Raw genomic sequence first — 57,671 nt, forward strand, 5'->3', positions numbered from 1 at the left:
GCGCCGAGCGGGCGACGGGCGTCCGCGGCTCTCGACGGGGCTCGCGTGGCAGCGTCTCCCGCGCGGCGCTGGCCGCCGCAATGGTCGTGGTGGCTCTCGCTGCGGGTGTGGTCACCACGGGACCGGTCGGACAGAGCCGTGTGCGTGAAGTGCTGCGCACCTCGATCGGGCCGGATCTCACCGGTGACGATGCCATCAGCCCGCTCGTCACCTACCGGTCCTCGTTCGCCGATGACCGCTTCCCCCAGGTCCTCTTTCGCATGACGAGCGTCGACGCGCTGCCGGAGCGCATCCGCCTGGCCACGCTCAGTGCGTACGACGGCCAGACCTATCAGCTGGGCGACGGCGCCGAGGGGGCGTTCCAGCGGGTGCCGTCGGTGCTGGATACCCCGCCGGGCGAAGCCTCCACCGTCACCTTCACGGTGGAGGCCCTGCGTGGCGTGTGGCTACCGACGTTCGGCGCGCTGCGCCAGATCGGTTTCAGCGGATCGGGCGCTCCGATGCTGGCCGACGGGTTCTACTACGATCCGCGCACGAGCAGTGCCGTCGAGTCCGCCGGTGTGGCGACCGGCGACACGTACACCGTCACCGCGGTGACGCCCGCGTCCCCGGATCTGCAGACGCTGCCCGCTCCCGGTGCCTCACCCCAGGTGGAGCTTCCGGCCCAGATGGAACGCTGGCTCGACGCCCAGGCGCCCTCGCGAGACGGTGCGGGGCTGCTGTCGGTCATCGGGGCGCTGCGCGAGCGGGGCTATCTCAGCCATTCCCTGACGATCCCGGACGGGACCACGCCCGCCTGGATGAGCGAGCTCGGCGACTACGGATTCCGCCCGTCGGCGGCCGGGCACTCGCTCTCCCGCATCGACAAGCTCTTCGCTCAGCTCAACGAACGCGCAGCGCAGGCCGCAGGAGAAGCGCCCGGCGCGTCGCTGGTGGCGGCCGTGGGAGACGACGAACAGTTCGCCGTGGCCGGAGCGCTGATCGCGGAGCAGCTCGGATTCCCCGCCCGCGTCGTCGTCGGATTCCGCACGGACGACCCGACCCTGCCGTCCTGTCAGGACGGTGCGTGTCGCGCGGGCGATCTCTCCGCGTGGATCGAGGTGGCGGTGGCCCCCGGGACGTGGGTGAGCGTGGACACCAGCCCCCAGCACACGGCGTCTGTCGAGACCCAGAACCGTCGAGAGCGTGATCCGGAGAACATGACGGACGTGCGTCCGCGCAACGCCGACGAGGTGTCTCCTCCGGATCCGCAGAACCAGGATGCTGCCACCGCCGAGGAGCCCGCACCGCCGCCCGCGCCCGAGATCGTGGACTGGACGCTGGTGCGGACGGTGGCGATCAGCCTGCTGGCCCTGGTCGCGGTGCTCGCCCCGTTCCTCATCGTGCTCATCGCGAAGGCTCTCCGTCGCCGCGGTCGGCGCCTCGCCGAGCCGGCGAGCGCCGTCGCCGGCGGCTGGGAGGAGTACGTGGACACCGCGGTCGATACCGGGCGTCCGGCACCTGCCGCTCGCACCCGTCACGAGGTGGCGGAGCTGTATGCGACCCCGCAGGCGGGGGAGCTGGCCACGCTCGCCGATCGTGCCGTGTTCTCCGATGAGCAGCTCACACCCGAGGAATCGGAGCAGTTCTGGCAGATCGTGGCCGATGAGCGACGAGAACTGCGCTCCTCGGTCGGATGGTGGCGCCGGGTGCGTGCCGCCGTATCGTTGAAGTCACTGTTGCGGCAGACGTCCGCACGCGCTGTGGGCACCGATGCATCGGGCGCGGCGCGAGGTTCGGAGAGGAGGAAGCGCCGCGCACGCGGCGCCGGAATGTCATGAGTGCAGACATCATCGCGCTGACGGCGAGCCTCATCCTTGCGATCCCCGTGTATCTGTGGATGTCGCTCGCGGCCGTCGCCGTCTTCCGCAAGGCCGGAGCGGAGACGTGGCCCGCCTGGATTCCGGTCTACAACGTGTGGGTGCTGTGCTCGCTGGCCGGAGTCACCCCGTGGCTCGCGCTGCTGTGCCTCATCCCGCCCTTCATTCCGATCGTCTTCCTTGTGATCGGTATCCAGCTCAGTCCGCGGTTCGGGCTGTCGCCGGCCTGGTGCGCGCTCGCGGCGGTGTGCCCGCCCGCGTATCTCACCGTGCTCGGCTGGGGCAGCGCCCACTGGGACGGTCCCGCAGCGCAGCCGCACGCCCCGGCCGTCGGTGCGCCGTCGCCGCGTCCGGACCTGGACTGGCTCTCCACCCCGCAGCACACCTCGTGGAACGGCGTCTCCGACGCGACGGAGATCGCGGCCCCGGCCGCGGGGCTGCTCGGCGAGTCGGTGTCGGACACCGTGCGCGCGGATCTGCCGGCGACGTCCTGGGCACCGTCGGCTTCTCCGGCATCCCCCGCACCCGCCAGCCCCCTGGGCGCGACGCCGCCCGCCTATCCCGCAGCACCGCCGCTGAGCGTGAGCCTGCCGGATCCGATAGAGACCGAACAGACACCCGATTGGCGCAACCTGTTCGCCTCCGTGGCCGATGTGCCGGGTGCGGCCGCGGGCTCGGAGCCGGCTCCGCAGGTTCCGGCATCTCTCACCGAGGCGCCCTATGTGCCCGAGCCGGCCGCCCCCGCCGCCGATCCGTACGGTCGGGCGGCATCCTCGCCCGGACTGGCGCCGACGTTCTTCGAGTACACCGGTGCCGCCGCCGCTGCGGGAGCGTCGGTTCCGCCGGCGTCCGCTGAGTCCGCCCCGCCCGCGCGGCCCGCGGAGGAGCCTGCTGCAGCGCCGTCGCCTGCTGCCGCGTCGTCGCCTGCTGCCGTGCCGTCGCCTGCTGCCGCGTCGTCGCCTGCTGCCGCGTCGTCGCCTGCTGCCGTGCCGTCGCCTGCTGCCGCGTCGTCGCCTGCTGCCGTACCGTCGCCCACCGCCGCGCCCTGGACGCCGCCCGCTGCGGCTGGTGCCGCGCCTCCCGCCGCTGACTTCCGTGCGCCCGCCGCGGACGTCACCGCCGCGGACTCCGACGCCGCCGCGTTCGCACCGCCCGCGGCTCCCGTCGTCCCGACCGCATCGCCGGTCGTTCCGCCGGAGGCTCCGGCGCCGTCCGGAGGCGCGACGCGTATGCGTGAGGACTCTGAGGTGGTTGCGGAGGCCCGCGCCAGCGCGGTACCGCACTCCGGCGTGACACCTCCGGCGCAGCAGCCGGCGCCCGACCCCGACGAGCCGTACCGCCCGATCGTCATCCCGGGCCCGCCGGTGAGCCCCGTCCCGGATGCGGCATTCGCTCCCGTAGTGCGCCGCAACGATCCGCCGTCCGAGTTGAGCGAGTCGGCCCTGGACTACTCGCAGGAGGTGTCGGCCGTGATCGGCGCTCCCGATGCCGGTGCGCCGCGCGCGGCGCGGGAGTCCGTGTCCGCACAGGCGCAGCAGCTCGCGCCGGCTCTCGACGAGGGCGACGACTTCGAGGCCACCCAGCTTGCGTCCCGTCGTCGCCCGGTGTGGACGCTCACACCGCCGCTGGGCGGGGAGATCGTCCTCACCGCGGAGGCCGTGGTGCTCGGCCGGCGTCCGGCGGAGAGCGATGAGCGCGTCCAGAACGTCCCGGTCGCCGATGGCACCCGGACGGTGTCGAAGACGCACGCGCGACTGGACCTCATCGACGGTGTCTGGTGGATCACCGACCTCGCCTCCACCAACGGTGTCTTCCTCATCGACGAGAGCGGTGCAGAGCAGGAACTCCGCTCGGGAATCCCCGCGGTGCTCACCGAGCGCTTCCTGCTGGGAGACGCGGAACTGCGGATCACCCGGGCGACGGCATGACCTCCGACCCGGAGGACCTCGACGACAGCACGGTGCGCGCGTCGCGTCGTCGGCAGCCGGTCCCCGCGGAGACGCCCGCGGATCTCGAGGAGACCGTGCTCGGACAGCGCCGCCGAGCGGATCGCGCACCGGAGCCCGACCGTGATGCGGTGGAGGACACCGTGCTCTCCGCACGACGGCGAGGACCGGCGCCCGGCGGGTCGGACGAACCGGTCGATGACGAGACTCTCCTGTCGCCGCGGCAGCGCCCGTCCGCGCAGCCTGAGCCGGACGCCTTCGCGGACGAGACGCTGCTGTCATCACGACAGCGGGGGGACGATGCCGACGACACCGTAGCCGTGCCGCGTCGGCGCTCGACGCCGGCGCCCGGGACGGGTGCTGCGCCAGAGGAGGACGATCCGATCCTCCGATGGTCTCCGGCGTCGAGCGATGACGTCCGCCGCTCCGCCGCGCCACAGCGGACGCCGCAGGATGACGTGATCGACGACCAGATCCGTCGCCGCGTGGCGAGCACACCCGAGCCCGCGATCCTGCGCGCGCCGTACCGGCCCCGCATCGTCGACACCCCGCCCGTCAACCGACTGGAACCGGTGGCGCGGGAACCCCGCGAACCGGTGAACACGGCCGCCGCAGACTCCCGCAGGCGCGCCGACTCCCGTCGCACGCTGATCGCCGTGATCGCGGTCGGCGGTGTGATCGTCCTCGCCGGGATAGCGGGCATCGTGGCGCTGCTCACCGGGCTGCTCTGATCCGCTCGTCGCGGGCGCAGAACCTGTGCCCGCCAGCGCAGAGATGTTAGTGTCGGAGGGCTTGTTCCGATGAGCGTCCGTCCGGCCGACGACTCGCACCGCCGCCCGCTGACACGCATCGGCGCGAGAGCAACACCGATTTTCGGCAAGGGGGAAAAATGGGTGCACCGATGCTGGACATGGACGTCGATCCGGCGCCGCGCGCGGCCCACACCTCTGCCCTGACCGCGGTGTCACCGGAGCGGATGCTGCGGGCACTGCAGCAGGAGGCCGAGGAACTCTGAGCGCTTCCGCGTCGCCGGCCGCCGCCGACGCCCGCCGAATCGGTATCCGCGAGGGGGATGCCCGCCACGACGTGGTCCTCCCCGCCGGGTACACCGTCGGTGAGGTGCTGGCGGCCATCGGCGTGCGCACGGGTCCGCAGACCCGGATGTTCCGGGAGCGTGGCGTCGTGCCCATCGAGACGACGCACGGGATCGAAGCCTTCCGCGACGGCGACGTGGTCACTCTGATCGCCGAGGGTGCTCCCGCTGCGGTCCCGCGAAAGCGCGACCGTCGCCGCACGGACGGCGCTCGAACCGAGAACGTCGCCGCCTGGTGGGCGATGGGTGCGGTCGGCATCGTGCTGTCCGTCTTCCTGGCCTTCACACCGGGCGCCACGCTCACCGGCTGGCCGCTGGTGATCGGGTGCGTGATCGTGGTGGCGGCTGTGGCGGCCGCAGTCGTGCTCACGCGCCGAGGCCACACCCGCGCCATCGGCGCCGCGTCGCTCGGTCCCGCTGCACTGCTCGGGGGAGCGGGAGTGGTGCTCTCACCGCCGTCCTCGTTCAGCATCGCGGTGACCATCGCGACGGTGTGCGCGCTCATCGCGGTGTACTCGTTCGGTCTTGCGACGCTGGCGAAGCTCCCGGGCGATCGTGCCCAGCTCGGCGCGATCGGGGCGGTCGTCACCGGTGTGGGCGTGGTCCACATCGTCGCCGCCATGCTGGGCCTGCCGGAGGCGACGGCGGCAGCGTTCTGCGTGGGTGCGGCCCCGCTCGTGCTGCGGGCGCTGCCCGCCATGCTGATCGACGTGCCGGCCGGGATGTTCATCGACTTCGAACGCCACCAGCAGGTGCGGTGGGCGGTGCGCGAGCAGATGCCGGAGCCAGTGCTGCGCGTGGATGGTGCGCGCGTCGGCAACTTGCTGCGCCGGTCACGCGCGCGGATGCAGACGGTGACGATCGCGGTCTGCGTGAGTGCGGCCGTGTTCGCCCCGATCGCCCTGTTGCCGCTGGACCCCGAGAGCCTCACAGAGATGATCGGCCGCCTGTGCCTCGCCGGTCTCGTGGTGGTGGTGCTCGCCCTCAGCGCGCGTCGCCATGGCGCGACGGTGATCGCCTGGACGTTGCGCGCCACCGCGGTGTTCGTGCTGGTGGTGCTGGCGATCGGCCTGCTCGGCGTCTTCACGCCACAGACCCGCATGTTCGTCACGATCGGCCTGCTGGTGGTGGCGGTGCTGATCGCCGCGGGCTCAGTTCCCGTGGCCCGCGGACTGCGTTCCCTGTACTGGTCGCGCTTCGGTGACATCAGCGAGGCGATCGCAGTGGCACTGTGTCTTCCCGCCGGACTCGTGGCCGGCGGCATGATCGACATCATTCGAGGATGGTGAGCTGATGGCTGAGAAGCTGTGCTGGGCGTGTGGCAGGCCGATGCCCGCCGACGCTGCGGTGTGCCCCCACTGCCGGGCACCGCAGCAGGGCGCGCCCGCGGTGATCCCTGCCGGCGGGCAGCCGTCGCAGCCGCCGCTCACACGGGGGCCGCAGCCCGCATCGCCACCGCCCACGCCCGTGCAGGTGCGGCCCGTGCAGACTCCGCAGCCCGCTCGATCCTGGACGCAGGAACCGGTCGTGCCCGCCCCGGCGGTCGAGCCGTCGGCTCCCGCACCGGGCGCCGCTCGTGCGCACACCCGCACCCGGACCCGCCGCCTGCCCGAACCGGCGAGCCCCGCACGCGCGGAGGCGGCGACGCGACCCGAGATCAACCTCGACGACCCGCTGGGAGCCGAGTTCGCGGGGCGCCCCGCCGGGATCGGTCGCCGCCTCGCAGCTCTGACCATCGACGCCGTCCTGATCGCACTCGCCGGAGCAGTGACCGCCTGGCTCACAGGTTCGTGGATCCTCGGAACAGTCGTCGCGGCGGAAGTCGCCGTGATCTTCGTGGTGATCGAGGCGCGCACCGGTGCCACCGCGGGCAAGCTGCTCATGCGCATGCGCGTCGCTCAGGAGCACGCTCCGCGATCGCCCGGGCTCGGACGCTCGGTGGTTCGCGGACTCACCACACTGGCCGGCGGCCTCGTCGCCGTCGTCGGCGCCTGGGGCGTGGAGCTGACCGCGCTCGCCGATCGAACGGGCCGCCGGCGGTCTCTGGGCGATCGCGCGGCGGGCACCGTCGTGGTCGCCCTCCCGGACCGTGCTGCCCGCACCGCGGTCACCTCCGAACCCCCGAGCGCGCGCTCCGCGAACCCCGTGCCGGTGGCGGACGCCGGGTTCGCCGCGCTGGAGACCACCGGGGCCACCACGGGGGGCTCCGGGTCGACCACGGGCGGCGTCACGGGGGCACCGGCCGGCTCCGCAGCGCAGCAGCAGGACGCGATCCCCGTCGCCGTGCGCGGCGAAGGCATGGGCGCCCTGGAGGCCACCGGTCGCGTGGTGCCGGGCGGGGTCCTGCTGATCTTCGACACGGGCCAGCGCGAGCTGCTGCCGGCCCGCGCCGTCGCCAATCTCGGACGCACGCCGAGCGCTTCGGTCGAAGGCGACCTCACGGTACGCGTGGACGACCCGTCACGAACGATCTCGAAGAACCACGTCCGCCTCGAGCAGGCGCGATCCGGCGCCTGGGTCACCGATCTCGGCTCCACCAACGGCACCTCGCTCATTCGCGAGGACGGCACGGCGACGCCGCTGCGCGCCGGCGAGCGGGTGGCGGTCGATGACGGCGTGCGTGTCCGCATGGGCGATCGGTGGTTCTCGATCAGCCGACTGATGGAGGAGGACTCATGAGCCGCGGCTCCCGACTCGCCCCGCCTCGAGTTCCCAGCGGGAAGATCCCGATGGAGGCTCCGCCCGAGCTGAAGGAGAGCGAGGGCGGGGCCGGCCTCCTGCAGTCGATGCTGCCGATGCTCGCCTCGCTCGGCGCCGTCGTGATGGTCATCAGCATGGCGCCGAACGAGCCGCGCAGCTACATCACCGGCGGCATGTTCCTGCTGTCGGCGGTGGGATTCGTCGTCATCAACGGCCTGCGCCAGCGCTCGCAGCACAACGCCGAGGTGCTGGCGGCACGTCGCGAGTATCTCGCCTACCTGGGGGAGCTGCGCACCACGGTTCGCACGGCCGCCGACCAGCAGCGCCGCAACGCCAACTGGACCTCTCCCGACCCGAGCACGCTGACCTTCCTGGTGGAGGACGGTATCCGGGTGTGGGAGCGCTCGCGAACCGACAGCGACTTCCTGCTCGCACGGCTCGGGACCAATGACCAGCCGCTGTGCATCACGCTGGAGGCTCCGGATCTGCCGCCGCTGGCACAACTGGATCCGGTCGCGGCGTCTGCGGCTCACCGGTTCATGCTCACCCACGAGATGCAGCGGTCCCTGCCCGCCACCATTCGCTTGAGCGACTACTCCAGGGTGGAGCTCGTAGGGCTGGACGAGGACGCGGTACGCGGTCTCGCCCGTGCCATCGTCGTGGGACAGGCGGCGCTGCACGATCCGGACGACCTGATCATCGCCGTCGTCACCTCCGACGCGCAGCTGGGTGAGTGGGACTGGGTGAAATGGCTGCCGCATGCAGCCTCCACCCGCGTCAGCGATCGCATCGGCCCCGTGCGCATGGTGACGTCCTCCTTCGAGGAGCTGCGTGAGCTGCTGCCGGCGGATCTCGCCGACGCCCCGCGATTCGGCACCGCCGGTGCAGCGGGCCGGCACGTGCTGATCGTGACCGACGGCGTCCCGGTCCCGCGTGCCGATCCGCTTGTCGGGCTGGATCCCGTCGCCGGCATCACGGTGGTGGACCTGCCGACGCGGTGGGACGCGCTGGAGAATCCGGACGTGCTGCGCATCGCGCTCCCGGCCAAGGATGCCAAGGACCGTCGTTCGGAGCTGGTGCGCGTGCGGCAGAAGTCCGAGTGGCTCGTCGCCGACGACCTCTCCGTCGTGCTTGCGGAGGCCACGGCCCGCCGCCTGCTGCCGCTTCGCACCATGGAGGTCGCCCAGACCGACGGCGGGGCCGCCCAGATCAGCGGTCAGGCCGAGCTGGTGGATCTCCTCGGCCTGCCCGATGTGCGCGAGATCGATTTCGATCAGGCCTGGCAGCGCCGGCCCAAGCGGGATCGCTTGCGCGTACCGATCGGGCAGACCACCGAGGGCGCTCCCATCTACCTCGACATCAAGGAAGCGGCGGAGCAGGGCTCCGGACCGCACGGTGTGCTCATCGGAGCCACCGGTTCCGGAAAGTCCGAGGTGCTGCGCACCCTCGTGCTCGCACTCACGCTCACGCATTCGCCCGAGCAGCTCAACATGGTGCTCGTGGACTTCAAGGGTGGTGCCACCTTCGCCGGCATGGCCGACATGCCGCACGTCTCGGCGATCATCACCAACCTCGGCAGCGAGACGGGTCTCGTGGACCGCTTCCAGGACGCGCTCACGGGTGAAGTGGTGCGCCGTCAGGAGCTGCTGCGCGCCGCCGGGAACTTCGCCAACGTGAACGACTACGAGAAGGCACGCCGCGGCGGTCGTACCGACCTGGAGCCGCTGCCCGCGCTGCTGATCATCGCCGACGAGTTCTCCGAGCTGCTGGCGGCCAAGCCGGAGTTCGTGGAGAGCTTCATCAACATCGGCCGTGTCGGCCGCTCCCTCCAGATCCACCTGCTGCTGGCATCGCAGCGGCTCGAGGAGGGCAAGCTCCGGGGCCTGGACACCTACCTGTCGTATCGCGTGGGTCTGCGCACCTTCTCCGCGGCGGAGTCGCGCACGGTGCTCGGCGTGCCCGACGCCTACACCCTGCCGCAGGAGCCGGGTGTCGGCTATCTCAAGAGCGACCAGGAGACGATGACGCAGTTCCGTGCCGCCTACGTCTCGGGCCCGCCGAAGACCCGGATGCGGCACGGCGGCACCCCGGCTGAAGCACGTGAGAGCGCCCTGGAGATCATGGCCTTCACCGCTCGCCCGCAGTGGCAGCCGGAGGAGGACTCCGAAGAGGTGGCTCCCGTCGCCCCGTCGGAGGCTCCGAAGGAAGAGCGCTCCACCATCGACATCGCCGTGTCGCGCATGGCCGGTCGCGGCCCGCTCGCGCACCGCGTCTGGCTGCCGCCGCTCAAGGTTCCTGCATCGCTGGACGAGCTCATGCCGGATCTCGTCGTCGATCCCGACCTCGGCCTGGTGTCGCCGTCGTGGCGTGCGCGCGGTCCCCTGGAGGTTCCGGTCGGCGTGGTGGACGTGCCCCTCGAGCAGCGCCGCGAGCAGCTCGTGCTCTCCCTCGCCGGCGCGGGCGGAAACCTCGCTGTCGTCGGCGGCCCACTGAGCGGCAAGTCGACGCTGCTGCGCACGCTCACCGCCTCCCTCGCCCTCACCGCGACACCGTTGGAGGTGCAGTTCTACGTCCTCGATTTCGGCGGTGGCAGCTTCGTCAGCCTCCGGGATCTGCCGCACATGGCGGGTATCGCGATGCGCACCGACGAAGAGGCCATCCGCCGGATCGTGGCGGAGGTCGAGTCCGTGCTGAACGCGCGGGAGGTCTTCTTCCGCGACAACGGCGTGGACTCCATGAACACCTACCGCCGGCGCCGGGCCGAGGGACGGGTGGACGACGGCTTCGGCGACGTCTTCCTGCTCATCGACGGCTGGGGAACCCTGCGCGCGGAGTTCGAGAACCTGGAACCGCGCATCCAGGCGATCGCGGCGCGAGGCCTGGGCTTCGGCATCCACGTCGTGCTCACCGCCAACCGGTGGCTGGAGGTCCGCGCGAACATCAAGGACTCGCTGCAGAGCCGGATCGAGTTGCGTCTCGGAGACCCGTCCGACAGCGAGATCGACCGCAAGGTGGCCGTCAACGTGCCGCCGTCCTCTCCCGGACACGCGCTCACACCGCAGAAGCTGCACGCGCTGGTCGCACTGCCGCGCATCGACTCGTCGGGGGACCCCAACACCCTGATGGACGGCGTCGACGATCTCGTCGCCCGGACGACGGCCGCCTGGCGGGGTCCGCAGGGTCCGAAGCTGCGCCTGCTTCCCACGCTGGTCACGCTGGATCAGGTTCGCAGCATCGCGGGGGAGGGCGACACCCGCACGCTGCTGGGCATCGAGGAGTCCGCGCTCGCACCGTTCGGCGTCGATCTGCGCACCGAATCCCACCTCTACCTCTACGGCGACGCGGGAATGGGCAAGTCCTCGTTCCTGCGCGGCATTGCGCACGAGGTCATGCGGCTGCACCCCGACCGCAAGGCCAAGCTGTTCTTCGTCGACTACCGTCGTGCCAATCTCGGCGAGATCCCCGAGGAGTTCCTCGGGGGCTACCTCACCTCGCATGAGATGACGATGCAGGGCATGGGGGAGCTCGCCGCGCTGTTCCAGTCCCGTCTGCCGGGGCCGGATGTCACGGCTGAGCAGCTGCGCAACAGGTCGTGGTGGACCGGGTCGGAGGGCTACATCCTCGTCGACGACTACGACCTCGTCGCCACCAGTCAGGGCAATCCGATCGCCGTGCTGCAGCCCTTGCTCGCGCAGGCGGCCGACATCGGGCTCCACCTCATCGTGGTGCGTCGCACGGGTGGTGCCGCGCGTGCCGCGTTCGACCCCATCCTGCAGCGCTTCACCGACCTGGGCGTCACGGGTATCCTCCTCGGCGGCAACCCCGAGGAAGGCCAGCTCATCGGCCGTCTGAAGCCCGTGCCCTCGGCTCCCGGACGCGCGCAGGTCTCCAGCAGGGACCACGGCATCTTCTCCGCCCAGCTGGCCTACCAGCCACCCCGGTCGACGTGATCGATCCGCTCGTCCTCGTCAGCGTCGGAGGAACGCTGCTGCTGGTCGGCATCGCCGATGGCGCGGCCACCAGCGTGCTCTTCGCGCGACTCGGTCGCGAGCGCTGGCGTGGCTGGATTCCGTTCGTCCGCGATGCCGAGCTGCTGCGGATGGGGCAGGAGGGTGCCTACGTTGCGGGGCTCCTGCCAATCCCTCCGGTGTCCCTCTATGCGCTGTGGGTGAAGGGGCGCGCCCTCTATCGCATCGGCCTGCGGTGGGGATGGGGTCCCGCGCTCGCGATCCTCGGTGCCCTGGTGCCCGTCGTCTGGTCGATCCTGGCGGCCGTCCGCGCCGGCGGCGGCACGGTCGATGCGATGCCGGCGCCTGAGCCCTCCCGTGTTCTGCGCTCGCGGGAGCCCGCTCCGGCAGCGGGTCCGCGGAGGCGTCGCCGCACGGTGGAGGGGGCTTCGAGCACCGGCGCAGAGCCCGGAGTGCGTGGGGTCCCCCTGACCGGGGTGATGCCCGTGGAGCAGCTGGCCCCGATGGCGCCCGCCGCGCCGGCGCCGATGACCCCCGACGCGATTCCCGCGGCCGAAACCGTGAACCGCTCCCGCGCGATCGGATATGAGCTGGTGCTGTCGGACGGCTCTCACCATCCGCTCGACGGGCGTCGCGTGATCGTGGGCCGAGCGCCGCGATCCGACAGCGCAGACGTTCAGTTGCTGGCGCTGGTGGACGGCTCCGGGCAGCTGTCGAAGAGCCATGCGGAACTCACCCGTTCCGGGGACCTCTGGTTCATCACCGATCTGCACTCGACGAACGGCGTGATCACCTCGGTGCAGGGCGGTGCCCCGGCCCGGCTGGCGGCGGGAGCGTGCGTACCCGTCGTCGGCGAGTTCCAGCTCGGCGGTGTGCGCGGGATGATCCGACCGATCGACGGTTGAGCGGACCGTCGCCCATCCCCTCTGGCCGGGCGCTCACTCGGCGCGCTGGCGCTCCCGCCGGTTCCGGGCGATCGAGATCACGCCCACGAAGCCCAGCGCCCCGGCGCTGAGGACCGCGATCAGCACGACACGCGTCATGTCGCGCTCGTGCTGGTCGCTCGGGCCCGCGATGACGATCGTCTCGGGTGCCGGCGTCTCGGATGCCTCCTGCTGGGGGACGAACGGGCTGACGGGTCCGCGGGTGTCGGGCCCGGGCAGCAGCGCGAGTGCGGCCGCCGGCTGGACGATGCCCCAGCCGGCCTGATCGTCGCGCGCATCCGGATCACCGCGAAGCGCCGTCGCGGTCAGACGGTACGCCCACTCCTCGCGCGTCTCCCGCGGGTATGCGGCCGCGACCAGCGCCGCGGCGGCGCTGGCGTACGCGGTCGACCAGCTGGACTTGGGGTCATCGTTGAAGAAGCAGTCTCCGGTGTTGAGGCCCAGAGTGAGGACGCCCTGTCCGGGTGCGGCCAGCGCGATGTGTGCTCCGTGGATGCTGGCATCGGTCACGGCGTCGCCGGGAACGGAGGTCGCCGTCACCCCGAGCACGCCGGGGGATCCGGCCGGGTAGCGCTCATCGGCCGCGTCGGCCTGCGTGCTGCCGATCGTGATCTCGGTGTCGGAGGCCTCCACGTTTCCGCCGCTGGCGACCAGCAGCGCCCCCTTGCGCTGCGCGTAGGACACCGCTTCGTCGATCTCCGGGGAGAAGAACGGCGTGGACATCGAGACATTGATGATCTGCGCACCCGAGTCGGCTGCGGCCCGGATGCCGGCGGCGAGGCGCAGCACGTCGGGCCCGACGCCGGCCTTATCGGCCTCTTCGCCGGTCGTGGCGTAGACGCGCACGGAGTACAGACGGACGTCGGGCGCCAGCCCGACGAGGGCGGAGCGACGATCGGGCTGCGCGGCGATGATGCCGGCGATCGCGGTGCCGTGGCCGAGGATGTCGGTGTACCCGTTCGGGTCGGTTCCGTCGTTGACGAGATTCACCCCGCCCGCCATGCGCGAGGCCAGACGAGGATCGGAGGCGTTGATGCCGGAGTCCACGATGGCGACGAGCACCCCGCCGCCCCGGGTGATCTTCCAGGCGCGTTCGGCCTGAAGCAGCGACAGCGCCGCCGGCGGTGCCGGACTGAACGCGGGCGCCCCGCTGACGCAGGAATCGGCTGAGGCGGCGTCGGGCACCACCACCGCAGTCGAGCCCGCCGTGGCGCTCAGCGCCGGTGACACGCCGGTGAGGATGGTTCCGGCGGCCAGGGTGAGCGCGCACACCAGCCGGCGTGCCGATCGTCCGGTGATCATCCGCTGGTGGCGCCGGCGGCGGCGCGGGTCAGGGCGGGGCCGCTGTCGAACAGCGCCATCCACTCCGGTGTCGCGTGTCCGATGTCCCCGCTCGTGTACCCCAGCTGCGCGAGCAGCTCGTCGTCGGCGCCGGGGATGGCGTACTGCGTGGCGGTGGGGTCGATCAGCATGAGGAGGGACGCCGCGCCCTCGTCGGCCCCCGCGACGGCGACGAGGGCTCCCATGCTCGGCTCGACCGTCGTGCCCGCGGACAGCTCTGCGTCTGCCGCAGCTGTGGCCAGCACCGTCTGAGCCACCTCGCCGTTGGTCTGCGCCAGCGCACACGGAGTTCCCGCAGCGGGGGCGAGGGCGGTGACGGGCCAGTCCTGCGGTTGCGCGGGCTCGGCCGACGTGGGCAGGCTCGCGACCTGAGGAGCGTCTACGTCGTAGTTGCGCTCGGGGGAGTACGTGGGCCCGTGCTGATACAGCGCGAGTCCGAACGGGGTGAGCTCCGCGAGGCTGCCGTCGGACATCACGAGGTAGCGGGCATCCGAATCCGTGATGGTGGTGTGGACCACATCGCCCACCTTCAGGTCGCTGCCGACGAGTGAGCGACCCGCGTCGCGGACGCTGGTGGGCGTGAGCGGGGAGCCGAGGGCGAACAGGTTCAGCCAGTTCGTGGAGACCTCGACCCGGGGCGCCGATCCGAGACCGATGTCGCGCAGCAGACCGTCCACGTCGTTCTTGGGAAGCTGGAAGCGGGTGCCGCCGGCGACCACCCACTGCGTCTTCTCCGCGCGGGCCACGATCGCCGTTCCTGCGGCGGCGGCCTCGGCGATCGGCGAGCTGTCGATGCTCGTTGCCACACCACCGGTGTCGTCGGCGATGCAGGCGGTCCAGGCGGTGTTGATGAGCTGGTCGGGTGTGGGCATCGTGTCCGGTGCGCCGGGGATGCCGACCGTGGTGCCGACGGGCTTGCCCACCAGCAGACTGCCCGAGGCCTCGATCGGATCGGCGGATGCTTCGGCGGACAGCAGCAGGCGGGCGCTGGCGATGTTGAGCACCGGGTGCAGGGTGTTGTCCGCGGTCACGTAGCGCGACCCGGTGGTGGTGTCGATGATGAGCTTCCCGGTGCCCCAGTCCTCCGGCAGGGCCTTGACGTTGAAGCTCAGGAACCAGCCCACCAGCAGAACGGCGATGGACAGCACGACGCCGGCGATGACGCCGCGCAGGGGCTTCGCGGGCTCCAGCTCCTTGCCACCGGGTGCGCCGCTCACGAAGGCGGTGAGCAGGCGCCGCCGGGAGAAGTTCTGGGCGTCGAGCAGCTCGCTCTTGCTCGCCACGATCAGCTCCCCAGCAGGCCCGACGCCACCAGGCCCACCGGCAGCACCAGTGCCAGCACGATGATCTCGATGGTGTCGGACAGGCGTGCGAGGCGAAGCCGCGCGCCGGGGGCGAGCAGGGTGAGGACGATGGTGGCCGCCGCGGTGGCGGCGAGTGCCGTCACGATCACGGGAACCAGGGCGGGCTGCGTGAGCGCGCCCACCAGGCAGGTGAGAGCGATGCCTGCGGAGCCGAGCGCCAGCAGAACGAGGACGTGAGCACGGGAGTAGCTCATCCGTGCCGGGAACATGAGACCGGCGAACGCCAGTGCACACAGCAGCACGGACCACGGGTTGTCTGCGGCCACCACGGGCGTCGCAGCCAGCATGGCAAGCCCCAGCGCGGTGCGCAGCGCGGTGAGTGAGCGGTGTCCGGCGGACGCGCGGCGCTGCACGTCCCCGCCGTCGATGACGGGGGCGTCGGCGAAGATCTCCGCATCCGTCATCGGTGAGATCACGCGCAGCTGGGTGGTGGACAGTGCCAGCCAGGGCAGCGCATTCGCCAGGGCGCCGGCGACAGCGATCATCATCGTGTAGGACGATGTGGCGGCGGTGGGAAGCAGCCCGGCCGACAGCGCGGGCAGCGCGACGGCCGCGCCGGTGACGATCGGAACGTACTGCACGACCGGGCGGTGGGGGCTCAGAGCGAGCGCGGCCGCGCCCACCACGACGGCGCCGGCTCCCGCCGCCGCGAGCGGCCAGCCCCAGAGGTTCGCATCGGCGGGCACCGCGAGATAGCCGGCCACCGCGCCGAAGGCGGCCGCCGCGACGCCCATCGCCGCACCTGATTCGGGCTGACGCAGCCGCGCCAGGAACGCCGTCGTGGCCAGCAGCACGATGGCGCCGATCACCGCGACGATGATGTTGAGGGTGACGCCACGCCCGCTCGGCAGCAGCAGCACCGCACATACGGCGAGGAACGCCAGGCTGACGGCGAGTGCCGTGCGCGCGTTGTCGCGAGCGCTCCAGCCACGCTGCTCGCCGGTGACGTCCAGCACCGCTTCGACGATGTCGTCGTAGACGCGCGGGGTGGCGACGAACGCGCCACGACTGAGGGAGAGCACATCGCCGTCGGAGATGTCCAGATCTGCCAGCGTGCGAGCGGGATCGAGCGGCGTGCCGTCTGCGGCCTGCAGAACGTAGCCCGACGAGGTCATCGTGGGGTCGAGAACACCGAGGCTGCGGGCGAAGCCCGGCATGATCTCGATGAGTGGCACCTGGCGGGGAACCGTCACATCCAGACGGCGTCCTTCGCTCTGCACCGTGACGCGGACGATCGGCGTCGTCGACGTGCGTGTCGCGCTCACCTGGCCCCCTCCCGAGTGATCTCCCGCGCGCACCTACTCGTCTCGCGCGGGCATACATCCACAACTGTAGTCGGCGTGATCCAATGAGCATCAGTCCCCGGCGGGCGTGGACATTGGAAAGTTCTCACGAACATGCCGCGCCGCGGAATCTCCGGCCGCGAGGTGACCCCGGGCGACATCCGCGCGCGAGGGGAGTTGCAGCCACGCCGGAGGGGATCTATCGTCGGCCCTGTCAATTAATGGCCTCTTCCGCGCTCGCGCGGTTCATTAAGGGGGGGCTGTGAGTGCAGCGGCGAACGCTCTGCACTGGCATGAATGATATGGAGGTGTGTTGTGGCTGAGAAGATTTCTGCTGAGGCGGGTGCGCTACTCGCTGGTGCGAACGCGGTGAATGACACGAACGCGAGCATCGCGCAGAACGTGCGCGCTGTTGATGGCGCCGCCGGCGCGACGCGTCCGTTGTGGACGGGTCCTGCGGCGAACCAGTACTTCTCGCTCGTGGAGCGGTGGGAGGCCGAGGCCCGCAAGATCAACCAGGTCCTCGTGACGCTGGAGGGTGCGCTGCGCGGTACGGCTTCGGACCAGGCGGCGACCGACGAGTCGAACCAGCAGATCATTGGCGGCCTGGGCGCGACTCTCGCCTGAGCTTCCCGGACACTCGAAGGATATTGACGATCATGGACTCTTTCTCCGTCAACCCGGCCGCGCTGGAGCAGCTGTCGTCGGACATCGGCCAGCGCGGTAAGGCCATCAACCAGGCGCTCGAGAACCTGGACGCAAAGGTTTCGCAGCTGCGTGCTTCGTGGGAGGGTGACGCGCAGGTCGCGTACGACACCGCTCACGCTGCGTGGTCGCGTTCGATCAACCAGATGAACACGCTGCTGCTGCAGATCGGTCAGCAGACCGACGCCATCAAGGGCGACTACCTGCAGAGCGACCGCAAGTCGAAGGGCCGTTTCGAGATCTGATCTCGGGACACCCACCGGTCTGCCCCCGGGCGGACCCCATTGAGCGGGACGGAGCTTTCGCTCCGTCCCGTTCATCACTTCCGATGGCGGGACTCCGCCGACAAGAATCAGTGATCGAGGGGGAATCATGAGCGGTCCGAAGATCAGCGTCGACCCAGACGCCGTCGCGGCCGGTGTCAAGCGCCTGTGGCGCGCGATGGACGGGAACGGCGGAAACACCGATCTCGCCCAGATGGCGAGCAGCATCTCGCGGTTCGAGGGCGGCTCAGACATCGGGGCGATGAGCCAGTTCGTGGCGAAGTTGCGTGCAGATCTGCAGAACCGCAGCTCCGACGCACAGAACTTCAACTCCAACGTCAATCTGAACATCCAGAACCTGCAGGCCGCCGTCACCGATCTGATGAACACGGACTCGGCTGCCGGGCAGGTTGGACAGCAGCTGCTCGGCCAGATCGGTGAAGCCACCGGCGCACCCGTCGGAACGGGCGCCGGCGCCGGCGGTGCCGCCCTCACCCCCGCACCCGCAGCCGACGGCGGCAGCGCGCAGCCGGCTGCAGGCGGCTCGAACCAGGACAACACCCGCGACGAGTACGCCTGAGTCTCCCGCGGCCCAGCAGGCTCTGGTGAGCCGGGGCTCGCACCAGACTCACCGGCTTCGCGCTCGGTATATCGGAAGAAGGACTAGCTGTGGAACGACGTGTCGGACGCACCGACTGGGAGAGTGAGCTGCGGCGGCTCGCCTCGGGAGAGGCCAACATCACGCTCCCGAACGCCCGCGAGATCGCTGCCGCTCTGGATGAGATCAACACGGCCCTCGGTGGAGCGACCAATGACGGGCTTCAGGGGACTGCGGCCGAGGCCGCCGTCACCGCTTTCGGCGAGGACGCCCGTGACGCCCTGACCCTCAAGGACGACGTCACCCGGATCATGACCGCCGTGGACCAGGCGAACGCTCAGCGCCAGGCCACCGCGCAACGCTACGTGGATGATCTCGACTCGGGGTACCCGGAGAAGCTCGAGTGGTGGCAGGAAGGGCTGCTGCGCGGAGCCACGGTCGGATCGACCTGGACGCTCGGGCCGTTCTCCTTCGTGGTGGCCGAGGGTGTCGTGGGCACCGTCAACGACCTGCTTGCCTCGCAGCGCAGTGCGCGCGCTCGGGAAGGGGTGCAGGCCGTCAGCGCGGTCATGGACACCGAAGCGGCGAGCCTCGGCGGGGAGCCACGCATTGCGTCCCGGTCGCGTCAGCGCAGCGACGAGGCGTGGCCGCCCCCTGGTGAGGGGGTCCCCGGTACAGGCGGTCCCGGCACGGGCGGCTCCGTCCCCGGCGGATCATTCGGCACCTATCCCGGTGCCAATGACAACCCGGGTGTGGATCTGCCGCCGGGTGTGACGTACGATCCGCCGCGCGACGACAACGACAATGATTTCCCGGGTACGAACCCGACTTTCCCGAACGACCCCGACTACCCCGAACCGCCGGTGTGCCCTCCGGGCCCGGGCGGCGACGGGCCGGGTGGTCCCGATGGCAACGGCCCCGACCCGTGGAGTCCGGACGACAACGGCCCCTGGGGTCCCGATGGGCCTCGAAACCCGGATCCGACCGGCTACCTGCCCGACGGCTATGACCCCAACGACCCGAGCACCTGGGGTGGTCGCGGTCCGAACGGCGCGCTCACGCCGGACTCCTCGATGGGCGGTGGCTCGCACGGCTGGGGAACGGGCACGACCCGCGTCGGCGGCGGGCTGGGAGTCGGCGGCCTCGGCGGCAGCGGATCGACGAGCCTCGGCGGCCTCGGCGGCGGTGCGGGTTCGGCCGCGCTCCTGGGTGGTGCCGGTGGCGCCGTCTCGCTGGCGGGCGCAAAGCTCATGCAGACCGGAGGCCCGGGACTCGGCGGCGGCCTGCTCGGCAGCAGCGGTGCCGGGTCCGCTGCGGGTGCCGGCGCCGCCGGCGGCCGAGCGGGAGGCGCGATGGGGATGATGGGTGGCGCTGGCGGCGGCGGTGCTGCCGAGAAGAAGTCACGCCCGGGCCTGGCGGGGCTGCGCGCACCGCAGCTCGATGGCGACGAGGACCCGACGCCCCGGTCTGAAGCCGCCGGTGCCGGCGGACGCGATATCTGACGTGCGGGTGGTGAAGACGAGCAGCACTCGTCCCCGGGCGAGGGTCCTGCAGGCGCTCGTCGCGTTCGGCCTGGCCGTGATGATGTCGGTGTGCGCCGGCTCGGCGGCTTCGGCCGAGCAGGAGGACCCGAACTGGTGGTACAACGGCATGCACGTCGATGAGGCGCGAGCCGAAGGTCTCACGGGGGCGGGGGTGAAGATCGCCGTGGTCGACACGGCGATCAACCCCAACCTCGGACCGTTCCAGGGCGCGAACCTCACCGTGAGCCCGGGAACGAGTTGTGCTGCCGGGGGAGACCCCGTGTCCGAAGTGCCCTCGGACGGAGCCCGCCACGGCACGGGCATGGTCGCGCTCCTCGTCGCACGACCCGTCGGAGAGTACCCGATGCGCGGCATCGCTCCCGACGCCGACGTCACCTTCTACTCGGCCGGGCCGGACGAGTGCGTCGACGGTCCGGACGGGCGTACCAGCATCATGGACGCCGTGCTGCGGGCCGTCCGGGACGGCAACCGGATCGTGTCGGTGTCGATGGGACAGAGCGAAGCCCCCGAGGCCGATGCCGCGGTCGTGGCGGAGGCTCTGGCCAAGGGCGTGGTCATCGTCACGTCGTCGCCGAACCACAACGTCGAGACGAACCTCGTGTCGCCGTACACCTACAACGGTGTCGTCTCGACGGCAGCCGTCGGCCGTGACGGTGCGCAACAGACGGATCCGGACGGGGTGACTCCCGTGATCGTCCCCAGCGTCACCGTCGTGGCCCCCGGAATCGGTATTCTCGGCCTCGGCAACGCTGATGGCTGGGAGGGCTACTCTCTGTCCACCGGCTCGTCCAACGCCGCACCGCTCGTGGCCGGCTCGCTGGCGCTGCTCGCTCAGAAGTACCCGGCCGCGACGGGCAATCAGCTGATCCAGGCGCTGATCTCCTCCACCGCACAGGCCCGGCTCGGCAAGCCACGCGACGAGACTGGTGGATACGGCTACGGTGCGGTGTCGCTGCGCAACCTGCTGGCGACCGATCCGACGACGCTGCCGGATGAGAATCCGTTGATGGACAACCCTCTGGGCGTTCCGACGGCTGCGGACGTCGCCGCTGCCGGCGGGACTCCGACGTCGTCGCAGGAGCCCTCCGCGTCGCCGGGTGCCGGACAGACCGATACCGGATCGACTCCGGGAACGGACGCTCCGCCGGCAGCAGGGTCCACCGGCGCGATGTCGGCTGCCCTGCCGTGGCTGATCGGCGGCGGCGTGGGTGTTCTCGCCGTCGTGATCGTCGTGGTGATCGTGGTTGCTACTCGGACGCGCCGCACGCCGGCGCCCTGAGATCAGGGACCGAAGGCCCGCGCCCCCTCGCGATCGGCTTTGTCGTAGAGGGCGGCGAGCTCACGCGTCACCTTCGCGTTGCGGGTGAGCTTTCCGGCGCGGGCCTCGATCTTGGCGATCGTGTCCAGCGTCATCGTGACGGCCGCATTCGATGCGCCGCCGGAGGTATTCGCCTGAAGCGCGCGGAGCTTCTCCAGGAGCGTGGTGGAGGCCTGATAGAGCGACTCCGCGCCCTTCTCCATCGCGACCGCCTGATCGATGATCGCCCCGACGTCCACCTTCAGTTCATCGAACACGGTCATCACCCCCGCGCGGGGCGCGCAGCTGCGTGACGATCGAGGCGTCGTCGCCGACCGCCTCGGCGATGCGATCGGCGGCGGCCTCCCGTGCGGCCTGCTGAGCCTCAGCGATGGTGCGGGTGACGAGGGGGCCGAGCGTGGTGGCGGGAACGTGCGTGTCGGCGAACACGACCGATCGGATCGTCCCGTCCGCTCCGGCGACGACGGTCACCTCGCCGCGGGAGGATCGGGCGGTACCGGTCGCCCCCTCGGCCCCGTCGATCGCGGAGCGGAGCAGGGCGTGGCGCGTGCGCGCCGCGTCGAACTGCTGCTGCACCTTCGCTCGAGCCGCCTCGACCTCGGCTGCGTAATCCGTCATGCTCATCCTTCCGATCCGCGTGCGTTCGCGTAGTTGACGACCTCGTCACGCCACATCACCAGCGCAGCGCCATTGCGGGCGAGCTTGTCGACCAGATCGACGCTTCGTGCCGCTACATGGATGTTGTCACCCAGCACCGTGCCGGGCGGGGTGTGCAGGAACGTCACCGAGGCGATGTCCGTCTCCGAGATGCGCTCGCCGGTCGTGCGCAGCATCAGATCCAGCTGTTCCCCCGTGAGCGATTCCTCCGTGCTCACTGCCACGTCGAGGTCCCAGCCCACGGTGAGATCGCCCCGGGAGACCGTCACCTTGTCGAACTCGCCGGAGTCGACCAGAGCCCGCTGGATCTCGGCGACCACCTCGTCACGAGAGGACGCCGCCGAGTGCGAGGCATGGTCAGTGCCCGCTCCCGGCATGCAGGCGACGAGAGCCGCGGAAGCCGCGCCGATCAACACGAGCGCGGTGGCGATACGGGCGGAGCGTCTCATTCGTGGGTCTGTCCTACGTAGGTGTCGGTGATCTCGCCGTTGAGGAACGACCAGTCGTTCTTGAACGTGCCGCCGCCGTTGATGTAGTCGCGCAACGTGTCACGGTACGTCCCGGCGTTGTGCTCGGGATGATCGATCGGCTGACCGTTCTCGTCGACCGCACCGGTGGGCGTGGGCCGGAGGATCCAGTCAATGTTGTCCGGGACGGTCGGCTTCGGCGGGTTGAACTGCAGCTGCATCAGTCGCGGGTCGGGGTTTGCGGGACCGTTGGGGTCGCCGTCGAGCTTCGGGACCACGTCGCCCTCGTGCTCCACCTGGAGCACCGGGATGTTGCTCGGGATGTTGTAGTGATCCGTCGGGGAGCCGTTGGTGACGATGCCGATGGTGTTGTAGCCGCTGGAGGGGTCGGATCCGAGGTTGCCCGCCATGATGCCGCCCTGGCTGAACCCGGACCACACCACGTCCGAGCCGGGCGCGACGCCGGCGTCGTGCAGCGTGTTCAGCACGGCTCGCTCGTACTGGGTCTTGAGCCAGGGGTTCTCCATCATCACCAGGGCGATGTTGGAGTCGAGATCGTTGACCGGGCCGTAGTCCTTCAGCAGATCCTTCCAGGCGGCGTCGCCCATGACGCTCTTGAGGAGGCCCCAGTCCAACGTCGACGGCAGGTTCACGAGCGTGTACTCCGAGCCGTCGGGCCGGCGCACCGTCTGCACGCTGATCGCGGTGCCGTCGCCCCCGCTGATCTCGTCGATCAGACGGTTCTGGTCGAGGAGGTCGACGGGGGAGGAGATCCCGCCGTGATCCATGAGCTCCTGATACGCGCGCTGGCGGTCGGGGGAGAGCTGATCCGGATCGAGCTCCTCGACGTCGCGGTCGTCCTGCAGCAGATCGCCGGCTGCACTGCCGAGCAAGTTGCCGAGGATTCCGCCGAGCGGGCCGCCCAGCAGGCCCCCCAGCCCGGTCGCGAGCGGCGGGATCATCTCGCCGATGATCTGCCGGAGCCGGTCCAGCGCCTCCTGGAGGATGGGAATGAGGGCCACGATGAGCGTGACCAGCTCGCCGAGTGCCGTGATCAAGCGGTCGACGAGGTTCTTCCCCGCCTGCACCAGCTCCCAGACGGCGTCCGCGAACTCTCGCAGGTCGTTCCAGAAGTCCAGCGGATTGCCGTCGAACATGGCATCCCACAGCTTGGCCGCCGCCGTCAGCATGCTGCAGATGAACTCCCGGGTCGCCGCCACGATGGTCGATGCCAGCCGCAGTGCGGCCGCGGTCGCCGATGACCACTCGCAGGCGTCCCGGACCACGGGGGCCAGATCGTCGTAGCGCTCGCGGAGCTTTCGGACGGACCGGCCGTCCAGAGCGTCCAGGCGAGCGCGATCGGAGCTCAGCTGGCCCGACACCGCCTGAGCGTAGTTGGCGATCCGCTCCCAGTCGCCGGCGAACGCGACCACCGCCGAGGGATCTCCCAGCAGATCGTCGAACCAGTCCTGCAACGGCTGGACGTATCGCAATGCCCAGCCGACGAGGCCGGGGATGGAAGCGCAGCCGTCTCCGCCGCTGGTCGGCATCCCGCCGCACCAGTCGCCGCCGCGCAGTCGTGCGGCGACCGCGGTGGCGTCGCTCACGGCTCCAGCTCCGCGATCTTGGCGGCCGCCGCCTCCTCGATGTTGCTGAACGCGTCGAACACGCCGTCGACGCCCTCCCGCATCTTGTCGAGCATCGTGCTGACCGCCGACAGCAGGTCATCCGCACGGCCGGCGAGGTCATTGATCGGGCCCGGGAGATAGCCGTTCATCTGGCCGAAGGCGCTTCCCGGCATCCGCGTACCCGCCGCGGACGATGCCTTCGTGATCATCGCCGCATGCGCGGCGAGTGACCGCGACTGTGCGGTGAGCACCTCCGCATCAAGGATGATCGTGGTCCGCCCGGCGACGCCGCCGCCTCCTGCTGTCATCTCGGTGTCCCCCTGACGCCCGTGTGCCAAGCACCTGTGCGCTCAGCACATTCACTTTCCCACGTGATCCGCCTGCAGCGGAATAGCCTCTCAGGAACCCGGGCGCGTTGCCCGGTGGCTCCCGGAGCGCGTATAGTTGATCGGGTGTGCGTCCGCGCGCGCGTTCGACCGTGCCCCGGCACGGATGAGCGGGCTACGGGGTCACGCTCTCGGGAACGACCGGCGATCCGGTCACCCCCACGGCATATCCACATCAGCAGGGCAGCCAGTCTGCCGCGCCCGTGGATGAACGTGAAGCCCCTTCGACACGGAGAGAAATCTCCTCACTGCGGGGGACGAGAACACGACGCTGTCACCGTGCAGCAAACAAGGAGAAGAAGTGCCAACTATTCAGCAGTTGGTTCGCAAGGGACGGTCGCCGAAGGTCAGCAAGACCAAGGCTCCCGCTCTGAAGTCGAACCCGCAGCAGCGCGGCGTGTGCACCCGTGTGTACACCACCACCCCGAAGAAGCCGAACTCGGCGATGCGCAAGGTCGCTCGTGTGAAGCTCTCCAACGGGACCGAGGTCACCGCGTACATCCCCGGTGAGGGCCACAACCTCCAGGAGCACTCGATGGTGCTCGTTCGTGGTGGTCGTGTGAAGGACCTCCCCGGTGTCCGTTACAAGATCGTCCGTGGTGCGCTCGACACCCAGGCCGTGAAGAACCGTAAGCAGGCTCGTTCCCGCTACGGCGCGAAGAAGGGCTGATACCAATGCCTCGTAAGGGTCCCGCCCCCAAGCGCCCGGTTGTCAACGACCCGGTTTACGGCGCACCGATCGTCACGTCGCTCGTGAACAAGATCCTCGTCGACGGCAAGAAGTCGCTCGCCGAGTCGATCGTCTACGGCGCCCTCGCGGGTGTCGAGGAGAAGAGCGGCCAGGACGCCGTCGCAACGCTCAAGAAGGCGCTCGACAACGTCCGTCCCACCCTCGAGGTCCGCAGCCGCCGTGTCGGTGGCTCGACCTACCAGGTTCCGGTCGAGGTCAAGCCTCACCGTGCCAACACGCTGGCGCTGCGCTGGCTCGTGTCGTACGCGAAGGGTCGTCGTGAGAAGACGATGACCGAGCGCCTGCGCAACGAGATCCTCGACGCCTCGAACGGCCTGGGTGCCGCGGTCAAGCGCCGCGAAGACACCCACAAGATGGCCGAGTCGAACCGCGCCTTCGCTCACTACCGCTGGTAATGAGCCCTTCCGCTCCGCTCGGGCCCTGCGCCCGGGCGGAGCGGATCCTGATCGCACACTTCACGTAAGGAAGACCCCGTGGCACAAGAAGTGCTCACCGACCTCAAGAAGGTCCGCAACATCGGCATCATGGCCCACATCGATGCCGGCAAGACGACGACGACCGAGCGCATCCTGTTCTACACGGGCGTCAACCACAAGATCGGCGAGACCCACGACGGTGGCGCGACCACCGACTGGATGGAGCAGGAGCAGGAGCGTGGCATCACGATCACCTCTGCTGCTGTGACGTGCTTCTGGAACGGCACGCAGATCAACATCATCGACACCCCCGGTCACGTGGACTTCACGGTCGAGGTGGAGCGCTCGCTCCGCGTTCTCGACGGTGCGGTCGCCGTGTTCGACGGCAAGGAGGGCGTCGAGCCCCAGTCCGAGACCGTGTGGCGTCAGGCGGACAAGTACGACGTCCCCCGCATCTGCTTCGTCAACAAGATGGACAAGCTCGGTGCCGACTTCTACTTCACCGTCGACACGATCGTCAACCGCCTGAAGGCCAAGCCGCTCGTGCTGCAGCTGCCGATCGGTTCCGAGAGCGACTTCGTCGGTGTCGTCGACCTGATCAACATGCGCGCTCTGGTGTGGCCCGGCGACGCCAAGGGTGATGTCACCATGGGCGCCAAGTACGAGATCGAGGAGATCCCGGCGGACCTGGTCGAGAAGGCCAACGAGTACCGCACCGTCATCCTCGAGACCGTCGCCGAGACCAGCGACGAGCTCATGGAGAAGTACTTCGGTGGCGAGGAGCTCACCATCGACGAGATCAAGGCTGGCATCCGCCAGCTGACGATCGCCGGCGAGCTGTACCCGGTTCTGTGTGGCTCCGCCTTCAAGAACCGTGGTGTGCAGCCGATGCTGGACGCCGTGGTCGACTTCCTCCCGTCCCCGCTGGACGTGCCCGCCGTCGAGGCGCACGACCCGAAGGACGAAGAGATCGTCATCGAGCGCAAGCCCTCGAAGGACGAGCCGTTCGCGGCCCTGGCCTTCAAGATCGCCGTGCACCCGTTCTTCGGTCGTCTCACCTACGTGCGCGTCTACTCGGGTCACCTCGACTCGGGTGCCCAGGTCATCAACTCGACCAAGGGCAAGAAGGAGCGCATCGGCAAGATCTTCCAGATGCACGCCAACAAGGAGATGCCGGTCGAGTCGATGACCGCCGGTCACATCTACGCCGTCATCGGCCTCAAGGACACCACCACCGGTGACACCCTGAGCGACCCGTCGGCACAGGTCGTGCTCGAGTCGATGACCTTCCCGGAGCCGGTGATCGAGGTCGCCATCGAGCCCAAGACGAAGGCCGACCAGGAGAAGCTGGGTACCGCTATCCAGAAGCTCGCCGAAGAGGACCCGACGTTCCGCGTCGAGCAGATCCAGGAGACCGGCCAGACCCTCATCAAGGGAATGGGCGAGCTGCACCTGGACATCCTCGTGGACCGCATGAAGCGCGAGTTCAAGGTCGAGGCCAACGTCGGCAAGCCGCAGGTGGCTTACCGCGAGACGATCCGCAAGGCCGTCGAGAAGCACGACTACACGCACAAGAAGCAGACCGGTGGTTCCGGTCAGTTCGCGAAGATCCAGTTCAACATCGAGCCGCTTGAGGTCGAGGGCGACAAGACGTACGAGTTCGTCAACGCCGTCACCGGTGGTCGTATCCCGCGCGAGTACATCGAGCCCACCAACCAGGGCTTCCAGGACGCGATGAACGTCGGTGTCCTCGCCGGTTACCCGATGGTGGGCGTCAAGGCCACCCTCGTCGATGGTGCATCGCACGATGTCGACTCGTCCGAGATGGCGTTCAAGATCGCCGGATCGATGGGCTTCAAGGAGGCGGCTCGCCGCGCCAACCCCATCATCCTCGAGCCGATCATGGCCGTTGAGGTCCGTACTCCGGAGGAGTACATGGGTGACGTCATCGGTGACCTGAACTCGCGTCGTGGCCAGATCCAGTCGATGGAGGACGCCCAGGGCGTCAAGGTCATCCGTGCCCAGGTTCCGCTGTCGGAGATGTTCGGCTACATCGGTGACCTGCGCTCGAAGACCTCGGGTCGCGCCGTCTACTCGATGGAGTTCAACTCCTACGCCGAGGTTCCCAAGAACGTCGCGGAAGAGATCGTTCAGAAGGCTAAGGGCGAGTAATCGCCTGATCGGGGGCGGCATCCGCCGCCCCCGGAGCCTGCTGGCTTACAACTTCACAGACTCGGAGACGCTGTCTCCACTACACTGAAATCAACCCCTGTAGCGAGCCGGTCGCAATCCAGTGCCCGGAATCCCTACACGAATGTCCTGAGGAGGACCCAGTGGCTAAGGCCAAGTTCGAGCGGACCAAGCCGCACGTCAACATCGGTACGATCGGTCACGTCGACCACGGCAAGACCACGCTGTCTGCCGCGATCTCGAAGGTGCTCGCTGACAAGTACCCGTCGGACACGAACGTTCAGCGCGACTTCGCGTCGATCGACTCGGCTCCGGAGGAGCGTCAGCGCGGTATCACGATCAACATCTCGCACATCGAGTACGAGACCCCGAAGCGCCACTACGCGCACGTCGACGCCCCGGGTCACGCTGACTACGTCAAGAACATGATCACCGGTGCTGCTCAGATGGACGGCGCCATCCTCGTGGTCGCCGCCACCGACGGCCCGATGGCTCAGACCCGTGAGCACGTTCTGCTCGCCAAGCAGGTCGGCGTTCCGTACCTGCTCGTCGCGCTGAACAAGTCTGACGCGGTTGACGACGAGGAGATCCTGGAGCTCGTCGAGCTCGAGGTTCGCGAGCTGCTCTCGTCGCAGGGCTTCGACGGCGACAACGCTCCGGTTGTTCGCGTCTCCGCTCTGAAGGCCCTTGAGGGTGACGAGAAGTGGACCGAGGCCATCCTCGAGCTCATGCAGGCCGTCGACGACTCCGTGCCGGACCCCGAGCGTGACCGTGACAAGCCGTTCCTCATGCCTGTTGAGGACGTCTTCACCATCACCGGTCGTGGAACGGTCGTCACGGGTCGCGCCGAGCGTGGCACGCTGAAGATCAACTCCGAGGTCGAGATCGTCGGTATCCGTCCGACGCAGAAGACCACGGTCACGGGTATCGAGATGTTCCACAAGCAGCTCGACGAGGCCTGGGCCGGCGAGAACTGTGGTCTGCTCCTCCGCGGCACCAAGCGTGACGACGTCGAGCGTGGCCAGGTTGTCGTTCAGCCCGGTTCGGTCACCCCGCACACCGAGTTCGAGGGCACCGCGTACATCCTGTCCAAGGACGAGGGTGGCCGCCACAACCCGTTCTTCACGAACTACCGCCCGCAGTTCTACTTCCGTACCACCGACGTCACCGGCGTCATCACGCTGCCCGAGGGCACCGAGATGGTCATGCCCGGCGACACCACCGACATGACGGTCGTGCTGATCCAGCCGATCGCTATGGAGGAGGGCCTCGGCTTCGCCATCCGTGAGGGTGGTCGTACGGTCGGTGCCGGTACCGTCACCAAGATCATCAAGTAATTTCGGTTACTGAGTTCTGACGAAACCCCCCTGGGAAACCAGGGGGGTTTCGTTCTGTCTGGCGCGGGAAGCACAGGCCCGGCATGCGGCGCATGAGCCGAATCTCACACGCTCAGCCGTTATATATCGTTGCTGCTACGATCGTAGATGTAACGATAGATAAGGAGCTGAGCGTGCGGACGCAAGAGACCGTGCTGGAGATGGCCCTCGGTACCAAGGTGCTCATCTGGGTGGTGTGCGGAGCTGGTGGTGCGGCACTCGGCTGGGTGCTGCCCGGTGTGCTGCGGATCGCATCGTCATGGCCGATCCCGTTCATGGAGTACCTCACGTTTCTGGGCTCGTTCGATGCGCCGCTGATGGTGCTGGGCCGGCCGGTGGTGCTCGGGATCGTGGGACTGGTGGTGGCCTTCCTCCTCACGTACCACAGTGCGCGACTGACGATCAGTGACGAGCGGATCGTCATTCGCGAGGGTGACGACGCTCACGTGGTCGAACGCGCTCAGGTGGGCGGGGTGTATCGCCACGGGGGGAAGGTGCGCATCGAGTCGCCGGAGGGGCGAGTGCTGTTCGATGACGATGTGGAGGGTGGACGACGAGTCATCGCTGCGGCGTTCACGCATCACGGGTATCCCTGGGAAAGCGTCGTGACCTCGTGAGTATCGCGATCTCCCCGCGCACGCTGATCGAGGGATGCTTCCGGGCTGATGGTGTGGCGCCACTGGATGTGGTGTACGACGTGGGGCTTGCGCTGGGACTGACCGAGCAGACGGTGCGGCTCGCTATTCGGCGAATGCAGGCGGCCGGGGAGCTGAAGCAGATCGGCCGTGGGCGTGCGGGCAGGGTGGAGCGGACGAGCGAGTCAGAGGCCAGCGCGCGACTCGACGACCGGCTCCTGAGGTTCGCCTTCGCGCAGGATGATGGTGACGTCGTCTGGGACGGGCGATGGCGGATGTACGGGTTCTCCGTTCCGGAGTCGGCGCGCTCGGAGCGCGATGCGCTTCGGGCCACGCTGCAGCGACTGGGGGCGTCCGTCCTGATCCCCGGCCTCTATGTCACGCCGCACGATCTGGGGGAGGAGCTGTCGCTTCTTCTCGGGGAAGGAGAGACCCCTCGCCGGCTGATCGTCGCGGAGTCGGATCGGTTGAGCGTCGGCGGCGTGACGGATGCGCAGATGGTCGCCGAGCGTCTGTGGCCGGCGTCGGGGACACTCGCTGCATACGAACCGCTCGAGCGCGAGCTGTCGGCGTCGGTGATCCCGTCACCGGACGATCAGGTCATGACGCTGGCAGCTGCGATTCCCCTGCGCGAAGCGTTCGGACAGGCACTCGCAGCCGACCCGCTCCTGCCACCCGAGCTCCGCACGAAGCCGTGGCGCCCCAGTGAGGTCCGCCGGCGGTTCCTCTCGGTGTGGTCCGCATTGGGGCAGAATATCGACTGAGTTCGCGCGTCTTTTTACTTCGAGAGTTGAACTAAGAGCGCGCGAGGGCGCCGGAGATCTGATCGCCGAACCAGCCGGTGAGCGTTCGCGCGAAGGCGCGCGAGATGTGGTGGGAGTCGGCGAAGACGATGGTCCCGCCCACCACGATGTGGCAGCGCCCCTCCTGGCACAGGAGCGTCGACGGATCGATGATCGTCGCGCCGGCCTCGTACGCCGCTGTCTGGGCCCAGTCGGTGTGCGGGGCGGGCTCCCAGGCGCAGGCGTCATCGCGCCACTCCCGCTCCACGCAACTCGGTGCGCTCTCCATGGTGTCCGTCGCACCCCACTCGTGGGCGGTGCCGGGAAGGTCCGCGATGAAGATCACCGACTTGCCCGCATCCTGCAACCGCTCCATGACCTCGTGTGCGTTCTCTGTGCTGTCGGGCTGAAGCTCATACCGACCCGCAACGATGACGGTGTCCACCTCGGTGTCGGAGACGACTTCGTCGAGGACGTCGATCGTCCACCGATCGCACGCCTCCGCCTGTGAAGCGGTGGCGTCTTCGGCCGCCACCCCCACCGGGGCGAGCGGAGTGCACGAGCCGCGGGTGCGCACCAGCACGCTCCAGTCGTGCTCGCGGGCGGCGAGGGCCAGGGGCAGCGCGTACTGATCGGCATGCGAGTCGCCGATGAACGCCAGCCGCTCGGTGGCTTCCGCGGCGGGGACGCCGAGATCGCAGCTCATCTCGGAACGATCTGCGATGGTCGCCCAGTCGCACTCCTCTCCGTCCCCGGAACGCAGACCGAAGCCGCCGGATTGGGTGAGGGTGGGATTCACCGTGTCGGTGAGCGCGTACGGATCGTCGCAGTCGTTGAGCAGCGCGTATGCGCCGAAGCAGCCGCTCGCGTCTCGCTCCAGCTCCGCGATCGTGGCGGCGGCGGCCTGATCCTCGGCCCGCAGCACGCCGAGGGGGGAGAGGGCCAGCGTGATGACGGCCGCCATCGCCGCTGCGGCACCCGCGTAGGTGGGCAGTCGCCGTGCCAGCAGACCGGGGGCGCGGCGGATGGGCTGTTCCACCCACCGCATCGTGGCCCACGCCAGGGCGACGGTCAGTGCGCCCGCGGCCAGGGCGAGGAGGGGATCCAGGGGCCGGCCGATCGCTGCGGCCGCCAGCACGATGATCGGCCAGTGCCAGAGGTAGAGCGAGTAGCTCGCATCCCCGACGAACTGCACCGCAGCCGGATGCGACAGCCGTTGCGGGGCGAGGGCGTGGTCGTCATCTCCCAGCCAGAGCAGGAGCGCCGTCGCCACCACGGGGATCAGCGCGATGGCTCCGGGGAAGGGTGTGCTCGCGGTGAAGAACACCCCGCACGCGAGGACCGCGACCAGCGCCACCCAGGAGGCGATCAGGCGAACGGATGCACCAAGACGCGCGCCGAGTGCGGGAAGCAGGGCGACGAGCGCGCCCGCGGCGAACTCCCACGCCCGCGTGGTGGTGACGAAGTATGCGGGGGCGGGGGAGATTGCCGTCTGCACGATCGAGGCGGCCAGCGAGGCGGCGAAGACCAGTCCGATGACCGCGGTGAGGGCCGTGCGCCGGCTTCGCCCCAGCAGGCGCACGCCGACGAGGACGGCGGCGGTCAGCAGCAGCGGCCACACGATGTAGAACTGCTCCTCGACCGATAGCGACCAGTAGTGCTGCGCAACGGATGCCGGCGCATCGCTGGACAGGTAGTCCACGGATGAGGCGGCCAGCACCCAGTTGAGAACGTACCCCGCAGCGGCGGCGATCTCGGTCAGGTTCTGGGGCAGGAGCGTGCGCGGAATCAGCAGCAGCGCGCCGACGGCCGACACCGCCATGACCAGGAGCGCGGCCGGCAGCAGCCGCCGGATCCGTCGTGCCCAGAACTCGCCCAGACGGATCCGTCCGTGCCGGTCGAGCTGACGGTCGAGATGGCCCGTGATGAGATAGCCCGAGATCACGAAGAACACGTCGACGCCGATGTATCCGCCGGTGAGCACGCTGGGGAAGAGGTGGAAGATGACCACCAGTCCCACGGCGAGCGCCCGCAGACCCTGAATGTCTCGACGTTGCCGCACCCCTTTCACGCTAGCCCGGCCCGCTTCGCTTTGCGAGGGGGTTGCATCTGGTCCCAGCATGGTCCATGGATGTGCTCGGGAGGCGTGGAGGTGATGCGAATACCATGGGCATCCCGACCCCAGGAGGAACCGTGTCCGATGCTGTGACCGAACTGCTCGATCGCGGCACCGTCCGTGAGGTCGTTCCGCGGCCGCCCCGCAGCCACCTCCGAGCCGGGATCGCGATCGTGCTGCTGCTGGCTTGCCTCGGCGTGGTGCTGGCAGCGACCCTGTCGCCCACTCCGCTGGATCAGGGGTACGAGAGCTCCATCGACAAGGTCCTGGCGGTGCTCCACCGCAACGGCGTACCCGCCTGGTTCGACTACCGCGAGCTGGAGTTCACGGCGAACGTGGCGATGTTCGTGCCCCTCGGTCTGCTGCTGGGTCTCGCGCTCGGCCGGGTGATGTGGCTTGGCATCCTGCTGCTGCCGGCGCTGTCGGCGGGGATCGAGTGGTTCCAGGCGACGTTCCTGTCGGCACGGTTCGCCACTCTCCAGGACGTCGTGGCCAACTCCATCGGCGGCTGGGCCGGTCTGCTGCTCGCGGCAATCATCGTGGGAATGGTGCATGCCCGTGACCGGAAGGTGATCGAGCGCGCACTCTGGGACGCGCGATACGGCGGGCGTCGCTGACCTACGCGCCGGCTCCGTCCGGGTGGCGTTCGGCCACGTCGAAGTCGAGCTGGTCCCTCAGCGCGTCGCTCCACCGCTGTGCGACCTCCACCTGCATGGAGACCATGTAGGTGGTGGTCAGGTGTGACTGGTCGCGGAACACGAATCGATTCCCGACCACCGGTGAGCAGATCCCGTCGGGGCAGATGAGATCGTTGACGTCGACATAGGCGACGTGGGGGATATCCAGCGCGTCCGTCGGGCTGGGTGAGCTCAGATAGTCGCTCAGCGGGAAGTCGCACTCGCCTCCCATCGCGTAGCACTCCGGCATGTCGACGGCGAATCCGGGGTTGTCGCGAATGCCGAGAACCGTGGTGATGGAGGACAGCTTCTCGAGCATGCTCACGTAGAACGAAGGCACCTCGTCGCCGTCCTCACCCGGGCGCGTTGCCGTGGTGATGACCAGATCGAATCCTCCGGACTCGATCGCGTCGTAGGTCGAGACGAGCCAGTCACGGCAGGGTCCCTCCACCGTCTCCTCGGGCAGGGCGGGAACGCACGCGGGCTTGACGAACGGAACCAGCGTCCAGTCGTTCTCCTCGGCGAGCTCCAGCGCCACCTCGAACCAGTGCTCGGAGTGCGATGCGCCGAACAGCGCCACCCGGAGCCCGGAGCCGTCGACATAGCTGCAGTCGGCGAGTTCCGAGTCGTCGAGCGCGACGGTGCAGCCATCGAGGACCAACTGCGAGAAGTCGGTGCTCACCGTGTCGATGGCGGGGATCGGCTCCACGCCGTCGGCGACCTGGTAGATCTCGGGACTGGTGACGGAGAGGGCGCCCGGGTAGGTCAGGAAGTCGTCGTCGGAGTCCGCGGCCTGGGCCGTACGCATCGCCACGGACGCCGTCCAGCCGACGGGGGCGATCACGGTGAAGAGCCCGAGGGCCGTCACCAGCGGAAGCGCCACCCACCGCGATCGGGGCGCCCGCTCCTTCACCGCGCGCGGGCTTCGCAGCGGCTGTTCCACCAGATGGTAGGTGAGGACCGAGAGCACGCCGGCGGTGCCGAGGATGGCGATGCCCGCGAGCCAGCCCGTCTCGCGACCCAGGTACAGGGACGTGAAGATCAGGATCGGCCAGTGCCAGAGGTAGAACGCGTACGTGTACTTCCCGCATCCGGCAATCCAGCGGAGCGAGAGCAGACGAGAAGCGCCGAATCCGTGTGGAGCTGCGCCGCTGACGATCAGGGCGATCGCTGCGCCGAGCGGAACGAGAGTCCAGGGGCCGGGGAATGCGGCCTTCCCGTCGACCACGAAGCCTGCGAGCACCAGCGTGAGCAGACCCGCCCAGCTGACCACCGGCCACAGTCTGCCCCGCGGGCTCCAGCGACGCAGCAGCACCGCCACCAGCGTTCCCAGCAGGAACTCCCAGAGCCGCGCAGGCGTGGAGTAGTAGGCGGCCGCCTGGTCGACCGTGACGGCATAGCCCGCGTAGAGGAACGACGCTGCGGTCGCGACGACGAGGAGCCAGAGGAAGGCGATCTCCCGCGTCCGTTCCGTGCGGTGGCGCGTGACGAGCCACAGCAGGGCGAAGAGGACAGGCACCAGCACGAAGAACTGCCCCTGTGCGGACATCGACCAGAAGTGCTGCCAGGGGCTCGTCGTCGCCTCCGCCGCACCGTACTGCTGGCCATTCAGCGTGAGCCACCAGTTCTCGACGTAGAACAGCGAGGCGAGCGTCTCCTCGGCCCCCTCCAGCCATCGCGTGCGGGGTGCGAGGACGACGAATGCCACGATGGTGGCCGCGAGCACCACGATCATCGTCGGAACGAGGCGGCGGACCTGCTTCGCCGCATAGGCACGAGGGCGAGGAGGCCGGCCGGCCACGAACTGGCGCCAGAGCGAGCCTCCCACGAAGAAGCCCGAGAGCAGGAGGAACACGTCCACACCGCCGGACACGCGTGTGGTCCACACGTGATAGGCGGCCACGAGGAAGATGGCGACCACGCGGAGACCCTCGAGGTCCGCCCGCCGCACGGTCGGCGTGTCGGGCGGTGTCGGCGCGGTCGGGGTGGTGACGGCAGACGACATGGAAAAACTCCCGCGATGATGCGATGACCTTGACGATCCTCGTTGACCGGTCGAAGGCGCGCGGATGTGCGAACGGGCGTCCAGGGAGACGCATGGCGTGCAGCCTCGCGGCGCGCACCAATTCCAGCCTACCTCCGCTCACCTGGGCGTTGGACCGGCTCCCGGCGCGCGGGTAGCCTACATATGCCGTCACCTCGGTGAGCGCCTCACCGGGCACGGCGCGGATGACGCGAAACAAGGGGAAGCACGTGGCCGATGCCCAGCCGATGACGTCGACCGTCCGGGAACCCGCCCGAAGCCGGCATCGTGTGGTCATCGCGGCGGCGCTGCTGGCGCTGATCGTGGGCGTGATCTTCGTCCTCACGCTGCGACCGACGCCGGTGACCGAAGGGAACATGGGCGGCATCGACCGCGTCCTCTCGGTTGCGCACAGCGCCGGGGTGCCGGATGCCTTCAACTATCACGCGCTGGAGTTCACCGCGAACATCGTGATGTTCGTCCCCTTCGGCTTCTTCCTCGCGCTCGTGCTGCCCGCACGAGCGCGGTGGCTCGTCCTCCTCGCGGTGCCGGCGTTCTCCGGCGCTCTGGAACTCGTCCAGGCGCTGTTCCTGGAGAAGCGCTCCGGGAACATCGGTGATGTGATCTCCAATACGATCGGCGGATGGCTGGGGCTGCTGATCGCCCTGGCGCTTGTCGCATTGATTCACGCACGCGACAAGCGCGTGGTCTCCCGTGCTCTCTTCTTCGCCGGCCGCGGCTGATCGGGACGGCGTTCGCGGCTTCAGACAACTCCTCGTCCGCGCATAGGGAATGCGCGGGAGGAGCGATCGACGTCGGTCGTTCTCGGGCATAGTCTGACGTCGAGTCAGCGGAGGTGGCCATGCAACGCCGATCGAGTCAGCGGCCCCATCGCGGCACAGCGATCGTGATCGCGTGTCTCATCACGGCCACGATGCTCGTCGGCGGGGTCCTCGGTGCCGTGGCGCTCACCGACGGCCAGGGCGGCACACCCCGAGCCGGTGACGCTTCGGCGTCCGCGAGTCCCGCATCGTCCGGTGCCGTCTTGCCCTCGGCCTCCGCGTCTCCGTCGAATCGGGCGGATCGCGCCCTGGATGCGCTGCGACCCGTGGTCTCGGCCGCCGGCTTCGTGCATCCCGGAGTGTTCGTGAATCTCGCCGAACTGAAGGCGACACGAGACCACATCAACGCGGGAGACCAGCCCTGGACCGATCTGTTCCACGGGCTGGAGACATCGAAGTTCATCAGGCGCGGCGCCCCAGACTTCTCCGCCTTCGCACCCGCAACCGACCCGCGCGTGGGGGCACCGGCGTGCAGTACGAGCAACCCAGCGGGCTGCGTGTCGTACTGCGGGTCATTCAACGTGCCCAACGTCGGCTGTACACAGCAGCAGGACGATGCTCGCGCCGTGTACGCCCAGTCGCTGATGTACGCCTACACCGGCAACGCGACGTACGCAGAACGCGCGATCGCGATTCTGAACAGCTACGCGGCACATTTTCGGGGGAGCTTCGGCTCCAACGGCCCCTTGATGACCGCGTGGACAGCCGAGCAGATGATCCGTGGCGCAGAGATCCTCCGATACACCTACACTCCGTCCGCCGGCGGCCCGACCTTTGACGTGGCGCAGTTCAGCGCCATGCTTCGCACGACGATCATCCCCACACTGAGAGGACCGGGCTACGCCGGCAAGAACGGAAACTGGGGACTATCGGCAGCCGATGGGCTGATGAACACCGCCGTTTTCCTCGATGACCGAGCTCTCTTCGAGCAGGCTGTCGGCATGTGGCGAGACGACACCCGCGCATACATCTATCTGTCGAGCGACGGTTCGGAGCCGATTCCGCCGGCGAGTGCATTCGGGAAGGTCTCGAATCCGCCGCTGTTGGCTTGTCGGTGGCTCTCGAACAAGCCGAGCGCGTGCCTCACGCATCCGCAGACCGATCCGCACCTCGTCGCCCAGAACGGCCAGAATCAGGAGTCCTGTCGTGATTTCGGGCATGCATCAATGGGCCTTGCCGCAATAGTCAATGGTGCCGAGACAGCGTGGATCCAAGGCACGGACCTCTATCGCGAGGAGCAGCAGCGCATCATCACCGGATACCTGTACACGGTGCAGATCAGCCAGAACATCGCGGCGCAGGGCTGGCCTCAAGGATTCTGCGACGGAGCAGCTGAGGGCGGTATCGATCCGTCATTGCAGGAACTTGCCGCCGATGTGTTTTACAACGCTTATGCCGTTCGCCTGGGGCAGCGACTCTCGCCCATCGCCATCCCGGGCTATCCCACACCACCTGCCCGTGAAGACCCCGTCGAGGCCTTCATCCAGGCACACCGAGTGGGGCGGGACTTCGCTCACAATGTCACCGCGTGGGAGGCTCTCACCCACTATCACTCCAGCGTGTCGGTGCCGAAGAAGCAGTGACAGGTGACGTGCGTCAGTGGGCGGTCTTGCCCGGTGCGACGACGGCCTTGAACGTGCGGAACAGGATCTGCAGGTCCTGGGCGAAGGACCAGTTCTCCACGTAGTACAGATCGAAGCGGATCGAGTCCTCGGCGGAGAGCTTGGACCGACCGCTCACCTGCCACAGCCCGCTCATCCCCGGCTTGACGAGCAGACGTCGCTCGACGCCCTCCTCGTAGAGCGCGACCTCCGAGGCGACCTGGGGACGCGGGCCCACGAGGCTCATGTTGCCGCGGAGAACGTTGAACAGCTGGGGCAGCTCGTCGATGGAGTGACGACGGATGAACTTGCCCACCTTGGTGATGCGGGGGTCATCGGCAACCTTGAAGAACGGCTGTCCCGCGGTTCCCTGCTGGTCGAGCAGTCCCGGAAGCTGGGCATCCGCGCCGGGGACCATCGAGCGGAACTTGAGCACGTGGAAGGTCTTTCCGTGGCGGCCGACACGCTCCTGGGCGTAGATCACGGGCCCCGGGCCCTCCGCGCGGATCACGATGGCGGTGACCAGCATGACGGGCAGAGCCAACACGAGCATGACGCTGCCCGCGACGATGTCGAACGTGCGCTTGACCACCCGGCGATAGCCTTCGAGGCGGGGGAAGTCGACGTGCACCAGCGGGAGGCCCGCGACAGGCCGGGCATGGATACGCGGACCCGCCACATCGGTGAGCGCCGGCGCCACCACCCAGTTCACGTCTCGATCCGCCATGGCCCACCCGAGCCGGCGCATGGTGTTCGGGTCGAGCTCGTCGCTTCCGCCGACGATCAGGGTGTCGGCTCCGGTGCGGTCCACAGCACTGACGGTGTCCTTCAGTGCACCGAGCACCGGTACGTCACCGATCTGCGACGGTGTGCCGTCTGGAGTGATGGCCCCGACGATCACGTAGCCGCTGACCTTGATGCGACGGATCTGCCGGGCGATGTGCTGGATCTTCGCCTTCTCGCCCAGCAGCACCGCGCGGAACACGAAGGTGCCGTTCCACTGGCGCTTGCGCAGCCATTGCCGCCACAGCCAGCGGCTGAGCAGCAGTCCGAGGAGACCTGCCGGCAGGACGATGACGAAGAGCGCGCGCGTCACATCGATGCGGAGGAAGAACGCCAGGGAGATCACGACGGCGAAGACGAAGACCGTGGCGCTGATGATACGGCGGTACTCGACGACGCCGTCGCCCACGATGTGACGATCGCGTGTTTCGAATGCCTCCAGGCACACCAGCCACAGCACAGCGACAAGCAGGAGCGGAACAGCGTAGGGCAGCTTGGGGCCGCCGGGCCAGGCGAGGGTGCTGCTGCGCAGTCCGAACAGGCCGAAGGCGGTCAGCAGCACCGTGATCACGATGACGTCGGTGACGAAGAGACGGCGCGCGTAGCGCATCGCCCATTTCGTTGCACGTCGCGGTGCCAGCGGTTCCGCGCGTGCTGAGGCGATGGCATTCGCGTCCGAGTCCTCGGGCTCCACGGTCACGAGCTGCTCCGTGGACATGCACCACACGCCCGCAGCGATCTGCGCTGCCGGTTGCGTGGGGGGTGCACGGGGGGTGTCATCTGCCTGTCAGTCGCGACCGTAGATGTCGCGGGTGTATACCTTCTCGACCACGTCGGCGAGCACGTCGCTGGACCGGTTGGCCACGATCACGTCGGCGCGCTGCTTGAACTCCTCGAGATCGCTGACCACCTCGGAGTGGAAGAACTCCGCATCCTCGAGGGTGGGCTCGTAGACGATGACCTCGACGCCCTTCGCCTTGATGCGCTTCATGATGCCCTGGATCGACGACGTCCGGAAGTTGTCGGATCCGGCCTTCATCACGAGGCGGTAGACGCCCACCGTGCGGGGGCCGCGAGACAGGATGTCCTCGGCCACGAAGTCCTTACGGGTGCGGTTGGCGTCGACGATGGCCGTGATGAGGTTCTGCGGCACCTCGGAGTAGTTCGCCAGCAGCTGCTTCGTGTCCTTGGGAAGGCAGTAGCCACCGTAGCCGAACGACGGGTTGTTGTAGTGCGATCCGATGCGCGGGTCGAGCCCGACGCCCTCGATGATCTCGGGGCTGGACAGGCCGTGCACGGCGGCGTAGGTGTCGAGCTCGTTGAAGTAGGCCACGCGCAGGGCGAGGTAGGTGTTGGCGAAGAGCTTGATCGCCTCCGCCTCGGTTGCGCCGGTGAGGAGCACGGGAACGTCTTCGTCGATCGCGCCCTCGACCAGCAGATCTGCGAACTGGCGTCCGACCGGTCCGCGGTCGCCCACCACGATGCGCGACGGGTGCAGGTTGTCGTAGAGCGCGCGGCCCTCCCGCAGGAACTCGGGGGAGAAGATGATCGTGGCCCCGGGGTGCGCGCTCGTCATGCGCTCGGTGAAGCCGACGGGAATGGTCGACTTGATGATGATGGCGGCGTCCGGGTTGATGGCGAGCACCTGATCGATCACCGATTCCACCGACGACGTGTCGAAGAACTTGGTGACCTCGTCGTAGTTGGTGGGTGTTGCCACGACGACGAACTCGGCGTCGTGGTAGGCGGCGGCGCCGTCGAGCGTGGCGGTGAGGTTCAGCTCGCGAGTGGCGAGGTACTCCGTGAGCTCGGCGTCGACGATGGGGGAGATCCGCTGGTTCAGCAGGTCCACCTTGTGCTCGTTGACATCGACCGCGATGACCTCGTGGTGCTGTGCGAGGACGACGGCATTCGAGAGACCGACGTAGCCCGTGCCGGCGATCGCAATCTTCATAGGTTCCAGGATAGACGTGCCCGATACCAGATCCGGATTACCGGACGCCTAGAATCGGTGTGGTGAAGCCGGTTCCCGTTGTCTCGATCGTCATGCCGGTGTTCAACGACGAGGCGACTCTCGCCGCGTCCATCGAGAGCGCGCTGGCCCAGACGCTCCCCGACGTCGAGATCATCTGTGTGGATGATGCATCCACGGACGGGACCGCCGCGGTGATCGCCGACTTCGTGGCGCGGGACCAGCGGGTGCGGCTTGTCCAGCAGGAGCGCAACCTCTCGGCGTTCCAGGCTCGTCGGGCGGGCATCCTCGCCGCCGAGGCCGATTACGTGCTGTTTCTGGATGGTGACGACGAGCTGGTGCCCCATGCCGCCGAGCGTGCGCTCGCGGTGGCGCGCGAGAGCGATGCGGATCTCGTCGGGTTCGGCGTGACGGTCATCGACAAGAACGGTCACACCGGCGGATCGTACGAGCGCCGCTTGCAGCCGCGACACGAGCGCCTGGACGGCGCCTTGGCCGTGCTGGAGGGCCTCTTCCCGCTGGGGACGCCCGCGCAGGGGCAGCTCTGGCGATTCCTGTTCCGCACCAGCGTGCTGCGCGACGCGTACGCCGAGCTTCCCGACGACCTCGTATTGCCTCGTGTCAACGACCTGCCGCTGATGTTCCTGGTGGCGGCTCTCGCCACACGCTACGTGTCGATCGAGGAGAAGCTGTACCGCTATCACTTCGGCCGCGGTGGGAGCGGGCAGGTGGTCGACAGCATCGAACGCGCCGAGTTCTACGTCTCGGCGATCCGGTCGATCGACAGCATCCATGCCGCTGTGGATGCGCTCGCCCCGCGGCACGCGGATCCACAGGCCCTCCGGGACGCCTATGAGTCGGCGCGACTGTCGATCGTCGGCTACGTCACCTCGCAGCTGATCGATCGCAGCGACAGCACGGTGCTGGATGCGGCGCTGGCTCACCTGCACGAGGTGGCGTCCGCACACGACATCATCCAGGGCGCCGCGCGTTTCTACCCCCGAGTGCTGACGGTGCTGAAGTTCCATACCCCGTGGCAGCCGGTGGGCCATCGACCGGTGCGCAGCGTGCTGCTGGCGACGTCGACCCTCAGGACCGGAGGCGTCTCCGCTGTTCTCGCCTCGCAGGCGCACTATCTGCGTGAGGCCGGCTACCGCGTGACCGTGGTGGCACGAAGCAAGGGCAGCGACACGAAGGCGGTCCCGCCGGGCGTCGAGTTCGTCGAGCTCGAGGCGCGAGAGCTGGTGGACCGCATGCAGGAGTGGGCGGACATCTGCCGGGAGCGCGAGATCGATGTCGTCATCGATCATCAGGTGCTGTACACGAGGTACTGGCCCGAGTTCGCCCTGATGGCGAGGTCGGAGGGCGCTGCCACCGTGGGCTGGCTGCACAACTTCGTGGGGCGACCGATCTACGACGGCAACGATCGACTCTCGCTGATTGAGCAGTGCAGCAACACGCTGGCGCAGCTCATCACCCTGTCACCCCTGGACGTGGCGTACTTCACGCTGCGCGGGGTGGAGCATGCCGCGTTCGTGCCGAACCCGCCGTCGCCCATGCTGCAGGCATCGGTGGCCCAGCAGGTGACCAAGGTGCCCCCGGCCGGGCACATCGAGCTGGTGTGGTGGGGGCGTCTGGAACAGCGCACGAAGCAGGTCACCGAGCTCATCGAGATCGGCGTGCAGCTGCGCAAGCTGTCGGTGGACTTCCGGTTGACGGTGATCGGGCCCGACTGGGACACCCTGACGGCCAAGAAGTTCAACGCCGAAGCGCGCCGCCGCCGTGTGGGCGAACAGGTGGTGGCCATCGGCCCGCGACACGGCGACCAGCTGGTCGCGGCGATCGACGCGGCCGATGCGTTCGTCTCCACGAGCATCATCGAGGGGTATCAGCTCACCATCGCTGAGGCGCAGGCGCGCGGCCTACCCGTCTTCATGTACGAGCTGCCCTGGCTCACCCTCGTTCAGGATAACGACGGAGTCGTGGCGGTGCGACAGGGCGATGCCGCCGGCCTCGCCCGTCAGATCAGCGAGGTCCTCGCTGACCCGCAGCGCTACCGCGAGCTGTCCGACGCCTCGGTGAAGGCCGCCGGCCAGGCCCTTGCCTATGACTTCGCCGCGCTCTACACCGGCGTAGTGGAGGGGACGCTGCCCCCCGAGTTCTCTCCTGCGCCGACCCTGGAGGATGCCCAGCAGCTCCTCGGGCTCATGGTGTTCTTCGCCGAGCGCGCCCCGCGCCGCGGACGTGAGCAGACGACCCAGGGTGCGGTGGATCAGTCTTCACTCGGCGTGCGCGTGTGGCAATCGGCGGCGCCACTCGGACGTGCCACTCTGGAGCGCGTCCCGGGGCTGCGGCCCCTCGCGCACCGCGCGAAGGGGTGGCTCCGCGCGCGCTGAAAGGCGCGGCTCGTGCTCGCCGCATCACATCCCGTGTAGAGCGCGAAGGGCTGGAGACGGGCGCGACCGCATTCGCGCCGTCAGGGAGCGTCGCCAGTCGTACCCTCTGTCGGGGGTGGGTCAGTCGGCTCGGTTGTCGGGCCGACTGTGGGCTCTGTCGTTGGCTCGGTAGGGATAGTCGGTTCGGTCGTTGGGACGCTGGGCGAGGGAGAGGGCTCCGCGGGCGGCTCGCTGACCACTGGTGGTATCGGCTCTTCCGTGGGCTCCGCCGGGGGCTCCTCAACTTCCTCAGGGGTCGTCTCAGGCGCTAGTTCGCGGGTCACCGTCACCGTCGATGTCACCTGCTGCCCGCCGGCGTTGGTGGTGACCAAGGTGTAAACCGTTGACTCGTTGGCGCACGGGAACACCACCGGCTGGGAAGGAACCGCGAGCGATTGATCGGTCAAGAGGAACTCTGTCGACGCGCCGTCCGCTGTCGCGACAGCAACCGACACAGATGTTGCACCGCTTACGTTCCAGATCAGGCTCACCTCCGTCGATGAGTCGACGGATTCGCAGAATGCGGTGGGAGTGGAGGAAGTGAACTCATTGATCACCGGCAAGACCGGAACAGCCGAAGGTGTCGGAGATGAAGTCGGAGGGGCCGAAACTGATGCCCTAATCTCCGTAAGCGCGCTGCGGTCCGCCTGGTTCGCCGCTACGGAGATTGCTGCTCCTGCGGCCGCCGCGAGCAAAATCGCCCCACCTGTGAAGGAGAACGCCGCGATACGACGGCGTGACTTGGTGCGCTCCGCGGCAAGGTATCGCGCGCGACGAGCGCTGCTACGCGGATTCGTAGCGGCCGTCGAGACTATCGCGGTGGGACGGGTGCCAGTTGCAACGCCGCTCGCCATGCGGATTGAATCGGTGCGCGTCCGCGCAGGCTCCCCCCGCAGCGGCTCATTCGTTAGTGCGGTGGAGCGAACTGAATCGCTGTTCGTAACGGCATTGGACCCGCCGCCGGCAGTATCGTCGGCAGCGGCAGCGGCAGCGGCAGCGGCAGCGGCCCTCTTGGCAGCTGCGCTCAGGCGGCGCGGCTTAGCAGCGGACGGCGCTGCGCCGACAGCGATACTCCCCGGGTTCTTGGTCCATCGCACATACTCATCGATTACATCACGTGCCGCCCCATCCGCGCGTAGCTCTCCCTTATGCACCCACAGAACTCGTTCACATGTGTCTCGCAAGGAACTCACGGAATGGCTGACAATCATGACCAGGCCAGCGCTGTCCCGGAGCTCTCGGATTCGTGCTTCGCTCTTCGTGCGGAAGCGTCGATCCCCGACGGAGAGTGCCTCGTCAATCAGCAGGATCGAGTGGGATTTAGCCGAACCGATGGCGAACTTTAGGCGGGCGGCCATCCCGGAGGAATAAGTCCGCATTGGATGACTTATAAACTCGTTGAGTTCGGCAAATTCCGCAATAGGGCCGACCTGTGCTGCCGCCTCCTCTTGAGTGAAACCCATTGCTAGAAGGCCCAGCTTGATATTGTTCTCGCCCGAAAGTTCCGGCATGAGGGCGGCGTTTACTCCCAGAAGCACTGGTCTGTCTGCGGCCCAGATCCTCCCGCTGGTGGTCGGCAAAAGGCCGCTCATCGCGCGGAAGAGCGTGGATTTCCCAGACCCGTTGTGACCAATCACGCCGATCGACTCGCCGCCGGCGGCGCTAAAGGTTATACCGCGAACAGCCTCAACAGTTTGCAGACCCCGGCCGCCACGCATTGCTTTTAGGCTGAATGCGCTGTCGCTGGCGTTCGACTGCTTTCCAGACGCGTACACTCTATAATGAACGTGCGCGTTATCGACCACCATCAGTGGGTGACCCAAGGTGCTTTCGTCCGCCGACCTCCCGGCAGTGTGATCAGTCGCTGAGGCCATAGCGAGCCTCCGCTTTCCAGAATACGAGCACGCCTGCCGCAAGTGCGAGAATGGCCCACACTGGCGCGGCAATGAGAGCCAACAAAGGTGCCGGATGATCGTTGAGCATCACATCGCGGACCAAAGCGATGAAGTCATACGTCGGCACGAGGTGTGCGATCGTGAGGATGGCGGGCTGGTCCGCGAACACTTGGTCCAACTGGAAAAAGATCGAGCTTGCGTAGAACAAGACCCGATTGACGATGGGAATTACTTGTTGCACATCCCGCGCCCACACAGATAGTCGGGCAGCAATAAGAACGACTCCGAAATTAAAGATCGCCATGAGCAGCAGTACAAGGGGCAGTAGAAGCCATGACCAGCTCACTCCGACACCAAAGATTGGTAGGAGGATCATGAGCAAGACAAAAATGGGGACGACGCGTAGTGTTTGCTCCATGACTATGGAGATTGGCAAGAGAATGCGAGGGAAGCCGAGACTCTGAACAAGGCGAGCATTCCCAGTGATTGCCTTTGATCCACTGCCGACGCAACCGGTGAAGTACTGAAACGTGAAAACGCCGGTGATCAGGTAAGGGACCCAATCATCCGGTCGGGCCGCGTTAGAGAGGATCGCGCCGAAGATGGTTCCATAGATTGCTGCCGTGGCGAGGGGCCTCAGGATCAGCCACAAAAACCCTAGTCGGTTCTTGAGGAGGTCGCTGGATAGACGGTACTTGGCGAGTGTCCAGGCGAACGAGCGTCGCTGCCAAGCCTCAGCCACGTAGGGGAAGAATGGCGGGCGTTGCCCCACCTCCACGAGCCCCGGCGCCGGAGGCTGCGGACGTACGTCTTCCACCCTGGCTCCGCCTTCCGAACTTGATCCTCGAAGGGCGTGATCGCCCAACGTGTGCACGGCGTACGTGTACACAATCTGACCCAGCATACTGCGCCATGCTGTGTGCATCGGCACGGAGGTCTCGGGGCGAGGCGCAGTTGGCCGACCACGGCGCTGGAACGCGAGCGTCTCGGCCGCGTGGATCGTTGCTGCGTCTTGGGAGGGCATAGAATCGCGAGGTGGGGGTTGGTGGGAAGCCGGCGCTCACCGCACCGATTCCGCCCAATCTCCCGGAGCATCCTATGTCTCTTGCCCCGCGCCTCACGATCGTGATTCCGGTTCACAACGACGAGAGCACAGTTGCAGGCGCGCTTGACAGCTGCCTCGTTCAGACAATGCGGAATATCGAGGTTATCTGCGTGGATGATGCCTCGACCGATGGCACTGCCCGCGTCCTTGAGGAGTATGCGGAGCGGGATCCTCGTGTGCGTGTGATCCGGCAGAGCTCGAACAAGTCGGCGTTTCAGGCGAGAAGGGCCGGAATCCTAGCCGCGCAGGCCGAGTATGTGCTCTTCCTTGACGGGGATGACGAGCTACTGGACACAGCGGCTGAACGTTCGTTGGCTGTGGCGGAGGAACACAAGGCTGACTTGGTCGGATTCGCCGTAGAGGTAGTCGGAGCCGACGGAAGGACGGTGGGTGGCTACCAGGAACGTCTGAAGCCGAAGTTCACAGAGCTGTCAGCCGCTGGCGTGCTCCAGGGTCTCTTCCCAGTAGATAAACCAGCTCAGGGCCAACTTTGGCGTTACCTCTTCCGAACACAGATTGTGCGGGAGGCTTATGCGATGCTGCCCGCTGATCTCGTTCTCCCACGAGTGAATGATCTTCCCCTCCTCTATCTCGTGGCGGCTCTTGCACAGAAGTTCGTTTCTGTTTCCGAGCGTCTTTATCGCTACCACTATGGACGCGGCGGAAGCGGTCAAGTGGTGGATACGATGGCCCAGGCGGAGTTCTACGCTGATGCTATTCGTTCTATTAGTAGTATCGAACCCGCCGTAAGGCTCATAGCTCGAAAGAGTAGTGATCCTGCTGAGCTTATGGACAACTATGAATCAGTACGGTTGTCGATTATTGGCTACGTAACAAGTTACCTCCTCGCGCACACTACGAGTGATCTGATGCCTCAGATGCTTGACCATCTTCATACTTGTACCCCTGCGCTTGATCTTGCAGTCGCCGCCGTCCGCTTCTATCCGTCGAATCTTCCTGCTCTCAAAGAGCACAGCAAGCCAGTCGACTTGAAGTCTAAGAACGTCCGCAACGTCCTGCTCACAACGAGAGCGTTGACTACTGGAGGCGTCTCGGGTGTGCTTCTCGCGCAGGCGAATTTCCTCATGGCGGCTGGTTACAACGTGACTATTGTGGCGCGCCGGTTTGGCAGCGAGCGAAATCTCGTACCCCAAGGTGCACATTTCATTGAGATGGGAGGAAGTGGCCTTCCTGACCGCCTTGCTGAGTGGAGTGAGATCTGTCAAGACTTCCACATTGATGTCGTTATCGATCATCAAGTTCTCTATAGTCGGGACTGGCCCGAGTATGCCCTAGTGGCACGCGGCCTGGGTGTGGCGACGATTGGGTGGTTGCACAACTTCGCAGGTCGGCCAATTTACGACCTCAATGGCCTACATGAGCTACTGAAGGCGAACGCCTCGCTACTGGAGAAGCTCATTTCGCTGTCTCCATTGGATGTCGCATTCTGGAAGCTCCGCGGGGTTTTGAACAGCGCATATGTTCCGAATCCACCCTCCCCGCTGCTCATGGAGTCGGCACGTATATCCCGCCCTAAAAAGTTGGCGAACGAGCGTTTGGAGCTGGTGTGGTGGGGGCGGCTTGATGAGCACACAAAGCGCGTTTCCCAGCTGATCGAGGTTGCTGCACAATTGCGGAAGCTCTCGGTCGATTTCCAGCTCACCGTCATCGGCCCAAAGTGGCAAGACTGGACTGCCACGCGCTTCAACGCTGAGGTGAGAAGACGGCGCCTGCACCACTTCGTCAGGGCTGTCGGGGAGCGCCGTGGTGAGGAGCTCCTAGCGGCCATTGACTCGGCGGATGCATTCGTCTCCACGAGTATCATTGAAGGTTATCAACTGACTATCGCAGAAGCGCAGATTCGTGGCCTCCCGGTGTTCATGTACGAACTTCCGTGGTTGACACTCGTGCAAGATAATGACGGCATTGTTGCCACGCCCCAGCAGAACCCGGCCGGCCTCGCTCAGGCAATTGCCGCGGTATCACGTGACCCTGCTCGGTACGAGGCGCTTTCGCGGGCGTCGATCAGTGCGGCCAACCGCGAGATTGCTTACGATTTTTCCCAGCTTTATCAGCAAGTCGTAACTGACACGCTTCCGGAGGAGTTCTCACCCGAACCTACATTCGAAGATGCGCGCAGGCTCTTGGACCTCATGATTTTCTATGCGGAACGCGGCGCTGATGAGCAGTCCAACGGGAAAGCTCAGGTGTCGAAATCGAAGCGGACGAATGGGAAGGGGCGTGTGTCTAGTCGCACGCCTCGGAGGAACAGCGACCTGGGGTCACCTAAAGGCATGTCCATCGGCTCGCGCGCTTGGCGAGCTGCTGCCCCTGTGGGGCGAACCGTGCTTCAGGTATTTCCCGGCTTGCGCCCGCATGCCCATCGAATCAAGCGCGCGATCATTCTGCGACAGAAGTAACGTCGGATGTCCTGGGCTCAGTCAGCGACTGAGCCCAGGACATCATGGATTCTGCTCGAGAGAGCGATCAGCTCTGCGCGGGAGCGGTTCATCGCGGAAGCGAGGGTGGGAAGCTCTGTCTCGAGCCGCGATTGCCGGTCGTTGAAGGTTGAGTGGTGTCCTGTAAGAGCCCCGACGCCCGCGGTCGTAAGTAGGCGGATGATTTTCTGAGGATCCGCAGCACTTCCGAGTGGATACGCACCTTCCGTCGCCCCCATAATGAGTGCGTGGGCTCGGTCACTCACGACCGCCAGCGACTCGCGGTACACCTGTCGAACGTGCTGATCAAGGTCCGAATGGCTTGTGGAATTCGCAACTAGATACTGGCCACCGAGCGCCTCGGCTAGACGTACCGCCAGCGGGGCGTCACGTGCGACCTGTGCCACCGTCACTATCTGAGTCGAAGTGCGGGCGGCGAGACGCCGAACCGCTGTGAACCAAGTATCCGAGGGCCAGGGGCGATCAAACCGCAATGTCACCGCGAGGCGATGACGGCCTGCATCGGGAAGCCATGTCGACGGCGCGCTGCCCAGCGCAAAGGCCCAATCAGGGGCATGCGTCCCGAATCCTGCAGCCTCGGCTGACCCTTGGTCCCGCCAAGACATGATCGAAGCATCACGGAGAGCGATATCGAAGTTAACACGGCTTGCGTTTGACGGGTCCTTCAATCCGAGCCCGGCAGCAATCACCACGCCCCCTCGCTTCACCGTGTCCCTCAGTTCGACGGCGCGTCTGGGGTGGGGATAGGCACGATCAACGACTGGGTTGATCTCTCCTGCGTTCACAACGTACACGGGCCTTGCAACCTTCCGGCGTGCGGCTAGCCACGCACGCCGGGACTCATAGACCACGTCGTCAGGCTGTAGTGGCATGGCACTCAGGTAGTCCGATGTCTGTCCCTCAAGTAGGACGTGCAGGCGTTGCTGCGGAGCGCGGAGTGCTTGGAGGAGTCCGACCCGAAGTGCTGAGTCTCCAAGGTTGTCATCCTGCCCCGCCGGGTGAATGAAGACGTGCTGCATTCCAAGCCTCTCGTGCTGTGAACCTTGACTATATTATGGTTGTCGTGGAGTCTCCTAACGCTCAAGCCCGGTCGGCACGCGACCTCACCGTCCACTTCACTCATCGTCCGCCGGCTCCTGTACTGCGATATGTGGACGAGGTCGTGGGGGAGTCGAATCCGGGCCTAACCTTCAGATACTCACAGGGGGTACTGACAAGCTTCGACGTGGACGTCGTGCACGTCGTGGATTCGAGCCTCGACACCCTCATCGGGACCGCTGACGCGAGCTCTCGCCAGCGGCTGTTGGCGACATGGGCCTTCGTGCGTAATCTCCGCAAACATCGAATCGCGCTGGTGCGAACGGTCGATGGCACTGATCAACGTGACCAGAGGAGCCGGTCGGATCGGATCGCGTCTGAACTGCTCGACCGGGTCACGAGCGCCTTCATTGTGCGCGACGCGTTCACACAAACTCCGGCACCTGCGCGAACACACCTCATCCCGTACTCCGAGTTTGGTGAGAGGTTTGTGGGCTACCCCGGCGCGACTCAGGTGCCGGGGCGTCTGCTCTGCATCGCGCGTGGATTCCTTCCATCGTCGGCTGTGGGCTTGCTCCAGCTGATTCGAGTCACGAACACACCGGGTCTCACGATTCGGTTCGTAGCGCCCGCGCATCGCCTCAGTGCAACGAAACTCAAAGGAGCTGAGGCGCGACGTTCGAAGCTGATCTCGACGCGCTTGGAGCGAATTTCGGACGGAGCGAGGATCCAAGAAATTGATGCCGCCGAGCTTGTGGTTCTACCTCGCGCGCCTCACACACCTCACGATCTACAGATCCTATTCCTAGCCCTCTCTCGCCGACGCCCCGTCCTCACTCCGCGAACTGAGGCGTTGGCGGAGCTCTCAGACGAGATCGGAGTCGGGTGGCTGCACCTAACGGACGGACCGATCACCGCGGAGGCGATCGACTTGGCAATCGACTTTGGACGTGCCACCGAGCGTAGCGGTGCTCCAAATTTGGAGGGGCGTAGTCTGGCATCGACGCGCGCGGCGTTCGCGCAGGTGTTCGAGCGCGCAGCCGCTACGAAATCTGTCAGGGCGCGCTCGCGCTCGCGATCCTGATCCGCATTGATCAGCCCTGGGGCTTTCGCGTGGTTGTCGTCGGACCGCTGGGGAGAATCGGCGCTTGGGCGTAGCCGAGTCGATGACAAGCGCCTACTGAGTACTGGCTAGGTGCCTACTCTGCCACTCGCGTCTAGCGAGCCTGACGCGAAGATTTCCCAGATGGCTGGCGTCTATGCGTCGGTTGCTTTAGCTGGTGCGCTCTGATTCCTCTGGTACTTCCGATAGGATCGAAGCCGCGGAATGTGTACGTCCCCGCGCACGGGACGGGCAAGCCAGTCTACGACGCCGGGTTGGCTCGAGCGAGGCTACCGTTTAGCGCACTGTCATGATGGAGATCATTGATGAACACCACAGGCCAGCCTCTGATCTTCGCGAACGATTCGGAGAAGTGGCGCGCCTTTGTTGCACAGAATCGTCGAATTCAGCATGACCTCAGTGTGCAAATTGTTGACGACGGAATAATCCTCCCGCTAAGAGCCGCGCGAGACTCGCGCCAGTCGTGGGAGGGGGGTGTCACCGATGCGACAGGGGGATTCGTTGCGGGGCATACTTTTCATCCCGCCAGATCTCACCGTCGTAATGTGATCCGAGGTTATGAGCCTGAGCAAGTCAGGCGCGTCGAGGGCGTTGCCCTCTATGCTGGCGGAATACGTCCCGATCAGTTCGGCCACTTCCTCACGGAGAGTCTCGCGAGACTCTGGTGGGCGATCGGCAACAACATCGAATCGATGAAGGTAGCTTTCAATAGAACCTATCCGGTGGGGATAGATCACCCCAATTTCTCCTTGGTTGAGAGACTTGGGATATCTCGGGAGCAGATTGTCATCGTCGACGAGCCGATGCAGTTCGACAAAGTTGTTGTTCCTGACCAATCGTTCTATTTGGGTAATGGTCAGTACCACGATAACTTGAGATTCATTTACGACTCGATTAGAGACTCGGTCTCGCCGGGCGCGGTGGAAAAGATCTACTTCACGCGTCGCAGGCTGGTTAACAGGACAACTGAGACGCGGGAACTAAATGAAGAGATGCTCGAGGATTTCTACCAGAGGCGTGGGTACAAGGTTGTCTCGCCAGAAACACTGCCGCTTGCTGAGCAGATATCCTTGATTGCAGGAGCGAAAGAGATCGCCTCCACCGCGGGCACCTTGTCGCATCTGGTCGTTTTTGCGCAGGACGGCGTGAATCAGTCGGTTCTCCTGCGGCACCCTCGAAGCCTTTCCGTGGAAGGGCAGTGGGGACTCAGCCAGATGCGAGCCGCCAATATCCGTATCGTCGACGCGCTTTTGTCTCTTCTGCCGGGATCGCACACCGTTGGAGTGGTCTACTTCTCAAAATCGTCGCATTTTGTCGAGTATGCTAAACAAGTGCACGATGTGCACGTTTCAACGGATTCGTTGGAGAGTTCGCTCGCCGAATATTTGCGCAATTGGGCAGAGCTGCTCGCAAGCACCCCTGATCGCTTTCTCAAACGATATCCCGAATGGACATTAGTTGATCTTGTTGACAGTATTCACTCGACACTTTGTGGCGAACCAATCAGTGATGAAGCAAGAGAACGTTTGGTTCGCCGTTTCGTGAATCATGAACCGGAGATTCGTCGACCTTCTCACACGGGTGAAATCCATTTCAACAGCAACGGGGGAACCCCGATTCCGCATCAAGTTATTGACCGAGGCGGAGTAGCTCTTCGCCCAGCGGATCCAGAGCGACCTGGGTTCAGGTTTGGTGGGTGGTACAACTCGCCGAGACTTCGCGAGGAGTTTGATTTCGAGGCCCCGGTTACTCGAGTGAAGACTGTCCACGCGCGGTGGGTCAGGAAGTCTGCCCGTACTTGACTAAGGAAATGTCGCGCGTTCGCTCAGACCGACGTCGGTCGCAACGGCTGCGGCACGATGTCTCGGGATGGACGTTCCGCGCGCGCTGAGCGCATAGCCTGGAAGAGTGAGCTCGTCGCGTCGTCGTCCCACCCGTACCTTCGTGTCCCTCACGGGGCCTGCGGGCAACATCGGCGATGCGCTGATCCGCCGCGAGACGCTGGAGTGGGCACGGGGGACCTCCGACGAGCTGGTGGCCTACGTGGGCGAGACGCCCGACGTGTGGCTGCACCAGCTCGGGGTTCCCACGGGCACCATCGTGCTGCGCACGAAGCGCAGCGTCCCGCGCTGGCTGTGGCTGCTGGCCACGGCTCCGCGCCGGCCGGTGCTGGTGCTGGAGGCGGGGGAGGTGCCGCTGGATCGCGGCAACGGGCTTCGCGAGCTGGTCTTCCTGGCCGAGACGGTGATCGTCCGGCTCAAGCGCGGTGTCGTGGTGCGACCGCCGCGCGGCATCCGCGCGCCGTCGAATCCCGCCCTCTGGCTGCACGCGCTCGCGGCGCGGTGGTCGCAGGTGGCGCTGTGGCGCGACGAGAAGAGCGCGGCGCTGGTGGGGGGCGCCCAGGTCGTGCCCGACGTCGGTTTCGCGGCGGGCGGGCGTGCCGGATCCGACGAGGAGGCGCGTGAGGAGCTGATCATCAGCCTGCGCGGGGCGCGTCCGATGCCCTCCGCTGCCTGGATCGAGGCGGTGCGTGCGTTCGCCCGGACCGAAGGGCTCCGCATCCGCACGGTGGTGCAGGTTCGGGAGGACGAGGAGCGCTCGCGGGAGCTCGCCGACGCACTCGGCGGTGAGTTCGAGCCCTGGGGTGACATCGACGCGGTCACGCAGGAACGAAACCTCCGCGCACGCTACGACGACGCACGCATGGTCATCAGCGACCGTATGCACGTGCTGGTGCTCGCTGCGCTGAGCGGCGCGGTACCGGTGGAGCTGGTGCCCACGCCGACCGGCAAGATCGCGGCGGCGTTCGACGTGATCGGGCTGCACGGTGTCAGCCACGACTCCCGCGACGCCGACGTCAACGCTCTGACGCAGGTTCTCGTCACTCAGCGGGGACGACGTGATGAGGTGATCGCGGCGGTCTCGGCTGCTGCGGACAAGATCGCTCATCTCGAATCGCGCATGCGCGAGACCGTGCGGCGGGCACGCCGATGAGCGACGCCGCCGCGCGGATCCTCCTGCTCTCGCACAGTCATGCCTTCGGCCCGTTCCGTGTGGGAAGCCATCACTACGCCCGCACGCTCGCAGAGTCGGGGGCCGAGGTGGTGCACCTCTCCACTCCGGTCTCCCTCGCACACCGGGTGACCGGACGCATCGACGCGCACACCCTCGCCACGCTTCCGCGCGGACCGATGCGCGACGAGGCGGGGGTGACCCACCTCGTGCCCCGCACCATCGCTCCCGTGCCCTACGGGCGGTTCCGTGTCGATCGGGAGCTGCGCCGGCACGGCATCGCCGAGCGCTTCGATGCCGTGCTCATCGACCAGCCGCTGCTGTGGCACGAGTCGGTGCGTGCGCTGACCGGGCGGCTCGTGTACCGGCCCACCGACATGTACCCCGACGGGGTCAAGCACGCGCAGCAGCAGCGGATCGTCGCCGCGGCCGATGCCGTCATCGCCACGTCCTCCGCGGTCCTCCGCGCTCTCGGAGACCTCACCCTGCCGACGCTCGTGATCGAGAACGGCGTCGATGCCGAGCGATTCACCGCGTCGTCGGCCGGCGGTGCACGGGAGCTGCTGTGCGTGTACGTCGGCGCGCTCGACGGCAGATTCGACTGGAACCAGCTGGGCGCGTGGGCGCGACAGCATCCGGATGTCCGTTTCATCGTCGCAGGCCCCGGGCAGGCGCCCGCACCGCTCACATCGAACGTCGAGATGCTCGGCGCCGTCGATTACGACCAGCTCCCCGCACTGTTGCAGCAGGCACGCGTCGGACTGCTGCCGCTGTCGGACGATCCGCTCAACGCCGGACGAAGCCCGATGAAACTGTACGAGTACCTCGCAGCGGGGACGGCCGTGGTCACCCGGGAGACGCCGGTGCTCCGTGCTGACGCCGTCTCCGGGGTGTACACCTACCGGGACGGAGCCGACGCCGATGCGGCGCTGCGGAGCGCGCTCGCGCATCCGTCACCGAACATCGCGGGCATGCGGCGCGCAGCGGCGGAGAGCTGGGGCGCGAAGACCGCCCAACTGCAGCGATTCGTGTTCGATCTCACACAACGCTGAATCGCGCCCCCCGGGGATGCTCCGGCGCGGGGCCACCGCAGCGCCTCAGCCGAGGGCGCGGCGAAGTTCTTCCGAGATGATGGCCGCAGTGCGGTCCCAGTCGTACCCGGTCGGGGCCTCCACACGACGCCGGGCATCCATCGCGGCGGTGAGGGCGTCCGCCCATGCGGCCGGATCGTGTGCTTCTGTCACGGCCCAGCCACGCCCGCCCACGATCTCCGCCACCGATTCGCATCCGGCCCAGAAGATCACCGGGACACCGCAGGAGATGGACTCGAGGGCGGGAAGGCCGAAACCCTCGTCCGTCGACGGCTGCACGGTGGCGACGGCGCCGCGATACAGCTCGGCGAGCCAGTCGTCCGTCACGCTGTGCAGCAGCTCGACGCGGTCGTCGACCCCCGCCGCCTCCGCCCACCCGGCCGCCGTGTCGATCTCCGGCTCCGGCAGGACCGCGCGCAGCCTCAGTTCCGGGACGCGCGCAAGGGCTTGCACCACCACGTTCAGGTTCTTGTGATGACGGGTGTTGCCCACGTACATCACGTACGGATACGGCGCCTCTCCGATCGGCCCATCCGGATGGAACGCCGCCGAGCATCCGTTGCCGGCGTTGACGACGCGAACCGCGTCGTCGCGCAGCCACTCGCGGATGTCGCGCGCCGAGGTCTCCGAGACGGTGAGCACCACACCGGCCCGGCGGATCGCATGGCGCACCGGCCCGGCGTAGTAGGCAGCGAACTTCGCGCGCCCGGGCCACGGCGAGCGGAGCTGGATGAGGTCGTGCACGGTGAGGAGCTGCCGCGAAGCGCGCACCAGGGCGCCGTAGCCGGGCGAGTACACGACATCGCCGGGGGAGGCGCCGGGGAGCCTGCGGAATGCGTCGAGGGGGGAGTAGGGCGTACCGCTGAGCTGCAAGGACCGCCAGGCGGGCTCCAGTCGCGGCAGCACTTCGCGCGCGTAGCGGCCGATACCGTGGGCACCCCGGTAGCGGTCGTCGACGAACAGAGCGCTCACTCGGCCGCGCCTTCGATGAAGGACGGCGCGGTGGTCTTCGCCACCCATGCGGCGATGCGCTCGGTGAACACCGAGGTATCGAACTCGCGCGCGCGTGCCACGCATGCCTCGGCGGTCGCGCCGGCGGCACGCTCCACCGCGGCGGTCAGCTCGGCAGCATCCGTCCAGTCCTGCACCAGAGCTCCGGTCGCGCCGTCCACCACCGTCTCCGCCGTGCCGCCCACCGCGCTCGCGACGACGGACGTGCCGGTGGCCATGGCTTCCACCGGCATGATGCCGAAGTCCTCGATGGCCGGAAACACCAGCGCGAGGGCCCGACGGTACAGTTCTGCGAGCATCGCGGTCGAGGGATTGTGGACGAAGGTGACGCGGGCACCGCGCGAGGCGGCATAGTCGCGCAGCCGAGCCTCATCCGGGCCCCCGCCGGCGAGAACTGCCGGGAGGCCGGCCGCCATCGCCGCGTCGATCACGTGGTCCAGGCGCTTGTAGGGGACGAATCGCGAGACACCCAGCAGGAACGGGGTGGGAAGCCCGTCGAGGCGCGCCTCTTCCTCCGCCGAAATAGCGGGGGGAGCCGTGAACGCCGCGACCTCTACCGGCGGATGGATCACGATGGCCTCGCGCTCCCATGTGCGTGCGATGCGCTCGGCGATGAAGGCACTGTTGGCCGCGATCGCGACCGGCTCGGCTGCGCGGCGGCGGTCCTGCGGCTTGAGGACGCTGGAGACGAGCCGAGCAGCGGCGCCGGATCCGCGGCCGTCGAGCTCGGGGGTCCAGACGTATCGCGCCGGCGTGTGCGCATAGACCAGCTTCGGGGCGTCGCGTGCGGGCCCTGCGAAACGCGCCTGATGCGCGAACACGTGGCTGCTGCACAGGATCCAGTCGGCGTCGCGTGACGGCAGATGGCGCCACGCGAAGGGCATGAACGGGAGGGCCGCCGCTTTGCTGTGCCGCAACGGAGTGCGCGCCAGCAGCGTTTCCTCGACGCCGGTGAAGCGGCCGTCGCTGTCGTTCCAGAGGCAGAAGCGATCCGCGTCGGGGAAGATTCCGGAGAGCACCTCGAACACGTTCTCCGAACCACCGTGACGGGCGAGCCACTCGTGCACCAGAATGCCGGACACGTCGCACCTCCCGGTTGTCTCGGCCGATGTCGCTCGGTCCGCGACGGCGGGACCGTGTTCGCCGTGTGGCGAAATCAACGGCCTCACACGAGTGTAGTTACTCGCCCGGGAGTGGCGCGCTCGCCTGCGGTGCGCTCACTTTGCTCGAAACGGCACGGTTTGGCAGCGAAGTGGGCACGACGAATCCGAGGGTGGCGAGACGAGGCACCCGGGTTCCCTCAGGGTCGGACGTTATGATCTCGCACGACCTAAAGGAGTTCGACATCGACCCCCACGCGCCCCTCAGCCGCCGCGAAGCACGCGCGCTGAGCCAGCCCGCACAGCCCACTGAGAAGCTGGGTTCCTTCGGCGACGACACCACCGCGACGACTCGGCCGCTGTCTTCCGGCGGCTCTGGCGGCTCCGGCGGCGAGCGTCCGCCGGCGAGGAAGCGTCGCCGTCGCTGGTGGCCGTGGGTGGTCTTCCCGCTCCTAATCGTGCTGATCGCTGGCGCGGTGTTCGCTGCGATGTTCGTGAAGGAAGCGATCAAGGTCCGCGACCTCCTCGAGCAGACCAAGGAGAAGGTCACGGCGGTGATGCCCCTCGTGCAGTCGGGCGACATCGCGCAGATCCAGCCCATCGCGGAAGAGGTGCTCGCGCTCACCAAGGAAGCCGACGGCATCGTCCAGGGACAGCTCTGGGAGTTCGCGGCGAAGGTGCCCGTGGTCGGCGCGAACGTGGCCGCGGTGAGCGAGACCACCCAGGCCACGCACATCCTCGTGCGCGACGCCCTTCCCACCGGACTCAACCTGCTGGCCGCGCTCGATCTGAAGAACCTCACGCTGGAAGGCGGTGGCTTCAACCTGCAGCCCTTCCGCGACGCGCAGCCGCAGATCCCCGCGCTCGCGGCCACGTTCACCGAGGCGAAGTCCCACGTGGACAAGATCGATCAGACTGCCATCCTTCCTTTCGTGAAGGACAACATCGGCCAGCTCGTGGACATCATCGACGAAGCTTCTCCGGCGTTCGACCTCGCGGAGAAGTACCTGCCCACCATGCTCGCGATGCTGGGCGCCGACGGTCCGCGCGACTACATCCTGCTGTTCCAGAACAACGCCGAGATCCGTTCGACCGGAGGAAACCCCTCGAACGCCGCGGTGCTGCACGTGGACAACGGCAAGATCGAGATGCGGGACGACTGGGAGAGCGCGGC

Annotated in this window: 44 protein-coding genes (2 of these 44 only partly in view); 28 read left to right on the top strand and 16 right to left on the bottom strand. The window is 67.4% G+C overall.

Features of this window, described 5'->3' with window-relative positions; translation table 11 throughout:
* The 8 genes from ACIQJ5_RS13750 to ACIQJ5_RS13785 form a co-directional block, all read left to right on the top strand.
* Window positions 1–1,820: the 3' portion of a transglutaminaseTgpA domain-containing protein gene (locus ACIQJ5_RS13750; RefSeq protein WP_402844783.1), read on the top strand. The gene continues 664 nt to the left of window position 1, outside the view; only the last 1,820 of its 2,484 coding nucleotides appear in the window; its start codon lies off the left edge, out of view; it ends in the stop codon at window positions 1,818–1,820.
* Window positions 1,817–3,787 carry a DUF5684 domain-containing protein gene (locus tag ACIQJ5_RS13755; protein ID WP_402844785.1) on the top strand — a complete coding sequence of 657 codons (1,971 nt, stop codon included), beginning with the start codon at window positions 1,817–1,819 and terminating at the stop codon, window positions 3,785–3,787. Before ACIQJ5_RS13750 ends, ACIQJ5_RS13755 begins: the two co-directional genes overlap by 4 nt.
* On the top strand, window positions 3,784–4,536 hold the full coding sequence (locus ACIQJ5_RS13760) for a hypothetical protein (protein ID WP_231091527.1): 753 nt from the start codon (window positions 3,784–3,786) through the stop codon (window positions 4,534–4,536). The genes ACIQJ5_RS13755 and ACIQJ5_RS13760 overlap by 4 nt, the downstream gene beginning before the upstream one ends.
* A 158-nt stretch (window positions 4,537–4,694) precedes the next feature.
* Entirely contained in the window at window positions 4,695–4,820 is a 126-nt protein-coding gene (locus ACIQJ5_RS13765) for a hypothetical protein (protein WP_269143067.1), read from the top strand.
* A gap of 71 nt (window positions 4,821–4,891) precedes the next feature.
* Window positions 4,892–6,187: a hypothetical protein gene (locus ACIQJ5_RS13770; RefSeq protein ID WP_402844788.1), complete on the top strand. Its 1,296-nt coding sequence runs from the start codon at window positions 4,892–4,894 to the stop codon at window positions 6,185–6,187.
* Between the two features lie 4 nt (window positions 6,188–6,191).
* Window positions 6,192–7,577 carry an RDD family protein gene (locus tag ACIQJ5_RS13775; RefSeq protein WP_402844790.1) on the top strand — a complete coding sequence of 462 codons (1,386 nt, stop codon included), beginning with the start codon at window positions 6,192–6,194 and terminating at the stop codon, window positions 7,575–7,577.
* The gene (eccCa, locus tag ACIQJ5_RS13780) at window positions 7,574–11,548 is read left to right on the top strand and encodes a type VII secretion protein EccCa (RefSeq protein ID WP_402844792.1); all 3,975 of its coding nucleotides are present in this window, start codon (window positions 7,574–7,576) and stop codon (window positions 11,546–11,548) included. Before ACIQJ5_RS13775 ends, eccCa begins: the two co-directional genes overlap by 4 nt.
* The gene (locus tag ACIQJ5_RS13785) at window positions 11,545–12,471 is read left to right on the top strand and encodes an FHA domain-containing protein (protein ID WP_402844794.1); all 927 of its coding nucleotides are present in this window, start codon (window positions 11,545–11,547) and stop codon (window positions 12,469–12,471) included. The genes eccCa and ACIQJ5_RS13785 overlap by 4 nt, the downstream gene beginning before the upstream one ends.
* A 33-nt stretch (window positions 12,472–12,504) precedes the next feature.
* On the opposite strand, the gene ACIQJ5_RS13790 is transcribed toward ACIQJ5_RS13785, so the two are convergent.
* From ACIQJ5_RS13790 to eccD, 3 genes are read right to left on the bottom strand one after another with little or no spacing between them, the layout of a single operon-like run.
* Complete coding sequence (locus ACIQJ5_RS13790) at window positions 12,505–13,812, bottom strand: S8 family serine peptidase (protein ID WP_402844795.1); 1,308 nt, start codon at window positions 13,810–13,812, stop codon at window positions 12,505–12,507.
* Entirely contained in the window at window positions 13,809–15,134 is a 1,326-nt protein-coding gene (eccB, locus tag ACIQJ5_RS13795) for a type VII secretion protein EccB (protein WP_231091533.1), read from the bottom strand. Before eccB ends, ACIQJ5_RS13790 begins: the two co-directional genes overlap by 4 nt.
* Before the next feature lie 2 nt (window positions 15,135–15,136).
* Window positions 15,137–16,480 carry a type VII secretion integral membrane protein EccD gene (gene eccD / locus ACIQJ5_RS13800; RefSeq protein ID WP_231091534.1) on the bottom strand — a complete coding sequence of 448 codons (1,344 nt, stop codon included), beginning with the start codon at window positions 16,478–16,480 and terminating at the stop codon, window positions 15,137–15,139.
* Between the two features lie 333 nt (window positions 16,481–16,813).
* Between eccD and ACIQJ5_RS13805 the strand changes: the two genes are divergently transcribed.
* From ACIQJ5_RS13805 to ACIQJ5_RS13825, 5 genes are all read left to right on the top strand, one after another.
* Window positions 16,814–17,125: a WXG100 family type VII secretion target gene (locus tag ACIQJ5_RS13805; protein WP_231091535.1), complete on the top strand. Its 312-nt coding sequence runs from the start codon at window positions 16,814–16,816 to the stop codon at window positions 17,123–17,125.
* A gap of 32 nt (window positions 17,126–17,157) precedes the next feature.
* Window positions 17,158–17,448: a WXG100 family type VII secretion target gene (locus tag ACIQJ5_RS13810; protein ID WP_231091536.1), complete on the top strand. Its 291-nt coding sequence runs from the start codon at window positions 17,158–17,160 to the stop codon at window positions 17,446–17,448.
* Window positions 17,449–17,575: 127 nt separating this feature from the next.
* Complete coding sequence (locus ACIQJ5_RS13815) at window positions 17,576–18,046, top strand: hypothetical protein (RefSeq protein WP_231091537.1); 471 nt, start codon at window positions 17,576–17,578, stop codon at window positions 18,044–18,046.
* Between the two features lie 89 nt (window positions 18,047–18,135).
* Complete coding sequence (locus ACIQJ5_RS13820) at window positions 18,136–19,566, top strand: hypothetical protein (RefSeq protein ID WP_231091538.1); 1,431 nt, start codon at window positions 18,136–18,138, stop codon at window positions 19,564–19,566.
* Between the two features lie 10 nt (window positions 19,567–19,576).
* Window positions 19,577–20,887 (top strand): S8 family peptidase, encoded by a 1,311-nt coding sequence (locus ACIQJ5_RS13825; RefSeq protein WP_402844798.1) that lies wholly within the window; start codon window positions 19,577–19,579, stop codon window positions 20,885–20,887.
* Between the two features lie 2 nt (window positions 20,888–20,889).
* On the opposite strand, the gene ACIQJ5_RS13830 is transcribed toward ACIQJ5_RS13825, so the two are convergent.
* Genes ACIQJ5_RS13830 through ACIQJ5_RS13850 form a run of 5 tightly spaced genes read right to left on the bottom strand, consistent with a single transcriptional unit; the run spans window position 20,890 to window position 23,986 of the window.
* A complete protein-coding gene (locus ACIQJ5_RS13830) occupies window positions 20,890–21,183 on the bottom strand; it encodes a hypothetical protein (protein WP_231091540.1) in 294 nt (97 codons plus the stop codon).
* Window positions 21,173–21,544: a YbaB/EbfC family nucleoid-associated protein gene (locus ACIQJ5_RS13835; RefSeq protein ID WP_231091541.1), complete on the bottom strand. Its 372-nt coding sequence runs from the start codon at window positions 21,542–21,544 to the stop codon at window positions 21,173–21,175. The genes ACIQJ5_RS13830 and ACIQJ5_RS13835 overlap by 11 nt, the downstream gene beginning before the upstream one ends.
* Window positions 21,545–21,546: 2 nt before the next feature.
* A complete protein-coding gene (locus tag ACIQJ5_RS13840) occupies window positions 21,547–22,032 on the bottom strand; it encodes a hypothetical protein (RefSeq protein ID WP_402844801.1) in 486 nt (161 codons plus the stop codon).
* Window positions 22,029–23,657, bottom strand: coding sequence for a hypothetical protein (locus tag ACIQJ5_RS13845; protein WP_402844803.1), 1,629 nt, complete (start codon window positions 23,655–23,657; stop codon window positions 22,029–22,031). Before ACIQJ5_RS13845 ends, ACIQJ5_RS13840 begins: the two co-directional genes overlap by 4 nt.
* Window positions 23,654–23,986: a hypothetical protein gene (locus ACIQJ5_RS13850; RefSeq protein ID WP_231091544.1), complete on the bottom strand. Its 333-nt coding sequence runs from the start codon at window positions 23,984–23,986 to the stop codon at window positions 23,654–23,656. Before ACIQJ5_RS13850 ends, ACIQJ5_RS13845 begins: the two co-directional genes overlap by 4 nt.
* 379 nt (window positions 23,987–24,365) lie before the next feature.
* Between ACIQJ5_RS13850 and rpsL the strand changes: the two genes are divergently transcribed.
* The 6 genes from rpsL (at window position 24,366) to ACIQJ5_RS13880 (ending at window position 30,196) form a co-directional block, all read left to right on the top strand.
* The gene (gene rpsL, locus ACIQJ5_RS13855) at window positions 24,366–24,734 is read left to right on the top strand and encodes a 30S ribosomal protein S12 (protein WP_231091545.1); all 369 of its coding nucleotides are present in this window, start codon (window positions 24,366–24,368) and stop codon (window positions 24,732–24,734) included.
* Between the two features lie 5 nt (window positions 24,735–24,739).
* On the top strand, window positions 24,740–25,210 hold the full coding sequence (gene rpsG, locus ACIQJ5_RS13860; RefSeq protein ID WP_231091546.1) for a 30S ribosomal protein S7: 471 nt from the start codon (window positions 24,740–24,742) through the stop codon (window positions 25,208–25,210).
* 78 nt (window positions 25,211–25,288) lie between these two features.
* Complete coding sequence (gene fusA, locus ACIQJ5_RS13865; RefSeq protein WP_308070805.1) at window positions 25,289–27,403, top strand: elongation factor G; 2,115 nt, start codon at window positions 25,289–25,291, stop codon at window positions 27,401–27,403.
* Window positions 27,404–27,564: 161 nt separating this feature from the next.
* Entirely contained in the window at window positions 27,565–28,758 is a 1,194-nt protein-coding gene (gene tuf / locus ACIQJ5_RS13870) for an elongation factor Tu (protein WP_231091547.1), read from the top strand.
* A 173-nt stretch (window positions 28,759–28,931) separates the two neighbouring features.
* Window positions 28,932–29,414: a hypothetical protein gene (locus ACIQJ5_RS13875; protein WP_402844807.1), complete on the top strand. Its 483-nt coding sequence runs from the start codon at window positions 28,932–28,934 to the stop codon at window positions 29,412–29,414.
* Window positions 29,411–30,196 (top strand): PaaX family transcriptional regulator, encoded by a 786-nt coding sequence (locus tag ACIQJ5_RS13880; RefSeq protein ID WP_402844809.1) that lies wholly within the window; start codon window positions 29,411–29,413, stop codon window positions 30,194–30,196. The genes ACIQJ5_RS13875 and ACIQJ5_RS13880 overlap by 4 nt, the downstream gene beginning before the upstream one ends.
* Before the next feature lie 31 nt (window positions 30,197–30,227).
* On the opposite strand, the gene ACIQJ5_RS13885 is transcribed toward ACIQJ5_RS13880, so the two are convergent.
* A complete protein-coding gene (locus ACIQJ5_RS13885; protein WP_402844811.1) occupies window positions 30,228–32,276 on the bottom strand; it encodes an acyltransferase family protein in 2,049 nt (682 codons plus the stop codon).
* A 131-nt stretch (window positions 32,277–32,407) separates the two neighbouring features.
* Here ACIQJ5_RS13885 and ACIQJ5_RS13890 point away from each other — a divergent pair, with 131 nt between their 5' ends.
* Window positions 32,408–32,947: a VanZ family protein gene (locus ACIQJ5_RS13890; protein ID WP_231091551.1), complete on the top strand. Its 540-nt coding sequence runs from the start codon at window positions 32,408–32,410 to the stop codon at window positions 32,945–32,947.
* 1 nt (window position 32,948) lies between these two features.
* Here the strand turns inward: ACIQJ5_RS13890 and ACIQJ5_RS13895 are convergent, their stop codons facing one another.
* The gene (locus ACIQJ5_RS13895; RefSeq protein ID WP_402844814.1) at window positions 32,949–35,012 is read right to left on the bottom strand and encodes an acyltransferase family protein; all 2,064 of its coding nucleotides are present in this window, start codon (window positions 35,010–35,012) and stop codon (window positions 32,949–32,951) included.
* 248 nt (window positions 35,013–35,260) lie between these two features.
* Here ACIQJ5_RS13895 and ACIQJ5_RS13900 point away from each other — a divergent pair, with 248 nt between their 5' ends.
* Entirely contained in the window at window positions 35,261–35,773 is a 513-nt protein-coding gene (locus ACIQJ5_RS13900; RefSeq protein ID WP_402844816.1) for a VanZ family protein, read from the top strand.
* A gap of 119 nt (window positions 35,774–35,892) precedes the next feature.
* Window positions 35,893–37,455, top strand: coding sequence for an alginate lyase family protein (locus tag ACIQJ5_RS13905; protein ID WP_402844817.1), 1,563 nt, complete (start codon window positions 35,893–35,895; stop codon window positions 37,453–37,455).
* Between the two features lie 13 nt (window positions 37,456–37,468).
* Here the strand turns inward: ACIQJ5_RS13905 and ACIQJ5_RS13910 are convergent, their stop codons facing one another.
* Together ACIQJ5_RS13910 and ACIQJ5_RS13915 are read right to left on the bottom strand one after the other, a co-directional pair.
* Window positions 37,469–38,974 carry a sugar transferase gene (locus ACIQJ5_RS13910; RefSeq protein WP_231091554.1) on the bottom strand — a complete coding sequence of 502 codons (1,506 nt, stop codon included), beginning with the start codon at window positions 38,972–38,974 and terminating at the stop codon, window positions 37,469–37,471.
* Between the two features lie 69 nt (window positions 38,975–39,043).
* The gene (locus ACIQJ5_RS13915; protein WP_231091555.1) at window positions 39,044–40,210 is read right to left on the bottom strand and encodes a nucleotide sugar dehydrogenase; all 1,167 of its coding nucleotides are present in this window, start codon (window positions 40,208–40,210) and stop codon (window positions 39,044–39,046) included.
* 62 nt (window positions 40,211–40,272) lie between these two features.
* Here ACIQJ5_RS13915 and ACIQJ5_RS13920 point away from each other — a divergent pair, with 62 nt between their 5' ends.
* Complete coding sequence (locus ACIQJ5_RS13920; protein ID WP_402844819.1) at window positions 40,273–42,624, top strand: glycosyltransferase; 2,352 nt, start codon at window positions 40,273–40,275, stop codon at window positions 42,622–42,624.
* An 80-nt stretch (window positions 42,625–42,704) separates the two neighbouring features.
* Here ACIQJ5_RS13920 and ACIQJ5_RS13925 read toward each other — a convergent pair whose 3' ends face one another.
* On the bottom strand, window positions 42,705–44,537 hold the full coding sequence (locus ACIQJ5_RS13925; RefSeq protein ID WP_402844821.1) for an ABC transporter ATP-binding protein: 1,833 nt from the start codon (window positions 44,535–44,537) through the stop codon (window positions 42,705–42,707).
* Window positions 44,521–45,375, bottom strand: coding sequence for an ABC transporter permease (locus ACIQJ5_RS13930; protein ID WP_231091557.1), 855 nt, complete (start codon window positions 45,373–45,375; stop codon window positions 44,521–44,523). Before ACIQJ5_RS13930 ends, ACIQJ5_RS13925 begins: the two co-directional genes overlap by 17 nt.
* Window positions 45,376–45,656: 281 nt before the next feature.
* Here ACIQJ5_RS13930 and ACIQJ5_RS13935 point away from each other — a divergent pair, with 281 nt between their 5' ends.
* The 4 genes from ACIQJ5_RS13935 (at window position 45,657) to ACIQJ5_RS13950 (ending at window position 54,347) form a co-directional block, all read left to right on the top strand.
* A complete protein-coding gene (locus ACIQJ5_RS13935; RefSeq protein WP_402844822.1) occupies window positions 45,657–48,083 on the top strand; it encodes a glycosyltransferase in 2,427 nt (808 codons plus the stop codon).
* Between the two features lie 2,505 nt (window positions 48,084–50,588).
* Window positions 50,589–52,085 (top strand): glycosyltransferase 61 family protein, encoded by a 1,497-nt coding sequence (locus tag ACIQJ5_RS13940; protein ID WP_402844824.1) that lies wholly within the window; start codon window positions 50,589–50,591, stop codon window positions 52,083–52,085.
* A gap of 106 nt (window positions 52,086–52,191) precedes the next feature.
* Window positions 52,192–53,277: a hypothetical protein gene (locus ACIQJ5_RS13945; RefSeq protein WP_402844825.1), complete on the top strand. Its 1,086-nt coding sequence runs from the start codon at window positions 52,192–52,194 to the stop codon at window positions 53,275–53,277.
* A complete protein-coding gene (locus ACIQJ5_RS13950) occupies window positions 53,274–54,347 on the top strand; it encodes a glycosyltransferase (protein WP_402844827.1) in 1,074 nt (357 codons plus the stop codon). Before ACIQJ5_RS13945 ends, ACIQJ5_RS13950 begins: the two co-directional genes overlap by 4 nt.
* Window positions 54,348–54,392: 45 nt before the next feature.
* Here ACIQJ5_RS13950 and ACIQJ5_RS13955 read toward each other — a convergent pair whose 3' ends face one another.
* Together ACIQJ5_RS13955 and ACIQJ5_RS13960 are read right to left on the bottom strand one after the other, a co-directional pair.
* Entirely contained in the window at window positions 54,393–55,358 is a 966-nt protein-coding gene (locus tag ACIQJ5_RS13955; RefSeq protein ID WP_402844828.1) for a glycosyltransferase family 4 protein, read from the bottom strand.
* Window positions 55,355–56,479: a glycosyltransferase gene (locus ACIQJ5_RS13960; RefSeq protein WP_402844830.1), complete on the bottom strand. Its 1,125-nt coding sequence runs from the start codon at window positions 56,477–56,479 to the stop codon at window positions 55,355–55,357. Before ACIQJ5_RS13960 ends, ACIQJ5_RS13955 begins: the two co-directional genes overlap by 4 nt.
* 233 nt (window positions 56,480–56,712) lie before the next feature.
* Here ACIQJ5_RS13960 and ACIQJ5_RS13965 point away from each other — a divergent pair, with 233 nt between their 5' ends.
* A protein-coding gene (locus tag ACIQJ5_RS13965; protein WP_402844831.1) for a DUF4012 domain-containing protein crosses the window boundary here: on the top strand, window positions 56,713–57,671 show its beginning. The gene runs 1,042 nt beyond the window's last position; the window shows 959 of its 2,001 coding nt (coding positions 1–959); the start codon lies at window positions 56,713–56,715; the stop codon falls past the right edge of the window.

Origin of the sequence: Microbacterium sp. GXS0129, assembly GCF_044769785.1 — a bacterium.
GTDB classification, from domain to species: Bacteria; Actinomycetota; Actinomycetes; order Actinomycetales; family Microbacteriaceae; genus Microbacterium; species Microbacterium nymphoidis.

Coding starts and splice junctions, on each gene's coding strand:
- ACIQJ5_RS13755 (WP_402844785.1), top strand. CDS start 1,817: ATGAGTGCAGACATCATCGCGCTGACGGCGAGCCTCATCCTTGCGATC.
- ACIQJ5_RS13760 (WP_231091527.1), top strand. CDS start 3,784: ATGACCTCCGACCCGGAGGACCTCGACGACAGCACGGTGCGCGCGTCG.
- ACIQJ5_RS13765 (WP_269143067.1), top strand. CDS start 4,695: ATGGGTGCACCGATGCTGGACATGGACGTCGATCCGGCGCCGCGCGCG.
- ACIQJ5_RS13775 (WP_402844790.1), top strand. CDS start 6,192: ATGGCTGAGAAGCTGTGCTGGGCGTGTGGCAGGCCGATGCCCGCCGAC.
- eccCa (WP_402844792.1), top strand. CDS start 7,574: ATGAGCCGCGGCTCCCGACTCGCCCCGCCTCGAGTTCCCAGCGGGAAG.
- ACIQJ5_RS13790 (WP_402844795.1), bottom strand. CDS start 13,812: ATGATCACCGGACGATCGGCACGCCGGCTGGTGTGCGCGCTCACCCTG.
- ACIQJ5_RS13810 (WP_231091536.1), top strand. CDS start 17,158: ATGGACTCTTTCTCCGTCAACCCGGCCGCGCTGGAGCAGCTGTCGTCG.
- ACIQJ5_RS13815 (WP_231091537.1), top strand. CDS start 17,576: ATGAGCGGTCCGAAGATCAGCGTCGACCCAGACGCCGTCGCGGCCGGT.
- ACIQJ5_RS13835 (WP_231091541.1), bottom strand. CDS start 21,544: ATGACGGATTACGCAGCCGAGGTCGAGGCGGCTCGAGCGAAGGTGCAG.
- ACIQJ5_RS13840 (WP_402844801.1), bottom strand. CDS start 22,032: ATGAGACGCTCCGCCCGTATCGCCACCGCGCTCGTGTTGATCGGCGCG.
- ACIQJ5_RS13850 (WP_231091544.1), bottom strand. CDS start 23,986: ATGACAGCAGGAGGCGGCGGCGTCGCCGGGCGGACCACGATCATCCTT.
- rpsG (WP_231091546.1), top strand. CDS start 24,740: ATGCCTCGTAAGGGTCCCGCCCCCAAGCGCCCGGTTGTCAACGACCCG.
- ACIQJ5_RS13895 (WP_402844814.1), bottom strand. CDS start 35,012: ATGTCGTCTGCCGTCACCACCCCGACCGCGCCGACACCGCCCGACACG.
- ACIQJ5_RS13905 (WP_402844817.1), top strand. CDS start 35,893: ATGCAACGCCGATCGAGTCAGCGGCCCCATCGCGGCACAGCGATCGTG.
- ACIQJ5_RS13910 (WP_231091554.1), bottom strand. CDS start 38,974: ATGTCCACGGAGCAGCTCGTGACCGTGGAGCCCGAGGACTCGGACGCG.
- ACIQJ5_RS13915 (WP_231091555.1), bottom strand. CDS start 40,210: ATGAAGATTGCGATCGCCGGCACGGGCTACGTCGGTCTCTCGAATGCC.
- ACIQJ5_RS13925 (WP_402844821.1), bottom strand. CDS start 44,537: ATGGCCTCAGCGACTGATCACACTGCCGGGAGGTCGGCGGACGAAAGC.
- ACIQJ5_RS13935 (WP_402844822.1), top strand. CDS start 45,657: ATGTCTCTTGCCCCGCGCCTCACGATCGTGATTCCGGTTCACAACGAC.
- ACIQJ5_RS13940 (WP_402844824.1), top strand. CDS start 50,589: ATGAACACCACAGGCCAGCCTCTGATCTTCGCGAACGATTCGGAGAAG.
- ACIQJ5_RS13950 (WP_402844827.1), top strand. CDS start 53,274: ATGAGCGACGCCGCCGCGCGGATCCTCCTGCTCTCGCACAGTCATGCC.